This is a genomic window from uncultured Rhodococcus sp. (genome assembly GCF_963525155.1).
GTDB lineage: Bacteria > Actinomycetota > Actinomycetes > Mycobacteriales > Mycobacteriaceae > Rhodococcus_F > Rhodococcus_F qingshengii.
The window spans coordinates 1-50,998 of record NZ_CAURKP010000022.1 but is presented as its reverse complement, the minus strand read 5'-3'; the positions used below and the strand labels follow the sequence as shown (position 1 = coordinate 50,998).

Below are 50,998 nucleotides of genomic sequence, written 5' to 3'. Positions count from 1 at the left end.
CGTCGACGCACCGTCGTGCGTCTCACCGATCTTGTGGTTAATACCGGTGTAGAACAGGATGCGCTCGGTGGTGGTGGTCTTGCCGGCATCGATGTGCGCCATGATGCCGATGTTGCGGACCTTGTTCAGGTCAGTCAGCACTTCCTGTGCCACAGGTTTCTTCCCCGCTCGTTGCTTGGTTTTCGGGTGTCGGCCTTATCGGTGTGTTCCACCGTCAGGGCCATGGTCTTTCAATTATGTCTCTGCCGAGGCGAACCTGGCCACCTGCGTCCGGAATCCGTCGCGATGATCAGGCCGCCAACGGCGACAAGCGTCGGAGCCCCACCCGATGGCAGTTGCTCCGACGCTTTACATCACCAGCGGTAGTGGGCGAATGCCTTGTTGGCTTCGGCCATCTTGTGAGTGTCTTCGCGACGCTTCACAGCTGCACCGAGGCCATTGCTGGCATCGAGGAGCTCGTTGGCGAGACGCTCGACCATGGTCTTCTCACGACGTGCACGCGAGAAGGTGACCAGCCAGCGCAGTGCCAGCGTGGTGGAACGACCGGGGCGAACCTCGACCGGCACCTGGTAGGTAGCGCCACCGACGCGGCGGCTACGAACCTCGAGTGCAGGCTTGACGTTGTCCAGGGCGCGCTTGAGGGTGACGACCGGATCGGTGCCGGTCTTCTCGCGTGCCTGCTCGAGAGCCTGGTACACGATTCGCTCTGCGGTGGACTTCTTGCCGTCCAGCAGGATCTTGTTGACGAGCTGCGTCACCAACGGGGAACCGTAAACCGGGTCGTTGATGAGCGGGCGCTTCGGAGCGGGGCCCTTACGTGGCATTAGCTCTTCTCCTTCTTGGCGCCGTAGCGGCTGCGTGCCTGCTTGCGACCCTTGACACCCTGGGTGTCGAGGGAGCCGCGGATGATCTTGTAACGGACACCCGGGAGGTCCTTCACACGACCGCCACGGACGAGCACCATGGAGTGCTCCTGAAGGTTGTGACCTTCACCGGGGATGTACGCGGTGACCTCGACCGAAGTCGTGAGGCGAACACGTGCGACCTTACGGAGCGCGGAGTTCGGCTTCTTGGGGGTGGTGGTGTACACGCGAGTGCACACGCCACGACGCTGCGGGCTGCCCTTGAGGGCTGCCGTCTTGACCTTGGCGGTCTTGTCGCGGCGACCCTTGCGGACCAGCTGGTTGATGGTTGGCATTTACCGGCTTTCTTGTGACGAACAGACTGCTCGAGCGAACTCGGGCCGTTCGAAAACGTGGCTGTTCTGAAATTAGGGATCTAGCAGTTGGAGCAAGAGAGCTGCTGCTCCTCACCCACCTCAGAGTCTGTACTCAGCACTTTCATGCCGCGCACCGCCCCCGAGGTCGGGCGTGTCGCATACCCCCACACAGGCAGCCGGATGCTCGTTCATCAGCAGTTTCTGCTCGAACGCGCGCACGGCAATACCTAGCTAGGCACACAGATCGGCCCGGGCATGCCGGACACGACCCATAACGATACCTGTCGGCGCGCCACGAGGTCAAAGCGAGGCCACGGTGATAGTGACCTCACGCTCTGACCAGACACTCTGGCTGCACACTCAGACCACGCCGCCGGACCGGTCGCGATCAGATGCTGCGGTTCAACGTCAACGCGCCGAGCTTTGCCGCAGCCTCGCACGGATCCGCGCCGCCTTGCGGCTCGGTGACCCACCAACCGAACACTCCCCCGGCCGGTGCGCTCGCGCTCACCCCGCAGCTCTGCGGATCGGCCGGCTGGCGAACCTGGTACCCGCCACTGCCGTTGATGTCGATTTTCGCCACCACGTATCCCAGGTGCTCGAATGCAGCGCGCTCGTGATCGAGGGTGCCCGTCTCGAACCAGTTGAAGGTGATCTTGATCGGACCCGCGGCTCCGATGCCGTCCCAACGGCAGATAGCGCCGAAGAACCCACGCCCGACGGCGTCGGCACCCACTGCGCCGGCGATCTGCTCGTCGGTGACGGCTTCGCATTCTTGGAGGACGTTCGCGAATTCCTGGCTGTCACTACCGCCGTAGCTGCCCTCCGCACGGGGAGTCCCGGTGACCACCGAGCCGCAGCCTGTCAGCAGAACCAGCGACCCCGCCAAGGCGAGTCCGATCCTTATGCGCGTCACGGCGCCCTCGAACTTCACTGTGCCCTCGAAACTGTTTTTTCCATCAGATCCCGCGCCACCGTGCATGGATCCGCGGTCGGTGGCAACAGACCGTAGGTGATCGACCAGTGCACGAAGTCTCCGCCGAACGCGATACCCAACTCGCACAACGAACCTGCCGTGGACGCGATGAAGCCCTGGTGCCCACCGATCGTGATGTCGTCGGCAGGACGTCCGAGCAGGTCGGACCCGGCCCGTTCGCGGCCGATCGGGCTACCGCGGTACCAGGAGAAACTGACGCTCGGACCGTTCGAACCGGCGACTTCCCACTGGCAACCGACGCCGTTGCGCGTCGTCGTCGCAAAAGCGCCGAGATTGAAGGCGTTGACAACTTCCTCGTCGGTCACCGAGCCGCATTCGGCGAACATCGGGCCCGGATCCGTAGGTGCGAGTGCCTGCGAACCCGCACCGTCGCCCGGCTGATCGACGGACCCGTCGCCGGAGCTGCAGCCGACCACGGCCGAGAGCACGGCAGCCGAGACCAATACGGAAGTCCCGATCGAAGTGAGAGTGCGTGCGGCCATGGAGCCGACTGTACTTCTCGGTGGCCCCCGACACACGCCACGTGCGCGTCGCGCGCATCGGTGGCGGCCCCGCCGCTACCGATTCAGGGAGTTGCCACCGGTACCCGAACAAGCGTGGAATCCAATTGCGCCGCCCACTGTTTGACCACCTCGGTGCGTCGGCGCGAGTCGTCTGTCAAGACATCAGCCAGCCCCAGCCCGCGGGCCAGGTCCAGGGTCGCCTGTACCAAGCGGTGCGTCACCGGGTCGGAGTCGTCGACACCCAGACTTTCGACTGCCATGCGGTGCGCGATGCGCCCGAATCGTTCCTCGAGGGGCAGTACGCGGGCACGCAGGGCGGGGTCGGAGGCAGCGGCCGTCCACACCTGCAGTGCTGCTTTGAACAGAGTCCCGGTGTAGTACTCCACCAACCGCGAAATGATCGCCTCGGTTCGTCCGGCACCCACCGGAAGGTCGGTCGATTCCTTTCGTGCCTGATCCATCCGGGCGTCGAACATCACCTCGAGCGCCGCGGTGATGAGGTCCTCGCGGGTCGGGAAGTGATGCTGCATGGCGCCTCTGGACACCCCGGCACGCTGCGCGACGACGCTCATCGTCGTTGCGCTCCACCCGAGTTCGGCGAGACACTCCACAGTCACTTCGAGCAGGTGGGAGCGCGTGACTCGACTTCGGTCCTGCTTGGGCTCTCGAGTCATCGCGCCGCCATCCCTTCTACTTCTGTGTTCCAGCGCTTCTGTGTCCCAGCTGCGCAGTTTCTACTGCGCCCAGGCCGCTGGACGCTTCTGCAAGAAAGACATCATGCCCTCACGAGCCTCGTCAGAGGAAAACAGCCGAGCCGACTGCGCGATCATCTCCTCGCCGTCCCGGTCGAATCCGGCCAGGACCGAACGCGTCGTGATCCACTTGGATTCCGCAAGCCCCTGCGGTGAACATTGACGCAAGGTGCCGAGCAGTTCGGTGATCGACTCCCCCGTGTCCTGCGACGCGGCGGTGACGAGTCCGATGGCTTCGGCCTCGTGCTGGCCGAACTTCTCTCCGGTGAGCAGGTAACGGCTCGCAGATCGCTGGTCGAGCCTCGGCAGGACCGTGAGCGAGATGATGGACGCCGCCAAACCCAACCGTGATTCCGTCACCGCGAAGGTGCTCGCCGGTCCGGCCACGACGATGTCGCACGCCCCGACAAGACCCATGCCTCCGGCCCGGACGTGACCGTCGATCCGTCCGATCACCGGCTTGGGGAGTTCGAGAATGCTGCGTAAGAGTGTCAGCATCCCCCGTCCTCGTTCTTTGACGGCGTCCTCCGGAGATGCGGACGAACCGGAGGCCTCACTGAGATCGGCTCCCGCACAGAATGTTCCACCGGTGTGGGTGAGTACCACCGCTCGAACTGCCGGATCGGCGGCAGCCGACGTCAACCCAGCCTGCAACTCCGTGACCAACCGCGTCGAAATCGCGTTGCGGTTGTGGGGTGAGTCGAGAGTGATCGTGGCAGCACCGCCCGATACTTCGTACCGTACGTATGGCTTGTCCTGATCCGTCATGAGTCGCCTCTTCCTAGTAGGACCGTGGCAGACCGAGGGAATGCTGTGAGACGAAGTTGAGGATCATCTCGCGGCTCACCGGCGCGACGCGGGCGATGCGTGCCGCACCGAGCATGGCGGCCAGTCCGTATTCCTTCGTCAGTCCTGCGCCGCCATGCGTCTGGATCGCCTGATCGAGCGCCTTGATGCTGGCTTCGGCGGCGGCGTACTTTGCCATGTTCGCGGCTTCGGCAGCACCGAAATCGTCACCGCTGTCGTAGAGCACCGCGGCCTTCTGCATCATCAGCTTGGCGAGCTCGAGTTCGATCTTCACCTGCGCGAGTGGATGCGAAATACCTTGGTGCGCACCGATCGGCGTCTTCCACACCGTGCGCTCGTTGGCGAACTTCACTGCGGCGTTCAGGGCGTAACGGCCCATGCCGATGGCCATCGACGCGCCCAGGATGCGCTCGGGGTTGAGGCCGGCGAACAACTGCATCAGGGCGGCATCGGCTTCGCCGACCAGAGCGTCGGCCGGCAGACGGACGTCGTCGAGGAAGAGGATGAACTGGTGGTCGGGTTCGATGATGTCCATCTCCATCTGCGTCTTCACGAATCCGGGAGAATCCGTGGGGACGATGAACAGAGCGGGCTTGAGCTTGCCCGTCTTGGAGTCCTCGGTGCGCGCAACGACGAGGACCGCGTCAGCCTGATCGACACCCGAGATGTAGATCTTGTTGCCGCTCAGGATCCAGTCGTCACCATCCCTGCGTGCCGTCGTGGTGATCTGATGAGAGTTGGAACCAGCGTCGGCCTCGGTGATTCCGAACGCCATGATCTTGGAGCCGTCGGCGAGGCTGGGTAGCCACTGCTGCTTCTGCTCCGCCGTGCCGTACTTGCCGATGATGGTGCCGCAGATGGCCGGGGATACGACAACCAGGAGCAGACCGGCACCCTGCGCCGCCAATTCCTCCTGCACCAGCGCGAGTTCGTAGATGCCTGCACCGCCGCCGCCGTATTCCTCCGGCAGGTTGACGCCCAGGAATCCGAGTTTGCCCGCCTCGTTCCACAATTCGGTGAGCGGCTCCCCCTTTCGCGCCTTGGGCAGCACGTAGTCGACGTAGTTGAAGCGCTCACCCAGTTTGGAAACGGATGCCCGCAGTTCCTTCTGCTCTTCGGTTTCGATGAAACTCATCATGCTTCCTCTTCTGTAGCGGGTTCTTCCACACGTGCGAGTACCGATCCGACCTCGACCTGCTGGCCGACGGCGACCGGAAGTTCCACCAGGACACCGGCAGTCGGCGCGGTGACGGTGTGTTCCATCTTCATGGCCTCCAGCCACAGAATCGGCTGGCCGGCGGTGACGGTGTCACCGAGTGCGGCACCGAGGCGGATGACCGATCCCGGCATCGGAGCGAGCAACGAACCGGCGGCGACTTCTGCCGACGGATCCACGAAGCGCGGTGCTGCCGTCAACGCGACGGGTCCGAGCGAGGAGTCGACAAAAATCTCACTCCCGTAGGCCGCAACGTCGAACGAGCGCTGTACTCCGCTCTGCTCGAGCACTACCCGGGTCGCAGTTGCCGATACCAGGCGCACGTCGTCGAAGCCTTCTGCACTCAGCACGCCGCTTCGGCTCAGGGAGTAGCGGACGTCGTAGTCGCCCGACGCAGTGGAATAGCTCTTGCTCTGCGGCTGCGACGGGAGGTTGCGCCACCCGCTGGGCAAGCGGCCGATGACGCGGGCCGACGCCCGGTTGTGCGCGGCATCGGCAAGTGCCGCCGCCAACGCCGAGAGTCTTTCGGCGTCGGTATCGGCCAAGGGCGTAGACAGCTTCTCGAGGTCGTGAGTCTCGAAGAAGGCAGTGTCGGTGTCTCCGGCAATGAAGGCGGGGTGGGCCAGGACGTTGACGAGCAGGTCGCGGTTGGTGCGCAGCCCATGAATCCTGGTGCGCGCCAGCGTCGATGCGAGCAGCCGGGCAGCTGCGGTCCGCGTCGGCGCGTACGAGATGACCTTGGCCAACATCGGGTCGTAGTGGACGCCGACAACACTGCCGTCGACGACGCCGGAGTCGAGGCGAACGCCCTGCTCACGCAGAACACTGAATTCTTGCGGGTCACCGGGCAACTCGATGTGGTGGACGGTTCCGCTCTGCGGCTGCCAGTTCTTGGCGGGGTCCTCGGCGTACAGGCGCACTTCGATCGAATGCCCACGGATCTCCGGCTGATCGTCCGGAAGTGCTTCACCTGAAGCGACCTGCAATTGCAGTTCCACCAGATCGAGTCCAGTGGTGCACTCGGTGACCGGATGCTCCACCTGCAAACGCGTGTTCATTTCGAGGAAGTAGAAGTCGCCCTTCTCGTCGGCGAGGAACTCGACGGTTCCTGCGCCCTCGTAACCGATGGCGTTGGCTGCGAGCCGCGAGGCGTCGAACAGCTTGTCGCGCATGGCGGGGATGCGTTGCACGAGCGGCGACGGGGCCTCTTCGACCACCTTCTGATGCCGACGCTGGATCGAGCACTCGCGCTCCCCCACCGCCCACACCGCACCGTGGCGGTCGGCCATGACCTGGACCTCGATGTGCCGACCGGTCTCGAGGTAACGCTCACAGAAGACTGTCGGGTCGCCGAAAGCGGACTGCGCCTCACGCCGCGCCGCTTCCAGTTCGCCGTCCAGCGCCGACAATTCACGAACGACACGCATTCCGCGTCCGCCGCCGCCCGCCGACGCCTTGATCAGCACCGGCAGATGAGCCTCGGTCACCGCGGCGGGATCGAGTTCGGAGAGCACCGGCACTCCGGCGGCGTCCATGATCTTCTTGGACTCGACCTTCGACCCCATGAGCTCGATGGATTCGACGGGCGGGCCGATCCACGTCAGTCCCGCGTCGATGACGCTGCGCGCGAACTCCGCGTTCTCGGAGAGGAATCCGTATCCGGGGTGAATCGCGTCGGCGCCCGAAGCCTTGGCGGCGGCGATGACGAGCTCACCCCGCAAGTAGGTCTCGGCAGGCGTGTTACCCGGCAGGCGAACCGAAGCATCGGCTTCGGCGACGTGCGGGCTGTCGGCATCTGCGTCGGAAAATACCGCGACCGTGCCGATTCCGTTCTTGCGGCAGGTTGCAAAGACACGGCGGGCGATTTCGCCACGATTGGCGACCAGTACTGAAGTGATTGTCACGGCGTGCCTCACATACGGAAGACGCCGAAGTTCTCGGTGCCTTCGATCGGGGCGGTGGCGATGGCCGACAGGCACATTCCCACCACGGTGCGGGTGTCTCGGGGATCGATGACGCCGTCGTCGTACAGACGACCCGACAGGAACATCGGAAGTGACTCGGCCTCGATCTGGTTCTCGATCATCGCGCGCATGCCGGCGTCGGCCTGCTCGTCGAATACCTGGCCGCGCGCCTCGGCAGCAGCGCGTCCCACGATGGAGATGACGCCGGCGAGCTGCGCACCGCCCATGACGGCGGACTTGGAACTGGGCCACGCAAAGAGGAACCGCGGATCGAACGCGCGTCCGCACATACCGTAGTGACCGGCGCCGTACGACGCTCCGAGCAGGATCGAGATGTGCGGAACCTTGGAGTTGGCAACCGCATTGATCATCATCGATCCGTGCTTGATCATGCCGCCCTCCTCGTATTCCTTACCCACCATGTAGCCGGTGGTGTTGTGCAGGAACAGCAACGGCGTGTTGGAACGATTGGCGAGCTGGATGAACTGCGTGGCCTTCTGTGATTCCTCACTGAAGAGCACTCCACGTGCGTTCGCCAGGATGCCGATCGGGTAGCCGTTCAGCTCTGCCCACCCGGTCACGAGGGAGGAGCCGTAGAGCGGCTTGAACTCGTCGAAGTCGGAACCGTCGACGATACGGGCGATGACCTCACGCGGATCGAACGGGATCTTCAGGTCGGCCGGAACGATGCCGAGCAACTCTTCCGGATCCTCGAGCGGTTCGATGATCTCCGCGCGCGGCGCCGGCCCCTTCTTGGTCCAGTTGAGCCGCTTGACGATCGAGCGCCCGATGCGGATCGCGTCCTGCTCGTCGGCGGCGAAGTAGTCGGCCAACCCGGACTTGCGAGCGTGCATTTCGGCGCCGCCGAGTGCCTCGTCGTCGGATTCCTCACCGGTGGCCATCTTGACCAGCGGCGGGCCTGCGAGGAACACCTTGGAGCGTTCCTTGATCATCACGACGTGGTCGGACATGCCCGGGATGTACGCACCGCCGGCCGTCGAGTTACCTAAGACCAGTGCAATGGTGGGGATTCCGGCTGCGGACAGCTGAGTGAGGTCACGGAACATACGCCCGCCCGGGATGAACACCTCTTTCTGCGTCGGCAAGTCTGCGCCGCCGGACTCTACGAGGGAGATCACAGGGAGGCGGTTCTGCATGGCGATATCGTTGGCCCGGAAACCCTTACGCAGCGTCCACGGATTGCTGGTGCCGCCGCGCACGGTGGGATCGTTGGCGACGATCAGGCATTCGACACCTTCGACGACGCCGATACCGACCACGGTGCTGGCTCCGACCGGGAAGTCACTCCCCCACGCAGCGAGGGGACACAGTTCGAGGAACGGTGAATCCTGATCGAGCAGGAGTTCGATCCGCTCGCGTGCCAGGAGCTTTCCCCGCTTGTGGTGCCGCTCGGTGTACTTCTCGCCGCCACCCGCCAACGCCTTGGCGTGCTCGACCTCGATCTCGGCGAGCTTGGTGTTCATGGTCGATGTTGCGGTCTTGTACACCTCGGAATTGGTGTCCAGTGTTGACCGGATGACACTCATGACTGATACCCCAATCGCTTGGCCGCGAGGCCGGTGAGGATTTCGGTGGTTCCGCCACCGATTCCCAGAATTCGCATGTCCCGGTACTGCCTCTCCACTTCGCTTTCCTGCATGTATCCGAGGCCGCCGAACAGCTGAACAGCTTGGTTCGCAACCCATTCGCCCGTCTCGACTGCCGTGTTCTTCGCAAAGCACACCTCGGCGATCAGATCGCCGTCACCGGCCATGTACCGCTCGATCACCGAGTGCGTGTACACCTTGGCGACGTCGATCTTGCGGGCCATCTCGGTGACGGTGTTCTGGACGGCCTGCCGACTGATCAGGGGGCGACCGAAAGTCTCACGGGCGCGGCACCATTCGAGCGTCAGCTCCAGGCAACGTTCTGCACTGGCATACGCCTGCGCGGCGAGCGCTACCCGCTCGGAGACAAATGCCTGGGCGATCTGCGCGAAGCCGCTGTTCTCTGCGCCGACCAGATTCTCCACCGGAACCCGGGCGTCGACAAAGGAGAGTTCCGCGGTATCGGATGCGCGCCAGCCCATCTTCTCGAGTTTGCGCGAGACGGTGAATCCCGGTGTGCCCTTCTCGATCACGAGCAGTGAGACACCACCCGCGCCGGGACCGCCGGTGCGCACCGCTGTGACGACGAAGTCCGCTCGAACGCCGGAGGTGATGAACGTCTTGGCGCCGTTCACGACGTAATGGTCGCCGTCGCGCTTGGCCGTAGTTGTCAGGTGCCCGACGTCGCTGCCTCCGCCGGGCTCGGTGATGGCGAGCGAGCCGATCTTGTCGCCGCGCAGGGTCGGCTTGACCCACTTCTCGATCTGCGCCTCGTCGCCGGCCGCAATCAGGTGCGGCACCGCGATGCCGCAGGTGAAGAGCGATGCGAACAGCCCGCCCGATGCACCTGCCTGATGCATCTCCTCACAGATCACGATGGAGTCGACGGCGTCGCCGCCCTCACCGCCGGCCGATTCGGGTGCGCTGGCCCCGAGGAGCCCGAGAGCGCCTGCCTTGCGGTGCAATTCGCGCGGAATCTCGCCGTCGCGCTCCCACTGCGTCAGATGCGGCAGAATCTCCTGGTTCACGAATCCGCGTACGGTCTCGCGAAGCGCAAGCCTTTCCGGTGTGGTCCACACGGTCACCGTGAATCCTCTTTCTCGTCAGTTACGGGGAGTAGCGAAATCGGGATGTCGATGTGGCGCGAACGCAGCCATTCACCAATTCCCTTGGCCTGCGGATCGAACCGCGCCTGCGAGGCGACACCCTGACCGAGAATTCCCTCGATCACGAAGTTGACGGCACGAAGGTGCGGAAGCTGGTAGCGAGTGACGTTCAGGTCTGCTGCTTCCGGTAGCAGTTCCTTGAGCATCTCGACGGTCAGTGTGTGCGCCAACCACTTCCACTGATCGTCCGTGCGAACCCAGACGCCGACGTTGGCATTTCCGCCCTTGTCGCCGCTACGGGCACCGGCGATCGTGCCGAGTGATACCGAAAGCGACGTCTGTGGCGGCAACGGCTCCGGACGCTCCGGTTCGCCGACGGGTTCGAGGTCCTGCGTCAACGTGGACGGAGCGATGTCCACGCGCGTGCCGTCCGGCAGTACGGCCACGTGCGGCACCGATCCCGCGTCGACGTAGCCGGGGGTGAACACTCCGTACGGTTGGCCGTTGCTCGGCGGAGCCGTCAGCGAGAAGCCGGGGTAGCTGGCAAGTGCCATTTCCACCGCAACCGCGGAGAAGGGGCGACCGATCACCTTGGGGTCGGAATCGCGAACCACGCAGCGCAGCAACGCACTCGCGGTTTCCTCGGTGTCGGAATCCGGATGATCCGTGCGAGCGAGAGTCCAGACCAGTTCGGCGGGCTTCTTCGTCAGCCAGGATTCGAGCTGAGTCTTCGCCAGATCGGCCTTGGCCTCGATGTCGAGACCCGTGAGGATGAAGGTGGCCTCGTTACGGAACCCGGCCAGCGTGTTCAGCGAGACCTTGTACTGCGGCGGCGGAGCCTCGCCCGTGACGCCGCTGATCAACACCCGATCCGGGCCTTCCTGGGTGAGCACTGCGTTGTCGATGCGGGTCGTCACGTCCGGGCCTGCATAGCGTCCACCGGTGATCTCGTACAACAGCTGCGCCGTCACCGTGCCGACGCTCACCTCGCCGTCCGTTCCGGCATGTTTGGTGATGACCGAGGATCCGTCCGCGTTGATCTCGGCGATCGGGAATCCAGGCCTACCCAAGTTGGGAATCTCTGTGAAGAACGCGTAGTTGCCGCCGGTGGCCTGGGTTCCGCACTCGATGACGTGGCCCGCCGCGACAGCACCGGCAAGCTGATCGAAATCATCTCGCTTCCAACCGAAATGGTGAGCAGCCGGACCGACGATCACCGAAGCGTCGGTGACCCGTCCGGTGACCACGACATCGGCGTCGGCCGACAATGCTTCGACGATGCCCCAGGCGCCGAGGTACGCGTTGGCCGTCAGTGGGGAGCCGAGTCCGAGTTCGTCTGCCCGAGAGATCAAATCGTCACCCTCGACGTGGGCGATCTTTGCGTTCAACCCCAGCTTGGTGTTGACCTCGCGCAACGCGTCGGCCAGTCCGGCGGGATTGAGACCGCCTGCATTCGCGACGATCTTCACCCCCTTGTCGAGCGCAAGGCCGAGCGTGTCCTCCACCTGCCGCAGGAACGTCTTCGCGTAGCCGAGCGACGGGTCCTTCATCCGATCCCGCCCGAGGATCAACATCGTCAGTTCGGCCAGGTAGTCGCCGGTCAGGTAGTCGAGTTCGCCGCCCTCGAGCATCTCGCGCATCGCCGAGACGCGGTCGCCGTAGAACCCGGAGCAGTTACCGATCCGTACCGAACTCATTTGCCCACCTTCGATGCTCGTCCCTCACCGCTGGATCCGACGGCGGCTCGTCCCTCACCGCTGGGTCCGGCAAAGGCCTGCGCGAACCCGAGCCACTCGTCCGCGTCGGCACCCACGGCGACCAGATCGAGATCGGCGCGATTGGCACGCTGGGTGACCAGCAAGCAGAAGTCCAACGCCGGCCCGGTGACCTTCTGCGGCGCATCTTCCGGCCCCCAGGTCCAGAGCGACCCGTCCGGCGCGGTCAACTCAACCCGGAAATCGTCGGCGGGCGGCGTCTTCTCGTTGACCGAGTACGCGAAGTTTCGCGTCCGCACACCCAGGTGAGCGATGTTCTTGATGCGCGCCGTCGGAGCGCGTTCGACGCTGAGTGCGTCGGCAACGTCCTGCCCGTGCGCCCACGTCTCCATCAGTCGCGCGGTAGCCATGGAGACACCGCCCATGGGCGGGCCGTACCAGGGGAACTTGGTTCCGGCCGGGGCGGCGGTGAGCGCCTCGACGAGAGCGGTGCGCCCCGCTCGCCAATCGGCGAGCAACTCCGCCGGCTGGCGGGCCGCCTGTTCGGCGGCACCGTCGTCGACAAACCCTGCCGGGTTCACGAACGCCGCCTTCAACTGCTCCGCGAACCCGTCCGGGTCGGTGATCGCCAGGATCGCTGCACTGTCCGTCCAGTGCAGGTGCCCGATCTGATGTGCGATGGTCCACCCTTCCGCAGGCGTCATTGTCGCCCACTTCTCCTCGGGCAGATCCGCAACCAGGGCGTCGAGGCTCTCGCCTTCGGCCCGCAAGTCATCGATGAACGTCTGAAGTTCGGCCATGCGACCAGCATCACACCCACATCCATAAAAATCAAGCACGAATGATTGTTATTGCGAAATCCTGTGGTGAGAGACTGAGTTCAACTGCCATCGACAACCAGGAGCACCCATGAGCGACGCCGTACTGATCTCGCGAACCGGCGATGTGGTCACGTGGACCCTCAATCGCCCGGACACCCGCAACGCGATCTCCGAGATCGACATGATCGAGGCCCTCGAAGACGCAGTCACCGCGGTTAACCGAGATCAGAGTGTGCGCACGGTCATTCTGACGGGGGCCGGATCGGCCTTCTCCTCCGGCGGCAACGTCAAGCACATGCGAGACAAGGAGGGCATGTTCGGTGGCGCACCCGGCGAGATCCGCCAGGGCTACCGGCACGGCATCCAACGCATCCCGCTCGCGCTGTACACGTGTGAGGTGCCGACCATCGCGGCGGTCAACGGCCCGGCCATCGGAGCGGGCTGCGACCTCTCACTCATGTGCGACCTCCGTATCGCCTCGACCGCCGCGGTCTTCGCCGAGAGTTTCGTCAAGGTAGGACTCATCCCCGGCGACGGCGGAGCGTGGCTGCTCCCCCGCGCGATCGGCAACGCCCGCGCGGCCGAGATGGCGTTCACCGGTGAACCGATCGATGCTGCGAGAGCACTCGACTGGGGTCTGGTCTCGCAGGTGACCGAACCCGAGGAATTGCTTTCCGCAGCGCACGCTTTGGCAGCTCGAGTAGCCGCCAATCCCCCGCAGGTACTCCGCATGACCAAAAAGCTCCTCCGCGAGGGCCAGCACCAGAGCCTCGAGAGCCTGCTCGAACTCTCGGCCGCCATGCAGTCGATCGCCCACCACACCCGAGATCACCACGAAGCCGTCGCCGCGATGCTCGAGCGTCGAAGTCCCGAGTTCACCGGAGAATGAAGGCGGGCAGTCAGCTACTGCCGGTCGGAGCAGTCCTCACCTCGATACTGTCGCTCCAGTTCGGAGCGGCATTCGCGACGACATTGTTCTCGCAGATCGGACCGGCCGGCGCCACGACCCTGCGACTGACGATCGCCGCGATCATCCTCGGCGTCATCGTCCGCCCGCGATGGAGCAGATGGTCGAACCGGCAGCGCAAAGGCATCTTCGCGCTGGGCATCGCCCTCGCCGTGATGAACGGCGCCTTCTACCTCGCCCTCGACACGGTGCCCATCGGAACGGCCGTCACCATCGAGTTCCTCGGACCGCTCACCCTGGCCGCAATTCTGTCTCGTCGGTGGGCCGACGGAGCATGGGTGCTGCTCGCCTTCGGCGGAGTGTTGCTGCTCGGGTTAAGCGATCACGGCGAATCCGGTTTGGACCCGATCGGGGTGATGTTCGCGTTGATCGCCGCTACTGCGTGGGCCGGATACATCGTGGCCGGTTCCCACCTGGCCGCGACGCTCCCGAGCGCCGACGGGTTGGCAGGCGCAAGCATCGTCGCGGCCGTATTGACGCTGCCCTTCGGCGTCGTCTCGGGAGGAAGTGAACTGCTGGATCCGACGATGCTCGCCGCAGGCGCAGCCGTCGCCGTCCTCTCGTCCGTCATCCCGTACAGCTTGGAAATGTGGGCGCTGCGCTCTCTAGCCAAGAAAGTCTTTGCCGTCCTCATCGCCCTCGAACCCGCAGCGGCCGCACTGGCCGGAGTCCTCGTGATCGGGCAAACGCTCGACGCGTTCACACTCGTGGCCATCGCACTGGTGGTGACCGCGGGCGTCGGCACAGTCGTCATGAATCGAAAACCCACAGCGAAGTAGTCCAGGTACCGTCAGAGCACGTCATTCCAACGCACAGGAGAACCATGACCAACCCGATCATCGCCACCGTTCTCGGTAACACCCCGCAGATCGACGAAAGTGCGTTCATCGCACCCAACGCCACCGTTGTCGGTGCGGTGACCATCGCTGCGGGAGCCAGCATCTGGTACGGCGCGGTTATCCGCGGCGACGCAGAATCGATCTCCATCGGCGCTGACACCAACATTCAGGACAACTGCACCGTGCACGCCGACCCGACGTTCCCCGCAGTGCTGGGCGAACGAATCTCGGTCGGCCACAACGCAGTGCTGCACGGGTGCACCGTCGAAGACGACGTTCTCGTCGGCATGGGTGCCGTGGTGCTCAACGGCGCACACATCGGCTCGGGGTCACTGATTGCAGCCGGCGCCGTCGTGTCTCAGGGGATGCAAATCCCGCCTGGATCACTGGTCGCCGGCGTGCCCGCCAAAGTCAAACGTGAACTCTCCGAAGGCGAAAAGGCCGGTATCACCGCCAACGGCGCCGGCTACATCATGCTCGCGAAGGCTCACCAGGACATCGAACAAGCCTGATCGAAACGACGCTCGCGGCCGGTAGCAGCAAGAGCAACGACTAGCCTCGGGGCCGCAACGTACTGTTCGGCAACTCGGGTGCCGGGAGCGCCGGACCGTCGTATCCCGGCACGACGCCGAAACGCCGGTCCGGGACGCTGCCGTCGAATCCGGAGGCAAGCTCGGCCTGCCACTTGCGTCGATACTCGACGATCTCTTCGTGTGTACGGCCCATGAAGTTCCACCACATGATGACCTGCTCGCCCAACGGTTTCCCGCCGAGAAGTAGCAGTCGAGCCGGTTCGGATCCCGGATTGCGCAAAGTCAGTTTTCCGAAACCCGGTGCTTGATAACCCAACTCGGCCCAGCCGACAGTGGTACCACGCAGAACAACCGATCCTTGATCGACGATCACGCCGTGCTCATGTGAACGATCGACATCGAGGGCGATCTCGGCCCCAGGATCGAGAATCACCTCGGCACCGAGTAATTCGGTGAAGGTAGACACCGGAGACGTTTCACCGGCGAGCGAACCGAGGAACACACTGAGCGTGACACCATCGGTGGTCACCGGCTCCGGTCGATAGTGAACGAACGCGGGTGCGGTATCGCGCGCCGCATCCGGCAGCGCCACCCACAACTGCATCCCGTGCAGAACCTTCGTATTCGGCGTCGACACCTCGGAGTGCGCGATCCCACTCCCGGCCGTCATCAGATTCAGTTCACCCGGCCGCACCATCGCATGGGAACCGATGCTGTCACGGTGCTCGATCTCTCCGGTGAACAGCCAACTCACCGTCTGCAAACCGGTATGCGGATGCGGCGGCACATGCATGCCCGGTCCTGAGCCGACGTCATCCGGACCGTAATGATCTGCAAAACACCATCCCCCGATCAGCGAACGCTCGCGTTGTGGGAGGGTGCGTCGCACTCGCATGGCCCGCGGGCCACCGAGCGGTACGTCGCGCGGGGTGAGGATCTGAATCTCGCTCTCCGCCGGATGGCCTTCGCATTCCTGCTCGACGGGCTGCGCTTCGAGGTTGCTCATATCGTCCATCCTGCCTCCAGTCATGACTGCGCGAGACGCAGACGCGTGCACAATTCGGCCAACAGTCGAAGTTCATCCGCGTCCAGGGCCGGTCCGACGTGGCGGCGAATGCTCGCCGCATGACGGCGACCCACTGATTTCTGCAGCGCTGCACCCGTTTCGGTGAGTTGCACGATCGTCCCGCGGCGATCCTGTGGATCAACACTTCTCGTTACCAGACCTTCGCCCTCCAACCGTTCCACCAGGCGACTGAGCGAAGGCTGGCTCAGCAATATCTCCCGATTCAGGTCATGCAGGCGAAGGGAACTACTCGGCGCAAGACTCAGTGTGAACAGCACGTCGTACTCGCGCATCGACACCTGATCCCAGACGTCGTCGGCAGAGAGCCGCCGCAGCACCGACACCTGGGCGCGAAACAAGGCTTCCCAGGCGTCGGTGGCGAGTTCGGTGGTGCTGACCGGAACCTCAGGCAGTTGCTCGTCAGGCAGTGACACTGCTTGCCTCACGAGCCGCCTTCATCGACGCGTGAGTGGGAGGGTTGTCCGGCACGTGTGCGGGCCGTCTGGCCGCGAACTCACGGCGCAGAACCGGAACAACTTCCTCACCGAGCAGATCGAGCTGCTCGAGCACCGTCTTGAGCGGAAGACCCGCGTGATCCATCAAGAACAACTGGCGCTGATAGTCACCGAAGAAATCGGCAAACGCCAACGTCTTCTCGATGACCTGCTCGGGGGAACCGACGGTCAGCGGCGTCTGCTCGGTGAACTCTTCGAGTGAGGGCCCGTGGCCGTACACCGGAGCATTGTCGAAATACGGACGGAATTCCTTGACCGCGTCCTGACTGTTCTTGCGCATGAAGACCTGACCACCGAGACCGACGATCGCCTGATCCGCGGACCCGTGGCCGTAATGCTCGTAACGCCGGCGGTAAAGATTGATCAGCTCGATGTAGTGCTCTTTCGGCCAGAAGATGTTGTTCGCGAAGAATCCGTCGCCGTGATACGCCGCGATCTCCGCGATCTCGGGGCTGCGGATCGAGCCGTGCCACACGAACGGCGCGACGCCGTCCAGCGGGCGCGGTGTGGACGTGAATCCCTGGAGTGGAGTGCGGTACTCCCCTTGCCAGTTCACGACCTCCTCGTCCCAGAGCCGGCGAAGAAGTTGATAGTTCTCGAGCGCCAACGGGATACCGGCGCGAATGTCCTTGCCGAACCACGGGTACACAGGCGCGGTGTTTCCGCGACCCATCATCAGATCGACGCGCCCCTCGGCGAGGTGTTGAAGCATCGCGTAATCCTCGGCGATCTTCACCGGGTCATTGGTGGTGATCAGCGTCGTGGACGTGGAGAGCGTGATCTTCTCGGTCTGGGCCGCGATGTATCCGAGCATCGTGGTCGGAGATGACGGCACGAACGGCTTGTTGTGATGCTCGCCGGTCGCGAAGACGTCGAGACCGACTTCCTCGGCGTGCTTGGCGATGGTCGTCATGGCCTTGATGCGCTCGTGCTCTGTCGGGGTCGCCCCCGTCGTGGGATCAGTGGTGACGTCACCGACCGTGAAGATTCCGAACTGCATGGTTGCTCCTCCGCGAACTAGATCCATGCGTTTGCATGTAACTGATCAAACATTCAACCATCCAGCTGTATTCCATGGCAAAAAGGTGAGGGCGGCACACACGATGTGTGCCGCCCTCACCTGGACAAACGATCTACTGAAAAGCGGTCAGTGCATAACGATCGGCGTTGCCGTCTCGCCCTCGGCCACCGGCCTGGTGGTCTTGCTACGCGGCAGGAAGAACGCCGGGATGAGGGTCAGGACGATCAGCACAGTGGCAACGAGGAAGGTGTTGCCGAAAGCGTCCGACGCCGCACTGAGAATCGAATTCGCAGCAGACTCCTGCGGACTTCCCGGCTCGGTCGGAATGTGCGACGCCGCACCGACCATCGTCGTATCGAGGCCACGATCGAGAAGCTGGTTGGTCAAGACCACCGACATCACGGCCGTACCGATCGAACCTGCGGTCTGCTGAACGATGTTCATCAGGGTGGAGCCGCGAGCGATCTGCTCGTTGGAGAGCGTCACGATAGCTGCGGTCATCAGCGGCATCATGGTGCAACCCATACCGAGGCCCATGACGAACAAGGCACCCATCAGCAGCCACGTCGGGGAATCAGAGGCAACCTGTGTGAACACACCCAAGCCGATCAGAATCAGCGGCAAACCGGTCAGGACGATCTTGCCCGGGCCGATCTTGTCGACCAGTCGACCAGCGATGGGCATGGTGACCATAGCGCCGAGACCCTGCGGAGCCATCAACAATCCGGCAGCGAGCGTGGTGTGACCGCCGACCTGGATGAAGTAGCTCGGGAACAGCAACCCGGCGCCCATGAACGCGACGATGAACAGCGACGTCGTGATGACGGCGGTGGTCAACTGACGGTTCTTGAACAGGTGCAGGTCGATCAGCGGGTGATCCTTGTTGAGCGCGTGGAACACGAAGGCGATGATCAGCGCCAGACCGATACCGGCCGACACCAGAACCCGAGCCGACGCAACCGTTCCCACCTCGGGGATGGACGACACACCGAACAAGAACAGCGCGAGGCCGGGTGACAGCAGGATCATGCCGAGGAAGTCGAAGGACTCCGAAGGCTTCGCCTTGTCGGACGGCAGAATGATGAATGCTGCTGCCAGAGCGATGATGCCGATCGGCAGGTTGATCAGGAAGATCCAGTGCCAGCTCGCGGCCTCGATCAGCCAACCACCGAGGATCGGGCCGCCGATGGGGCCGAGCAGCATCGGGATACCGAGAACTGCCATGACGCGACCGACGCGGTCCGGACCGGCGGCCCGGGTCATGATCGTCATACCGAGCGGCATCAACATGCCGCCGCCGAGGCCCTGGAGCACACGGAAGCCGATGAGCGAGGTGATGTCCCACGCCATCGCACAGGCGACCGAACCGAGCACGAACAGCACCAGGGCCGTCATGTAGAGGCGCTTGGTGCCGAAACGGTCGGCAGCCCAACCGGTAACCGGAATGACCGTCGCCAAAGCGAGGGTGTAGGCCGTCATCGTCCACGCGACGGTGGCGTACGAAGTTTCGAAGTCCTCGGCAAAGGTGGTGAGCGCGACGCTCACCACGGTTACGTCGAGAATCGACATGATGGCGCCGAGCACCACCACGGAAGCGATCTTGAGGACCGCCCCGTCAAGTTTGTCGGACGCCGGTGCCGGCGCGTTCGGCGATGTCATCGCGAAGTCTCCTGGTTAAGTGCTCGCAGATAGTCACCCGCGAGAATGGGCTTGAGAGCCTCGAACAAACGAATCCGCTCTGGCTCAGGAACACGCGACGCGAATTCGCGAAGCTGGCCGCGCTTGCACTCGATGTGGTTGGTCGTCACCTTACGACCGGCCTCCGACAAGGAAACCCGCTTGACGCGTCGGTCCCGCTCGTCTTCACGGCGATCGACCAGACCCATGTTCACGAGCTGATCGATGTTCCGCCCCGTAGCTGCCACCGAGAGCCGAAGCTCGTCGGCAACCTCGTTGATCGGGATCGCCGCATCACGTTGTGCAAGTACGAACAGCACACGCACCTGAGAGAACGAGAGATCCAGTTCGATCAACGCATCGATCGACTCCGAATCACCGGCGCTCATCAGGCGAGTGAACAACTCGTCGAGTGCTCCATACAGGTCATCAGAATCGGAAGCGATCACCTGGCAAATGGTAGTGCGGTTGCAACTATTGCCCAAATGAAAACATGTTGCAACTTATTATTTGGTGACCACCATCACGTTGCGAAGAATCATTCCTGCAGCAAGATGGCCTTTCCGAGAACTTTGCCGCTTTCGAGATCAGCCAGGGCAACTGCTGCGTCGGCAAGCGGATACCGTGCCTTGACCAGCGGACGCAAGCCGTTTCGGACGTGTTCTACCAGCGATGCGTGTACCTCGGCTACCGCCTCGGGATTGGTACGCGTGAACTCACCCCATGCCGCGCCGACAATGCTGATATTGCGAAACAGCACCCGGTTCACCTTTACCTCGGGAATACCGCCGCCGGCGAATCCGATCACCACGAGTCGTCCTTCGGGTGCCAGAACCCGGACCGCGTCGTCGAACGCATCGCCGCCCACCGGATCCACCACGATCTGAGCGCCGACGCCGTCGGTCAGTTCCCGAATCCGCTCTCCCCATCCCGGAGCCAGCGCGACCACCTCGTCGGCACCGAGCTCACGCAAGAAGTCATCGACGCCCTCGCGTCGTACCACGGCGATCACCCGGGCACCGTGCGCCTTGGCCAGCTGGATGGTTGCCGTTCCGACTCCGCCTGCAGCGCCCAGCACGACGACTGTCTCCCCCGCGACGAGCTTCGCGCGACGAGCGAGCGCGAACTCCATCGTCTGATAGTTGATGATCAGCGAGGCCGCCTCGTCGAAGGCGAGTCCGTCCGGAATTCGGAGTACCTGCGCCGGGTTGACGGCAATCCGCTCTGCATACCCACCCAGATACGCGGCCGCGAGAACACGATCGCCCGGAGCGAAACCCGACCCTTCCGGCGCGGAGACCACGACGCCCGAGATCTCCGCGCCGGGAATGAACGGCGGTTCCGGGCGGATCTGATACTTGCCGTAGGTGATGAGCAGGTCCGGAAAGCAGACGCCACTTGCCTTCACATCGATGAGAACAAGACCTTCGGCTGCGGGCTCGGGAACCTCCTGCGCGACAATTCCTTCGGGACCGGACAGTTCCGTAACCACCATGGCGCGCACAGAAAGCTCCTCTTCGGGACATCTGAAGTCTGGACCGGTAACCCGGTTTTCTCGACTTTAACCCGGTACTCACGTCAGATCATCGTTCGCTCCCGATGTGCAGACGTTCGAGTCCGTCGAGAATCAGATCGAGACCGAAAGCGAATTCGGCGGCGTAGCTGTATCCCGGAGCAAGGACGTGCTCGGTGGTCAACTCGGCCAGGTGCGGATACTGACCGCTCTCGAACGAGCCCATGATCGCCTTCGCCAGTTCCGTCGTTTCCTGCGCTGTTTCGAACGGCAAGCTCACTTCTTGCAGCACGAAGCCGTAGATGTACGCATCCATGATCGAAAAGGCATGCGCAGCAAGGGCGACGGGAAAGTCGGCGGCGCGTAGCGTTCCGATGACGGCATCGTGGTGGCGCAGGGTCGCGGGACCAGGCGTCGTTCGGGACTCCATCAACGGAGTTGCCCACGGGTGCCTCCCCAACACTTCCCTTGTCGATACCGCTCGCACGTGAAGTTCCGTGCGCCACGGGCGTCCCGGCGTCGGCAGATCGATCTCCGCGAAGACCGCATCGACCATTCCGTCGAGCAGATCCCCTTTGTCCGAAACATGGTTGTACAGAGACATCGCTTCGACGCCCAGTTCGGTGCCCAGCTTCCGCATGGTCATCGAATCGATTCCGACGGAATCGGCAAGCGCGACAGCAGCGTGTACGACGTCGTCTCGGGTCAATCTTGCGCGCTTCTCCACGTTGACAGAACTTACACCGTAAGTGCAATACTTACGCTGTAAGTATTCGACGAACGGAGACTCGCATGCCGAAGGAACTGATGACCGCCGTCGTACAGGATCGCTACGGCGAGGCCGACGTTCTCTACCTCGACCACATTCCGCGCCCCACTGTCGCCGACAACGAAGTGCTGATACGCGTCGAGGCCGCGTCCGTCGACCGCGGGGCATGGCATCTCATGGCCGGACTGCCATATCCGTTGCGCCTCGCGGGTTTCGGGCTGCGCAGACCTAGGAACCGGGTACGCGGACTGGACGTATCCGGCCGAGTCGAGGCCGTCGGCAGTTCGGTGACCCGCGTGGCAGTCGGCCAGGAGGTATACGGGATCGCGGTCGGTTCGTTCGCGGAGTACGCACGCGCACTCGAGACGAAGATTGCCGCAAAACCTGCCCGGTTGTCGTCCGCGCAAGCAGCAGCGGTGCCGGTCTCCGCCCTCACAGCGTTGCAAGCCGTGCGCGACCACGGCCGCGTGCAGGCGGGCCAATCCGTCCTCGTACTCGGCGCATCCGGTGGCGTCGGGATCTACGCGGTGCAGGTGGCAAAAGCCATGGGCGCTCACGTCACCGGCGTGTGCAGCACCTCGAAAACCGATACCGTCCGCTCCATCGGTGCCGACGAGGTTCTCGACTACCGCGTCGACGACGCCACCGACGGATCGCATCGGTACGACGTCATCATCGATACCGGCGGCAACCGCCGACTGCGAGATCTTCGACGGGCGCTCACACGCACCGGAACGCTGGTGATCGTCGGCGGCGAGAACGGCGGACGGTGGCTCGGCGGAACCGATCGCCAAATACGCGCACAGTGCTTGTCTCCGTTCATATCTCAGAAAATAGGCACCTTCATCGCTTCGGAGAACGCCGACGATCTGGAGGTCCTGACGCAGATGATCGACGCAGGTGACATCACCCCGGTGATCGACTCCGTTCATCCCCTTGCCGACACCGCCGTCGCCGTGGCACGAATGGTCGACGGCTCCGGCTGCGGAAAGCAGATAATCGCCACTCGCTGAAAAGCCTGACAGAATCGGCTCACTCCAGCGAACAGGAATCTCACGTGAACCCAGATCTCACGCTCGCGCAACAGCCGGACCGAGGACCGATCTTCGTCAAGTCCCGCCCGGTCCGCACCGGCGACATCGACGTCGCCAAGCAGGTCAGGCTCGACGCCGTCGCCCGCTACCTGCAGGACATCGGCAACGACAACATCGAGGCCGCGGGAGCCATCGACACCCATCCGCTCTGGATAGTGCGTCGTACGGTCGTCGACGTCGTACGCCCGGCGATCTGGCCGGAAGAGTTGACGATGACTCGCTGGTGCTCCGGCTTCTCCACGAGATGGGCGAACATGCGTGTGCGCTTCGACGGCAGCAACGGCGCGCTGATGGAAACCGAAGGCTTCTGGATCAACATCAGCGCCGAGTCGGGCATGCCCACGCGGATGAGTGACGACTTCATGCGGCCACTAGAGGAATCCACCGACGAGCATCGCCTGAAGTGGAAGCGTGTCCTCGCCGAGAACGCACCGGAGGCGGACGACGCCGGTGTTCTGGACACGCCGTTCGCTCTGCGCGCCACGGATATCGACCCGTTCGACCACGTCAACAACGCCGTCTACTGGCAGGCAGTCGAAGAGGTCCTCAGCGCTCGCACCGAACTACGGACAGTTCCGCATCGAGCACTGATCGAGTACCTCTCCCCCATCGTCTCCAGCGACGACGTCGTCCTGCGCAGCCGCGTCGACGACAAGACCGTCACGGTCTGGTTCCTGGTCGGCGAAGCGCTCCGCGCAGTTGCGCAGGTGAGCGCCCTCTAACGCAGTTTCTGGGTCGCGACAGCCGCGACACCGAACACCAACGCAAGAAGAATCGCGGCCCAGAAACCGAAGAGCCACCACACCACGCCGAACACGACCACTGCCGGGGCAACGGTGATGAAAGCGATGGTGGGGCTTTCGCGTACCACCTCGAGTGCAGTTCGGGCATTAGTTCGATCGAGCTTCTTACCGGCCATCGAAAACCTCCTTCAAGGTCCTGACCATCCAGAGTAACCGGACTGACGGGCACAAAGCGGATACCGTGAACGCATGGCCGACCACCGCACCCTCGTCCTCATGCGACACGGCAAGTCCAGTTACCCCGAGGGCATCCGTGATCACGAGCGTCCACTCGCCGAACGGGGCCTGCGCGAGGCCCGCATCGGCGGCGAATGGATCCGCGAGAACGTCCCGCCCGTCGACGCCGTTCTGTGCTCCACCTCCCGGCGGACCGTCGAAACCCTTGCCTCGACGGGTATCGAGGCGCCCGCCGGATTCGAGAAGTCCATCTACGGCGGCTCACCCGCCGACGTGATCGCAGCTGCGCGGACCACGTCGGACCACGTCAAAACACTCCTGATCGTCGGACACGAACCCGGGATCCCTTGGACTGCACTCGATCTGGCGTCGAACGAAAACTCGGAAGCGGCCCAACGTATCCGGGACAAGTTCCCGACTTCGGCGATCGCGGTCCTCTCGGTACCGGTGCCGTGGACCGAACTCGACGACTCCGTCGCGACGCTGCTCGAGTTTCACGTACCCCGCTAGATCACCTCACGCAGCAGTCGGTCCGAAAGTGCAAGCGCGTCAAGGTCGTACGTCGACGTGGACGCCAGCAATTCGTCGGCACCGGTTCGCTCGGCCAGATCGTGAAGCTGCTGCTTCACCTCGACGGGCGTCCCGTGCAGCGCCGACGCCGTGAACGACTCGATGCGCCTGACGTTTCGATCACTGCGCGGGGCGCGCCTGATCTCGTCCGGCGACGCGAGCGGCGGAAACTCCCCTGTCCGTGACGATTCTGCGAGCGCGTACGCCTCCGGGATCAGCAACTCACGGGCCGCCTCGGTGGTATCGGCAACCGCCACCTCGAGGGAAACCACCACATAGGGTTCGGGGTGCGTGTCGGTGGGCTGGAAAGCTCGGCGGTACTCATCCAACGCATCCACCCGATCGGTGCTACCGATTCCCAGTATCGGCCCACCCACGACCACCGGAAGCCCCAGCTGCGCTGCCACTTTCAGACCTGTGCGCGTCGCCAGCACGAAGATCGGCACCCCGGTCTGCGACGCCGGCCGTGCCGTCACTGCGGCGGAGCCGTCCAGGTAGCGCCTCACCTCGTCCAGGTCCGACACAAACGTGTCCGGAGCATCCTTGCTGCGTCGTAGCGCCTGACGAACAGGCTCCGTGAATCCCAGCGATCGGCCGAGACCGAGATCGATTCGCCCGGGATACAGCGCCTCCAACATCAGGAACTGCTCGGCGACGATCAGCGGTTGGTGATTCGGCAGCATGACCCCACCGCTCCCGAGCCTGATATCTCGCGTATGTGCGCCGATCGCGGCGAGCAGTACTGCCGGCGACCCGCTCCCGATCCCCGGCACCGCGTGATGCTCGGCGACCCAGAACCGGTGGTAGCCGAGAGAGTCGGCGTCGGTGGCACGTTCGAGCGAATGCGTCAGCGCTGCGGAGTCGGGGTATCCGCTCCTGGTTCGGGATCGGTCGAGAAGTGAGAGAAGCACTCTCGGAGCAACAAGCAGTTCGGAAAGTTTCATCCGGGTGCCGAACGAGGACCGTTTCTGACCGCAATACCCGTCACACTGGACCTGTCGCCGGAATTCACCATCACATGAAGGGCACGTCATGGACATCAAGCTCGAACTGGTCGCCATTCCCGTCACCGACATCGACCGCGCCAAGGACTTCTACGTCCGTCTCGGCTTCAATGCCGACCACGATCACACGGTCAGCGAGGACCTGCGGTTCGTCCAGTTGACCCCACCCGGTTCTGCCTGCTCGATCTGTATCGGCAAGGGAATCACCGACGCCGAGCCCGGTTCCGTCGTAGGCATGCAGGTAGTGGTCAAAGACATCGAAGAGGCCGAGCGCGAGTTCAAGAGCCGCGGCATCGACATCAGCCCGATCGACGACCAGGCCTGGGGGCGGTTCATCTACTTCGCCGACCCCGACGGCAACAAGTGGGCCGTCCAGGAGATCGTCATCCCGGACCTCAGCGGCAGCAACTCCTGAAACTGTGCCACTCCTGACATGAAAAATCCCCCCACCTCTTTCGAGTTGGGGGGATTTTCTACGAACTAACGCTTAGCGGTAGTCGTTGCTGAAGCCGTAGTCGTCCAGCGGAACTGCAGCACCGGTGTTCTGGCCGAAGCCGTCCGGGCTGTAGTACTGGTCGTCGTACGACGGCACTGCGTAAGCAGCGGCGCGTGCCTCTTCGGTGGGCTGAACCTGGATGTTGCGGTAACGGTTGATACCGGTACCGGCAGGGATCAGCTTGCCGATGATGACATTTTCCTTCAGACCGATCAGCTTGTCCGAGCGGCAGTTGATAGCCGCATCGGTCAAGACACGAGTGGTCTCCTGGAACGATGCCGCGGACAGCCACGAATCCGTCGCGAGCGACGCCTTCGTGATACCCATGAGCACCGGACGGCCGGCTGCGGGCTCGCCACCCTCGGCGACAACGCGGCGGTTTGCCGACTCGAACTCGGCGCGCTCGGTGAGCGAACCGGGCAGGAACTCGGTGGCACCGGAATCGATGATCGTCACGCGACGAAGCATCTGGCGCACGATGACCTCGATGTGCTTGTCGTGGATCGACACACCCTGGCTCCGGTACACCTCCTGGACCTCGTTGACCAAGTGGATCTGAACCTGACGCGGACCCATGACTCGCAGGACCTCGTGGGGATCGGCAGCACCTTCCATGAGCTGCTGTCCGACCTCGACGTGGTCACCGTCAGCCAAGAGGCTTTCGCGACCGTCGGCGTGCTTGAAGACGCGCAGACGCTGACGCTTGCTGAGCTTGTCGTAGACAACCTCTTCGCCGCCGTCGTCCGGAACGATGGTGATCTTGTAGAAACGATCGCCGTCTTCGAGCTGTACCCGACCGGTGACGTCCGCGATAGGAGCCTTGCCCTTGGGCACACGTGCCTCGAACAGCTCCTGGACACGCGGCAGACCGCCGGTGATGTCATCTCCTGCGACACCACCCTGGTGGAAGGTACGCATGGTCAGCTGGGTACCGGGCTCACCGATCGACTGAGCGGCGACGATACCGACAGCCTCACCGATGTCGACCAGCTTGCCGGTGGCCATCGAGCGGCCGTAGCAAGTGGCGCAAACGCCGGTGCCGGTGGTGCAGGTCAGGACCGAGCGGACCTTGACCGTCGTGATGCCGGCCTCGAGCAGAGCATCGATCGCGGGGTCACCGAGATCGTGGCCACGCTCGACGATGACGGTGCCGTTCGCGTCGACTGCATCGGCCGCCAAGGTACGGGCGTACGTGCTGGTCTCCACGTGAGCATCGCGGATCATCGTGCCGTCGGCCTGCTTCTCGGCGATCGTGGTGACGATGCCGCGCTCTGTTCCACAGTCGACCTCGCGGACGATGACGTCCTGCGAAACGTCCACCAGACGACGGGTCAGGTAACCCGAGTCGGCGGTGCGGAGTGCGGTATCGGCCAGACCCTTACGAGCACCGTGCGTGTTGATGAAGTACTCGAGAACGGTCAGGCCTTCCTTGAAGGAAGACTTGATCGGACGCGGGATGAACTCACCCTTCGGGTTTGTCACCAGACCCTTCATACCGGCGAGCGAGCGAACCTGAGTCATGTTGCCGGCTGCGCCGGACTTCACGATCATCGGGATCGGGTTGCTGTCGGGGAAGTGAGCCTCCATGGCCTTGCCGACCTTGTCGGTCGCTTCCTGCCAAATGGTGACCAGAGCGCTGTTGCGCTCCTTCTTGTCCAAAGCACCACGCTGGTACTGCTTCTCGATCTTGTCGGCCTGAGCCTCGAAGTCCTCGATGATGGCAGGCTTCTCCGGCGGCACGAGCACGTCGGAAATCGAGACCGTGACACCCGAACGGGTGGCCCAGTAGAACCCGACGTCCTTGAGCTTGTCGACGGTCTGTGCAACCACGATCATCGGGTACCGCTCGGCGAGATCGTTGATGATCGTCGCCTGGCGCTTCTTCGGCATCTGCTCGTTGACGAACGGGTAGTCCGCCGGAAGCAGCTCGTTGAAGAGCACACGGCCGAGTGTCGTGGTGGCGGTCCAGCCGTCACCGTAGTTCCAGCCCTCGGGGAACAGTTCGTTCTCGAGGTCGCGCGGCGGACGCTGCTGCGTCAGACGCACCTTGATCTGAGCCTGAACCGAGAGCGCGCCGCGGTCGACTGCCATCTGAGCCTCGGCGGGCGAGGAGTACACGCCCTGCTCTGCCTCGTCGTTGGTCGGAGCAACGAGCTCACCGGTGACACCCTCGTCGAGACGGGTCAGGTGGAACAGACCCGTGACCATGTCCAGACGCGGCATGGCGAGCGGGCGACCCGAAGCAGGCGAGAGGATGTTGTTCGAGGACAGCATCAGGATGCGTGCCTCGGCCTGAGCCTCTGCCGACAGCGGGAGGTGAACAGCCATCTGGTCACCGTCGAAGTCGGCGTTGAAGGCCTCACACACCAGCGGGTGGAGCTGAATGGCCTTGCCCTCGACGAGCTGCGGCTCGAATGCCTGGATACCCAGACGGTGCAGCGTAGGTGCACGGTTGAGCAGCACGGGGTGCTCGGCGATGACCTCTTCGAGGACGTCCCACACCTGGACGCGCTTGCGCTCGACCATGCGCTTGGCCGACTTGATGTTCTGCGCGTGGTTGAGATCGACCAGACGCTTCATCACGAACGGCTTGAACAGCTCGAGAGCCATCAGCTTGGGCAGACCACACTGGTGCAGCTTGAGCTGAGGACCGACGACGATGACGGAACGACCCGAGTAGTCGACGCGCTTACCGAGCAGGTTCTGACGGAAGCGACCCTGCTTGCCCTTGAGCAGATCGCTCAGGGACTTCAGCGGGCGGTTACCCGGTCCGGTGACCGGACGTCCACGACGACCGTTGTCGAACAGGGCGTCGACCGACTCCTGCAGCATCCGCTTCTCGTTGTTGACGATGATCTCGGGTGCACCGAGGTCGATCAGTCGCTTGAGGCGGTTGTTGCGGTTGATGACGCGGCGGTACAGGTCGTTGAGGTCGGACGTCGCGAAACGTCCACCGTCGAGCTGAACCATCGGGCGAAGCTCCGGCGGGATCACCGGAACAGCGTTGAGGACCATGCCCATCGGCGAGTTGCCGTTGGTCTGGAATGCCGCAACCACCTTGAGGCGCTTGAGTGCACGCAGCTTCTTCTGGCCCTTGCCGCTGCGGATGGTCTCGCGGAGAGACTCTGCCTCGGCGTCGAGGTCGAAGTTCTGCATCAGGATCTGGATGGACTCTGCGCCCATCGCACCCGTGAAGTACTCGCCGTAACGGTCGACCAGCTCGCGGTACAGGAGCTCGTCGATGATGAGCTGCTTGACGCTCAGCTTGGTGAAGGTGGTCCAGATCTCGTCGAGACGATCCAGCTCACGCTGCGCGCGGTCACGGAGCTGACGCATTTCGCGCTCGCCGCCGTCCTTGACCTTGCGGCGGACATCGGACTTCGCGCCCTCTGCCTCGAGCTCGGCGATGTCGGCTTCGAGCTTCTGCGCACGTGCCTCGAGATCGGCGTCGCGCTGATCTGCGACGGTCTTCTTCTCGACCTGCATCTCGGCTTCGAGGGTGGACAGCTCGTTGTGACGGAGCTCCTCGTCGACACCGACGATGACGTAGGCAGCGAAGTAGATGATCTTTTCGAGATCCTTCGGAGCCAGGTCGAGCAGGTAACCGAGACGGCTCGGAACACCCTTGAAGTACCAGATGTGCGTGACCGGTGCGGCCAGTTCGATGTGACCCATGCGCTCACGACGAACCTTGGCGCGAGTGACCTCGACGCCACAGCGCTCACAGATGATGCCCTTGAAGCGGACACGCTTGTACTTACCGCAGTAGCACTCCCAGTCCCGAGTGGGGCCGAAGATCTTCTCGCAGAAGAGGCCGTCCTTCTCGGGCTTGAGCGTGCGGTAGTTGATGGTCTCCGGCTTCTTGACCTCGCCGTAGGACCAATTGCGGATGTCCTCTGCACTGGCCAAGCCAATGCGGAGTTCATCGAAGAAGTTGACGTCGAGCACGTAACTTCCTTTCCCCGTTGGGGTTACGGTTGCCGGTCACCCGGCAACCTGACTGCCAATTCAAATGTGAACTACGCCCCCGGGCCGCTCTTTCAAGAGCAACCCGGGGACCGAAACCTAGTTCGCGAGGTCGTCGACCGTCGCAGCTTCGTTCCTGGACAGGTTGATGCCCAGGTTCGCTGCGGCCCGCTCCAAGTCCTCGTCGTCGCCGTCCGCCATCGTGATGGCCGCGCCGTCCGAGGACAGCACCTCCACGTTGAGGCAGAGCGACTGGAGCTCCTTGAGGAGCACCTTGAACGACTCGGGGATGCCGGGTTCGGGGATGTTCTCGCCCTTGACGATGGCTTCGTACACCTTGACTCGACCGACCACGTCGTCCGACTTGATGGTCAGCAGTTCCTGCAGCGTGTAAGCCGCGCCGTAGGCCTGCATCGCCCAGCACTCCATCTCACCGAAGCGCTGGCCACCGAACTGGGCCTTACCACCGAGAGGCTGCTGCGTGATCATCGAGTACGGACCGGTCGAACGAGCGTGGATCTTGTCGTCGACCAAGTGGTGCAGCTTGATGATGTACATGTAACCGACCGAGACCGGGTACGGGAACGGCTCGCCGGAGCGGCCGTCGAACAAGGTGGCCTTTCCGTCGGGTCCGACCATCTGCTCGCCGTCACGGTTCGGCAGCGTCGCGCCGAGGAGACCGGTGAGCTCGTCTTCCTTCGCACCGTCGAACACCGGGGTGGCGATGTTCGAGTCGGCCGGAGCGGACAGCATCTCTTCCGGCAGGGTCGCAGCCCAGTCGGGACGAGAGCCGTCGGACGCGATCTGAACGTTCCACCCGGTCTTGCCGATCCACCCGAGGTGGGTCTCCAAGACCTGACCGATGTTCATACGACGCGGGACGCCGTGCGTGTTCAAGATGATGTCGACAGGCGTGCCGTCCGAGAGGAACGGCATGTCTTCCTGCGGCAGGATCTTGCCGATGACGCCCTTGTTACCGTGGCGGCCGGCGAGCTTGTCGCCGTCCTGGATCTTGCGCTTCTGTGCCACGTAGACGCGGACCAGCTCGTTGACACCGGGAGGCAGATCGTCGTCTTCGTCACGCGAGAACACGCGGATTCCGATGACCTTGCCGGTCTCACCGTGAGGAACCTTGAGGGACGTGTCACGAACCTCGCGAGCCTTCTCACCGAAGATGGCGCGAAGGAGGCGCTCTTCGGGGGTCAGCTCGGTCTCGCCCTTCGGCGTGACCTTTCCGACCAGCACGTCGCCGTCACGAACCTCGGCACCGATACGGATGATGCCGCGCTCGTCGAGGTCGGCGAGGACCTCGTCGGAGACGTTCGGGATGTCGCGAGTGATTTCCTCGGCACCGAGCTTGGTGTCGCGGGCATCGATCTCGTGCTCCTCGATGTGAATCGAGGTCAGGACGTCCTCTTCCACGAGACGCTGCGACAGAATGATCGCGTCCTCGTAGTTGTGGCCTTCCCACGGCATGATCGCGACGAGCAAGTTCTTGCCCAGCGCCATCTCACCGTTCTCGGTGCAAGGACCGTCGGCCAGGACCTGGCCGGCCTCGACACGCTGTCCCTCGTCCACGATCGGACGCTGGTTGGCGCACGTGCCCTGGTTGGAACGCGCGAACTTGCGCATCCGGTACGTCTTGCGGCTTCCGTCGTCAGCCATCACCGTGACGTAGTCCGCGGAGATCTCCTCCACGACACCGGTCTTCTCGGTGATGATGACGTCGCCGGCATCCACAGCTGCACGCAGCTCCATGCCGGTACCGACGAGAGGTGCCTCGCTGCGAACCAGCGGGACAGCCTGACGCTGCATGTTCGCGCCCATCAGGGCACGGTTTGCATCGTCGTGCTCGAGGAACGGAATCATCGCGGTTGCGACGGACACCATCTGACGCGGCGAAACGTCCATGTAGTCGATGTCGGAGGACGCGACGAACTCGACCTCGCCACCCTTACGGCGGACGAGAATCTTCGAGTCGGTGAAGCGACCCTCGCGGTCGATGGCCGAGTTGGCCTGCGCGACTACGTGGCGGTCTTCTTCGTCAGCGGTCAGGTAGTCGACCTCGTCGGTCACCTGTCCGTCGACGACGCGACGGTACGGGGTCTCGATGAAACCGAACGGGTTGACGCGGGCGTAGACCGACAGCGAACCGATCAGGCCGATGTTCGGGCCTTCCGGGGTCTCGATGGGGCACATGCGGCCGTAGTGCGACGGGTGAACGTCGCGAACCTCGAGGCCGGCGCGCTCACGGGACAGACCACCCGGGCCGAGGGCGGACAGACGACGCTTGTGCGTCAGCCCCGACAGCGGGTTGTTCTGGTCCATGAACTGCGACAGCTGGGAGGTTCCGAAGAACTCCCTGATCGCAGCGACGACGGGACGGATGTTGATCAGCGTCTGAGGCGTGATTGCCTCGACGTCCTGTGTGGTCATGCGCTCACGAACCACACGCTCCATGCGGGACAGGCCCACGCGGATCTGGTTCTGGATGAGCTCGCCGACGGTACGCAGACGACGGTTGCCGAAGTGGTCGATGTCGTCGACCTCGACGGGAACCTCGACGCCGCCCGGAGCCGTCATCGAGGTGTCACCTGCGTGCAGACGCACGAGGTACTCGACGGTGGCGACGATGTCTTCTTCGGTGAGCGTGGATGCAACGATCGGCTGACCCGCGTTCAGGCCGAGCTTCTTGTTGATCTTGTAACGACCCACGCGAGCGAGGTCGTAGCGCTTGTCCTTGAAGAACAGGTTCTCCAGCAGGGTCTGCGCGCTCTCCTTGGTGGGGGGCTCGCCCGGACGCAGCTTGCGGTAGATGTCGAGCAACGCCTCATCGGTGCCGGCGGTGTTGTCCTTCTCCAGCGTGGCCATGAGGATCTCGGAGAAGCCGAAGCGCTCCGTGATCTGCTCGGTGGTCCAGCCGAGTGCCTTGAGCAGGACGGTGACAGGCTGACGACGCTTGCGGTCGATACGGACACCAACGGTGTCGCGCTTGTCGACGTCGAACTCGAGCCATGCGCCGCGACCCGGGATCACCTTGACGCTGTGCAGATCCTTCTCGGTGCTCTTGTCGACGCTCATGTCGAAGTACACACCGGGGGAACGCACGAGCTGCGAGACGACCACACGCTCGGTGCCGTTGATGATGAAGGTGCCCTTGTCGGTCATCATCGGGAAATCTCCCATGAAGACCGTCTGGCTCTTGATCTCACCAGTGTTGTTGTTGATGAACTCCGCGGTGACGAACAACGGCGCCGCGTAGGTCATGTCCTTGTCTTTGCACTCGTCCGTCGAGGCCTTGACCTCGTCGAATCGAGGGTCGGAGAAGGACAGCGACATAGTGCCGTTGAAATCCTCGATCGGAGAAAGCTCCGCGAGGATGTCCTCGAGACCACCGGACACTGCATTGTCGCCGAGTGCCGCTGCTCGTTCACGCCAACTCTGCGCGCCGATCAGCCACTCGAACGAATCTGTCTGTACGTCAAGAAGCCCGGGAACTTCGAGGGGTTCGCGAACTTTCGCGAACGAAACCCTCTTCGGGGCTCCGGGGATTCCGGAAACTGCCTTGGTCTGGCTAGAGACTGCCAAGATGCGTCCTTCCAGCACCTCACGCGGGCCGCTCCGTGCTGTTGCGACCGCCGCTGTATCTGCTTCGAATTTCGCTGGTTACAACCCGAACGAAACCCGTCGCAGAAAGCAAGAAGTACTTGACTTCGCAGCGGTTGAGACGAGGGGTGGACAGGAGGCAGCCAGCGCAACGTCCAAAAGTACACCCTTACTCTGGAAATGTCGAGTCGGGTGTAACTGAGGGTCGAATTCAGATACTGACGTGAGACTGCCGATCACTCGTCCGTGCATGTTCACCGATCAGAGTGGACCTTGCGGACCGCTCCGTCAAGGGCGAGAGCGCGTGTCGCAGCATTCGAACATTCGTGACGCGCATTCGAACACTGCCACCGGGAGTGTAGCCAGCAACGGCGTCACATACGAAAAATCTGGACCGACATCGTGCGTCGATCCAGATCTTCGCGCTGGTGCGCAGGTGCTACTCGTCGCGAATCTCCGAGCTACTGGTCGCGAATCTCCGAGATCAGCCAGTTTCCGTCCTGCTTCTCCAGACTCACGATGACCATTCCGGAGCGAGAGTCTGCCGCCACGCCGTTCTGCGTCGAGCTGACGTTCAGTTGGGCGAGCAACTGCGCCCGGTCCTTCTCGAGCCGTGTGATCCCGATCAGCGGGACATCAGCGGTCGTTGCCGTCTGGGTTTGTTCGACGCCGGCCTTCTGCGTGTCCTTGTACTGCGTCAGCTGATCGCGCATCGACTGGTTCAGGCCCTGGACACCCTTGTCGAAATCGGCGTCGAAGGTGTCGGGAGAAAACGTGAAGACTGCAGCCAACGCCGACGGCGTCACACGAAGAACTTCAGCCGTGGCGCCTTCGTCCACCCAGGCGATGTCGTCCGTCTTCGCGCCGACTTTGAAGAAGGCGATGCCGGCGAGGATCGCGACGATGACCGCTGCGGCCCCCAGGATCGCGACCAGGCGCCAACCGGCCTTGGATTGTGTAGGTGTTGTCGCCGACTCCCCCGCGCCCGTCTCCGGGGTAGCAGGGGCCTTGGGCTCGTCTGCGACGGTTTTCGCCGGTTTGGTCAGATCGGGGCCCGGTGTGGATTCCGGAGCGTCGGTTTCCGTCTTCGGCGGCTCGATTTCTCCGGACTCGGCCTTCGTGAGCGTCGGCTTCGCAACCTCCGGCTTCACAGCCTCCTGTGTTTCTTCTTCCGGCTGTTCGATCGTGGGCTCGACCGGATCCGAATCGGACGTCCCCGCGGGGACGTTGAGCGAGCGAGCGCTTCCCGCGATCTTCGGCCGACGGTTCTGCGGGGAGGACGGTCCGCCGGTACGACGTTTGGGTGGCATTACGCGCTTCTCCTTCGAGGGATGTCGGTGTGCAGGTTCGACGAACTACTGGCCACCGGAATCACCACCCTCGGTTGTCGGTGCGGGAGCACCTGAGGCAGGTGCCTCGGTCCCCGAACCGGGTGCGGGCGTTGCGTCAGGAGCAGGCGTGGAGCCGTCGGTGGCCGGCAGGGTGCCGGAGCCGAGATCGAGCCGAGAGCCGATCGGATCAGCCGACTGCGCCTTCCAGACCCCGTCGACCTCGACCATGCCCAGCCGCATGCCGAGCTGATTCTTGACGAACTGGTTGCCCTGGGTCGTGGTGACTCGAACGACGACCAGTGCCGTGGCGGTCCGGTCATCGGTATTGAGCTCGGTCAGCGCGGACTGAACGACTTCGGTGTCAGCCTTCGAGCCCGAGTTACGCAACTCGTCGGTGATGGAATCCTGAACGGTCTGCAGATACGTCGTCATCTCGTCACCGGTCACCGAAGAACGCATGTTCTCGATCGACTGGTCGAGATTGGCCGAATCCGCGTTGTTGAGGTTGATCGCGACTTGCTGCGCACCGATAAGCGCGTCGTCACGCATCTCGGCGGTGGTGCGGTCGGTGGTGAGCGCCCGAACGTACGGGACGCCGAACACACCGAGCGCAACCACGGCCGCCAGAAGCAAGACACCGACCGCAATCAGAGACGCTGTCAGCCCCTTCGGTCTACCGGTTGTCGGCGCTCCCGATTCCACTTGCTCGGGCCCGCCGGACTGCGGGGAACTGTTTCTCTGAATCACACTCACTACCCTACTTACCTGTTTTGCCCAGCCTCTGGCCGCGAATCGTCAACTGCCACAACTCAGTAGCCTGAACTGCACAAACTCGACCACATTCGGATCGGTCTACTTCGGTGTCACTCCGAGCAACGGCGCCAACTGCGTCGCGATCGGGTTGAGGTTCAACTTGTCCGGATCGACCTTCGGCTTGAAGTCCCAAGGCTGGATCGTGTCGGGATCGGCGTACACCACGCGGTTGGCACTGCGGACGCCCGTCTCGCTGCCCAGCGGCGTCTCACACGACGCGGCGGTGTTGAGCGGGAAGTCCTGCTGGGTGTCGTCGAAATTGGGATTCTGACGCTTCATCTCGTCCAGGATCGCCATGGTGCCTTCGTAACCCACCGTGCACGAGAGCGGATTGTTGGTCTCCAGCACCAAGCCCTGATGGACCGTTCCGTCACCGGGAGCAACCGTCGGTGCGGCAGCGGCCAGGCCGGGAAGGAAGATCAGGAACGGCTGCAGCGCGATCGTTCGCGGCGCAAGCGTCTTGGTGGTCGCGGCAAGATTGGTCAGGTCAGTCGTCAGGCTCGGGCCCGCCTCGTTGATGAGGGCACCGATCTGATCGCTGGCCGGGATGCCGTTGTCGATCAAGCGACGGATGTCCGGATCGCTGGTCCGCAACTGCGCCGTGACAGCATCGAGATCGGTACTGAACTGCTTGATCGCGGAGGACTGATCCGACTGCGTCGTCAGTACCGTCTCACTGTTCCGAATCAGCGCGAGCGTCTGAGGCAGAGTGTCGAGCCCGGACTGCGAGAGACCGGACAGCGAATCGGCCAGGACCTGAATGTCCTCGCCCTTCCCGTTGAACGCTGCACCGAGTTCGACGGCGACGGTGTGGAGCGCGTCGACGGGCACGGACTTGACCAAGCCGTTGGCACTGGTCAGCACATCCTCGATCGGGATCGGAGTTGTGGTGTCCCCCACCGCGATCACCGAGCCGTCCTCGAGAAACGGTCCCTGGTCGGTATCGGGCTGAAGGTCGACATACTGCTCACCGATGGCGGAGCGGTTGGCCACGACGGCACGGGCCGACGCGGGAATCTCCGGAGCACTGTTGTCGATCTTCAGGTCGACCTGAATTCCGTCCTCGGTCAACGACATGTCGCCCACTCGCCCGACCGGCACGCCGCGATATGTCACCTCGGCGTTGGTGAAAATTCCACCGGACGTGGCCAATTCGGTCTTGACCGTGTACTGACCGAACCCCATGAGGTTGTCCAGGCGCACGTATTTGGCGCCGACGTAGATGAGACCCAGGAGCGCAACCACGACAAAGCCGACGAGCTGCCATCTGACCAGAGCTGATCTCACTGTCCATCACCGCCGATTCCGAACTGTTCCAGCATTCCCTGGATGGGGTTGAGTGGGTTCGCCGCGGGCGCCGGCGTTGCCGGGTCACCCGCTGTTGTGGCGGGAAGGCCGGCGACAACGGGAACCTGCGGCAGGATCGGAGCGATCGGCAGCAGTGACACTGTCGGCCACCCCGGTCGCGGCCCGTTGCCGTTGTAGTACGGGTTGGAGGGGTCAACCACCGGCTTGGGATTGCCGAACTTGGGCTGGCGGTATTCCGGTTCTCCCTGCCCGACACCGAGACCCGAGAGTGTATTGCCGATCTGCAGGTCGACACTCAGGAAGAGGTTGACGGAACCACCCTGTGCAATTTTCTCGACACCGTCCGGAAACGGGAACGTCGGGAGGAACGGAAGTGCCCCCACGAAGTCGTCACCGGAGTCTGCGAGCGCCTGCAGCGTCGGACGCAGAGCCTGAAGATCAGCGATCAGATCGTCCTTGGACTGCGTGAGGACGTCGGTTCCCACTGTTCCGAGTCGATCCACCTGAGCGAGCATCTGCGTCAGCTGCGGACGCTGCTCGTTGAGAACCTGTGTCGCAACGGGGAGTTCCTCGAGAATCTTCCCGATCTTCTCGTTCTGATCGTTGACGCGAGTCGAGAGCACATCCAGGCCGTCGAGCGCGCGTGTGATGTCGTCACGCTGCTCGTTGAGTCCACCGATGAGTGTGTTCGCCTGCTCCAGAAGACTTCTCGTCTTGCCTTCGCGACCGTCGAACGCGGCACCGAGTTCTTCGACGATGGGCTGCAACTGGCCCACACCGCCGCCGTTGAGCAGCAGCGACAATGCGCCGAGAACCTGCTCGATCTCCGTGGCGTGGCGAGTGCGATCCAGCGGAATGAGGTCACCGTCGGCCAGCTTCGCAGAGTCCGGTCCGGACGGCGGGGCCGACAGCTGGATGAACTTCTCGCCGAGCAGGTTAGTCTGCTCGACCGCGGCAATTGCGTTGGCGGGCAGATCAACCGACGAGTCGAGGATGATGCCGACGTCCGCGGTCCATCCGTCCGGTCCGACCGACACGTCGTCGACGCGACCGACGGGAACGCCGTCGACCTTCACAGCGGACTGCGGAACAAGGTCCAAGACATCGTCGAACTGAATGGTCAAGTGCATCGGATCGGAACCCACATCGGGACCGCCGGGAAGCGGAACCGCGTAGATTCCCTCGGACGAGCAGGCTGTTGCCGAGATCAGGACGGCGCACAGTCCGGCGCCGACTATCAATGAACGCTTCACTCGCCCTCCCCGTTTCCACTGGTCAGTCGCGGTGACACGACGCCGGGCACAGTGCCCGGAACTACCTGCATCTGTCGTTCGGAACCGGCAAGGATGCCGAAGGGAAGGTTCAGGCCTGCAGCCTGATTGGCTGCGTCGGTCATCGCAGCGACGTTTGCGCACTGGTCGATAGCCGGTTGCATCTGCCTTCCCAATGCCTCGAACCGCGGATCACCGGGCAACAGCTTGCCGAGGTCCATCAACTTGCAGAGCACGCCGGCCGGGTTCTGAAGATCAGGGAACGCCAGACGTGAAGCCAGCACACCTGATTCGGCGTCGTACGAGTTGACCAAGTTGGAGATCGCCAGCGGAAGCATGGTGAGCGTGTTGGCCAGTGCTTCCTTGTTGTTCGCCAATGTCTGTGTCGGTTCGACGAGACCTTCGGTTGTCTGGACCAGTTGATCGCGGTTGTCGGCCACGAACTTCGCGACGTCGCCGAGCGCAATCGAGAGCTGGTTCAGAGCGGCACCGAGATCGTCGCGCTCACCTGCCAGGAATCCGGTCAGGTCCGACAACTGCGTGTTGAACTGGCGCACCTGCTGATCGTTGGCCGCGAGAGCGCCCACAAAAGTATCCAGGTTCTTGATGGTGAGCGAGATGTTGTCACGCGAATCGTTGAGCGTCCGTGCGGCATCCGAGAGGTTGGTGATGCTGTCTCCCAACGCTTCACCGTTGCCCTCGAGGTTGGCCGCACCTGTCTCGACGAAATCGGACAGTGCTCCGTTCTTGTTGGCACCTTCAGGACCGAGAGCCGACGCGAGTTCGTCGATGCTGGAGTACAACTGGTCGACCTCGACAGGCGTCGCCGTCTTCTCGATCGGAATTACTGCACCGCTGGCCATCTTGTCGCCGCCGGTGAAGACCGGTGTCAGCTGGATGTAGCGGTCGGCAACCACCGACGGCGTGATCTGAGCGGCACTGGCACCCGCGGGAATGTCGATCCCACGATCGACACGCAGCTCGACCTTGACCTGATCTCCCTGGGGTTCGACGGATTCGACGGTGCCGACCTTGACACCGAGAACACGAACGTCGGAACCGTCGTAGATACCCACCGACTTGTCGAAGTAGGCGGTGATCTTGGTGGTACCGGCGCGAGTGAACACCCACCACAGCGCGCCACCGATTACGAGTAACCCGATCAGAACAGCGGCGATGATCGCGACCGAGCGCTTCTTGGAGCCGCTTCCGGCTTCGGCAGTATCAGCCATCAGTTGCCTCCCAACGTACGAACGGGGTCACGGTAGCCCGGAATGTCCGGCAGACCCGGCGGAAGGAGGTTCACGACGACCTGGTCGAACCAACGGCCGTTGCCGACCACGTTGGCGTACAAGCGAATGAAGGGTTCGTAGAGCTTCAGTGCCTTGTCCAAGTTCTCGTTGTTGGCCTTCAAGATGTCGATGACGCCGTTGAGCTGCGTCAGCGCCGGCCCGATTGCCGCCTCGTTGTCACGAACGAGACCGGTGAGCTGCTGAGAGACGCGCTGAGTTCCGGTGAGCAGCTGCGAAATCGCTTGCTGGCGATTGTTGAGTTCCTGCACCAAAAGTCCGCCGTCACGGATCAGCTGGGTGAATTCCTTGTTGCGATCCGCAAGAATCTGCGACGTCTTCCCGGTGGCGGCGAAGAGCTTCTGCAGGTCCTGATCGCGGCTCGCGATCGTCTGCGACAGCCGGCTGACACCGTCGAGCGAAGCGCGGACGTCGCCAGGTGTCTCGGAGAATGCCTGGGACAACGTCTCCATGCTCTTCGCCAACTGGTCGGTGTCGATGTCGCCGACGGTGTCCGCCGCGGCCGAGAAGGCCTGAACGACGTCGTACGGAGAGGTGGTGCGCTCGAGCGGAATCCGATCCTTGGGATCGAGGTTGTCGGTTCCGCGCGGATCTAGTGCGAGGTACTTCTGTCCCAGAATGGTCTTGATCTGAATGGACGCAGAGGTTTGATCTCCCACCCAGGCGTCACTGACCTTGAAGTCGACGAGAACACGGTCACCGTCGAGATCGACGGAAGTGACCTTGCCGACCTTCACGCCGGCGATACGAACCTCGTTACCAGGCTTGAGACCCGCGGCTTCGGAGAACTCGGCGGAATAGGACGAGCCTGCTCCCACGAACGGAAGCGAATCGAGGAAGAACGCGGACAAAGTGGCCAGCAGCACCACGAAGATACCGATGGCTCCGGCCATTGCCGGACTGCGACGTTTGCTCATCGACCTTGCAACTCCCTCATACCGTCTTGAGTGCATCGCGTGGCCGCGTTGGTGTAAATCGGCTGATTGACCGTCGGCAGGCCGGTGGGCAGATTCAGCGACGCAGACTGTCCTGGACCGGCAACGATGTCGATTCCGCACAGATAGAACTGGAACCAGGAACCGTAGCTCGCTACGCGTGCGAGCTTCTCGAGCTTGACCGGCAAGGTCTCGAGCACCGCGTTCACGTCGTCACTCCGACGATTGAGTGTGGTCGCCAGCGTGTTGAGCGCCGTGATCGAGCCCTGAATCGACGGCCGCGTCGGCTCGAGCAGGTCTGCCGTCGCGTCGGTCAGGCCGGCGAGTGAGGTGACGGCCGAACCGACCACCCCACGCTCGTTGGCCAACCCGGTGACGAGTTGCTGGGTGTTGACGATCAGTGAATCGAGGTTCTTGTCGTTCGCGTTGACGGTGTCGAGAACGTCGTTGAGGTTCTTGATCACCGCGCCGATGACCGCGTCCTTGTCCGCGACGGTGTTGGTCAGGCTCGCGGTGTTGCGCACGAGCTCACTGATGGTGCCCGATTCGCCTTGGAACACCTGGATGATCTGGTACGACAGCTTGTTGACGTCGTCCGCGCTCAGGGTGGTGAACAGCGGCTTGAAGCCGTTGAAGAGTGTCGTGAGGTTGACTGCCGGGCGCGTCTGAGACAGCGGCAGGGTATCGCCGCCGGTGATCTTCTTGCCCTGGCTGCCTTCACCTTGCGAGAGCGAGATGTACCGCTGCCCCACCAGGTTGCGGAACCGGATCGTGGCGATGGAACTGGCAGGCAACCAATCACGGTCGGATACCGAGAACTGGACCTCGGCCTGGTTGTCGTTGACGATGGCAATCTTCTCGACCTGGCCGACACGAACACCGGCAATGCGAACCTCGTCGCCCTCGTTCAACGAAGTGACGTCGGAGAAGACGGCGTTGAACTTGGTGCCGCCACCGCCGCCGAGGTTGGCGATACTGGCTGCCAGCAGTCCTGTCGCCAGGACCGTCACCACAACGAAGATGATGAGCTTTGTCAGCGGAGCTGCGAGTCCTCTCATTGGACGCTCACCTCCGCACCTGCGAATGCCGGAGCGCTGACCATCGTGGTCCACGCCGGAACATCGTCCGGCGCAACACCGTTGGCCTGTCCGTAGATCACCTTCAACGTATCCTCTTCGAGTTTCGAGCCCGCGTAGCCGGCCTGCTGAGCAGGACCGCTGTTGTTGGTCGAGAACAACTGAGGTCCGGAGCCCTCGGGTGCAGGCAGGAATTCCATGGTGGCGGGACCTGGATTGCGGGAAGGAACCTGGTAGGAACCGTCACCGTACGAACCGCCGGGGTACTGCGGGAACGGACGACCGGGCTCGGTGACGTTGTCGTAGCAAACCGGGCCGCGGTTGTCGACGAGCCGTGGCTCGTCCTGGTTGGGCAGGTAGCGACCCTTGGGGTTCACGATCTGAATACTCGCACGCACACCAGGATTGGGCGCGTCGGTGGACAGGATCTTGGCAGCTTCCGGAGCGGTGTCCGAGAAGCCCTTGAACGTGCACCCGAAGGTCGGAGAGTACTGGGCCAGAAGCTGGAGAGCTTCCTTCGAATCCGCAGCGAGCGTGATGATCGAGGACGAGTTCGCTTCGAGGAAGGCTGCGGTGTCCGACGATGTCACGGTGAGCGACGCCAGCAGTGTCCGCAACTGGTCCTGCTTCTGCACCACCGTGTTACCCGTGGTCCGCAGATTGTCGAGAGCGTTGATCAGATCGGGCGCAGCGTCCGAGTACGTCTGGGAGAAGTCCGCGAACTTGCGCAGATCCTCTTGCACCGCGGGCAGTTCGGTATTGACGCCGCGGAAGATCTCCTCGAGACGATCGACCGTCAGACCGAGCTCGGCGCCGCGTCCCGTCAGACCCTGCGCGAGAGAACCGAGAGTGTTCGCCAGATCCTGCGGCGGAATCGCCTGCAGAAGTGGGAGCAGTCCGTCCAGAACGTCGCCGACCTCGACAGCATTGCCGCTCTTGTCCTGGTGGATCACCGTTCCCGCGGAAATCGGGGTCGCGGTGGTTCCCTCCGGAATGATCAGGGAGACGTAGCGCTCACCGAAAAGCGTCTTCGGGAGCAGACGCGCCGTGACGTTGGACGGAATCAGATCAGCCTTGTCCGGCTCGATCGCGAGGACCGAGGTGACCTGGCCGTCTTTCGTCGACGCGGATCGCACCTCGCCGACCAGCAGCCCACGGACCTTGACGTCCGCGTTGGGTGGCAACGCATTTCCGACTGTGTCGGTCACGAGGTCGATCTTCACGACGTCCTTGAACGTCTTGTTGAAGGTTCCGATGGTGAAGGCCAGGAACAATGCCAACACCACGAAGAACACGAGTCCGAGCACACGGCGGCGCAGGACTGACGGAGCCTCGATCATCCGGCCACCCTCACTGTCGTCGTGGTGCCCCAGATTGCTAGGCTGAGGAAGAATTCTAGAACGGATATCGTCCCGTTTGCGGCGCGAACAGCGCGTCCTACGGCCACGCCGACACCTGCGGGACCACCTGAGGCGTGGAACCCGTAGTAGCAGTGGATGAGGATCAGCACGAAGGCGAAGACCAGGACTTTCGCAAACGAATACAGCACGTCCTGCGGTGGCAGGAACAGGTTGAAGTAGTGGTCGTACGAGCCCGTCGACTGCCCGTTGAAGACCGTGCTGATCACTCTCGAGGCGAGGTACGCCGCGAGTAGACCCACGATGTACAGCGGGATGACGGCGACGAAGCCGGCGATCATGCGCGTCGTGACCAGGAACGGCACCGACGGAACTGCCATGACCTCGAGCGCGTCGATCTCTTCGGAGATTCGCATGGCACCGAGTTGGGCGGTGAAGCCACAACCAACCGTGGCCGAGAGCGCAAGAGCCGCAACGATCGGAGCGATCTCACGGGTGTTGACGTATGCGGAGAGGAAGCCGGTCAGGACCGAGCTACCCAACTGCTCCAGAGCGGCGAAGCCCTGGAGGCCGACGACGACACCCGTGAATCCGGACATCATCGCGATGACGCCGATGGTTCCGCCGATCACCGCGAGCGCACCGCTACCGAAGGTCACTTCGGCGAGTAGTCGAAGCGTCTCCTTCCGGTACCGATGCAGCGTGCGAGGGGTCCACGCGATGGCGCGCGCGTAGAACGACATCTGCTCGCCCGCGCGGTCCAACGCGTTCACTGGAATTCTGGCTACTTTGCGGCTCTTCAGCAGGAACTGATCGCCGCGGCCTCGTGCGATGGTCATTTAGGTCAAGATCCCTTCGCCGGCACGATCTGGAGGTACACCATCGTCAGAATCAGATTGGCGAAGAACAACAGCAGGAACGTGATGACGACGGCCTGGTTCACCGCCTCACCGACGCCCTTCGGGCCACCGGACGGGTGGAGTCCCTTGTACGCGGAGATCACACCAGCGATGACACCGAACACCGCGGCTTTGATCTCACCGCTCCAAATGTCCGGTAGCTGCGCAAAAGCTGAGAACGACGAGATGTAGGCACCGGGGTTACCGCCCTGCAGGATCACGTTGAAGAAGTAACCACCCGCGATACCGACGACGGACACCAGTCCGTTGAGCAGAACAGCGATCAGCACCATCGCGAGTACACGCGGAACCACCAGGCGCTGAATCGGATTGATTCCGAGGACTTCCATCGCGTCGATCTCTTCACGGATGGTTCGAGAACCGAGATCGGCCGTCACGGCCGATCCGGCCGCACCGGCGACCAGCAACGCTGTCACCAGGGGGCTACCCTGCTGGATCACCGCCAGGACGCTGGCAGCGCCGGTGAACGATTCTGCACCCAACTGCTTGATCAGCGAACCGGTCTGCAGTGAGACGACGGCGCCGAAAGGGATGGCTACCAATGCCGTCGGCAAAATTGTCACGCTGGCGATGAACCAGGCCTGCTCGATGAACTCACGGAACTGAAATGGACGCCGGAACGTATTCCTGACGACGTCGACAAACAGTTCGACGATGTTTCCGGCCTGAGTTAATGCTCCGTTGACCGGACTCAGAACCGAGTTGCGGGTAACCCCCATCCGATATGCCTACCCTTGCCCGTGTGTCGTGTTTCCGTAGGGATCGCCCTCGTATGCAGGAATGACCTGCGTGTCTTGCGAGTTGTCGTTCCACTCCCCCTGATAGCCGCTCGCTTCGGCGTACTGGGGATCGTACTGCCCAGTTCCGTCAACCTCGTCGAGGCTGTCCTGAATCGCCGCCTGTGCGTTAGCTGGGAGGGTGTGCATGATCTGACGGACGCGCTCCTGGCGACGACGAACAGCCTGACGCTCCGGGTTTCCGGGGGTGGCCTTCATCTGCGGCACGATGCCCTCGACGTCGTCGACACCACCGGCGTGGTGACCGGCGTCGACGAGCGCCTGCTCGTGCGCCATCTGAGCCTCGTCCTTCTCCTCCGACATACCGATCGGACCGATCATCGTTCCGTTGAGGAACTGCTTGACGACGGGCTCGTCCGAGGTGAGCAGCACCTCGCGAGGACCGAACATCACCAACTGACGACGGAAAAGCATGCCGATGTTGTCCGGCACCGTGCGTGCGAGGTTGATGTTGTGCGAGACGATCAGAATCGTCGCGTCCGACTGGGCGTTGATGTCGATCAGCGTCTGGCTGATGTACGTCGTACGCACCGGATCGAGACCGGAGTCAGGCTCGTCGACGAGGATGATCTCGGGATCGAGAACGAGTGCACGCGCCAGACCGGCACGCTTGCGCATACCGCCGGAGATCTCACCGGGAAGCTTGTCCTCGGCGCCGACCAGACCCGTGAGGTCCAACTTCTCCATCACGATCTTGCGGATATCGGATTCCGACTTCTTGGTGTGCTCACGAAGCGGGAAGGCGATGTTGTCGTACAAGTTCATCGAGCCGAACAGTGCGCCGTCCTGGAAGAGAACGCCGAACAGCTTGCGGATCTCGTAGAGCTCCTTGGAGGAGCACTGCAGGATGTCCGTGCCGTCGATGACGATGGAGCCTTGTTCAGGGCGGAGCAGTCCGATCAGGGACTTCAGGAACACCGACTTACCGGTACCCGAAGGCCCGAGCAGTGCGCTGACCTCACCCGCGGGAAGTGTCAACGACACGTCCTGCCAAATCCTCTGCGACCCGAAAGACTTTGTCAGTCCTTGTACCGCTACCTCGACTCCCACCATTACCTCCGCGACGTCCGTTGCATGCATGCACCCGTGTGGGTTGGGTCACTCTATCGCATGGGAGTGGTACCCGTGACTGCGAATACTACTAACGAGTAGGGAAGAAGCATAATTCAGATCACAGCCTAGTTCGGACACCCCTCCCACCTGCATGAATTCCGGCATATCACCCGCGAAAAAAGTTCAAAAAAAGAGGGCCACTCCCCGTGGGGAGTGGCCCTCTTCGTTACTACTCGCGAAGAGCAGCGGGAAAACCGTCTTACTTGATGACGATCTTTGCGCCGGCAGCTTCGAGCTTTTCCTTGGCAGCCTCTGCGGCGTCCTTGGCAACCTTCTCGAGGATAGCCTTCGGAGCGCTCTCGACGAGGTCCTTGGCTTCCTTCAGGCCGAGGCCGGAAACGACCTCACGGACGACCTTGATGACCTGGATCTTCTTGTCGCCAGCCGACTCGAGGACGACGTCGAACTCGTCCTGCTCTTCAGCAGCTTCTGCGCCGGCAGCCGGTGCGCCTGCAGCGGCGACGGCGACGGGAGCAGCAGCGGTGACCTCGAAGGTCTCCTCGAATGCCTTAACGAACTCCGAGAGCTCGAGGAGGGTGAGCTCCTTGAACTGGTCCAACAACTCTTCGGTGCTGAGCTTCGCCATTGTGGCGGTCCTTCCTGTAAGTCCCATGTCGCTGATCCGCGACCGGGCGGGGTTATAGCAGTGATGCGCGGGTGCGGATCAGCTTTCGGCTTCGGCCTCGGCCGGAGCCTCGGTGGCAGCCTCTGCGGGGGCCTCTGCGGCTCCGCCTTCTGCAGCCTTCTTCTCCTGCAGGGCAGCGGCCAGACGGGCCATCTGCGAAGCGGGAGCATTGAACAGGCCTGCGGCCTTTGCCAAGTTGCCCTTCATCGCGCCGGCAAGCTTTGCCAACAGGATTTCGCGGGATTCGAGATCCGCGATCTTGTTGACCTCTTCCACGGACAGCGCAGCGCCGTCCATGTAGCCGCCCTTGATGATGAGCGCCTTGTTGTCCTTAGCGAAGTTCTTCAGAGCCTTCGCAGCGTCGACCGGTTCGCCCTTGATGAATGCAATGGCGGTCGGACCAACGAACAGGTCATCAAGGCCCTCGATGCCAGCCTCTGCGGCGGCACGCTTGACCAGGGTGTTCTTGGCGACGGAGTAGGTGGCACCTTCTCCGAGAGCGCGTCGCAGTGTCGTGATGTTGCCAACCGAAAGGCCACGGTATTCCGTGACCACAGCGGCGGTCGAACCCTTGAACTGCTCGGTGATTTCCGCAACTGCGGAAACCTTCTCAGGCTTTGCCATACTTCGCCTCCTCTCGTGACAGTCGTTGTCCCACTCAGGAACCGCTGCACCTCATCGGGGTGAACCCGAGAAGACACAGTCCGCGACATGCAAAACGCCCCGGCGCAAGCGCACGGGGCGTACAGAGGAAACATGAAGAAGAGGCTTACGAATCAGCGTAACGATGCAACGCAAAGCAGTGCATAACCAGGCAAACTGTAGAACCACTACATCAAGCTATCCCCCTACCTCGTTCACCTACGTGGGCCGCCGGGCATTCCCGGACTTTCAACCACACCCATCACTGAGTGCAATCACCAACGGTCTTGGGTAGAACATGATTTTGGGGTGAAGTTCATATCCAGCACTGAACTCCGCGTCGAAGACTACCTGACTACTCGCTGCATAACCAAATCGGGTTCGTCACGCAGCTGGTTTCTTCAAGCACCCGGTTTTTTCAAGCACCGATGGCCCTGGCGATCTTGTGTTCGATCTCTGCCCGAGCTCGGTCCGGCAGCACCAGCAGCCCGTCGAGTTCTTTGTGAGCCTTCCGATACGCGCTCTGACGTTCCTGCGGCGTCGCGCCATCGTCCATGGCCAGGCGCAGCAGACGTTGCGCCCGTACCAGGCGCTCTTGTTCATCGAGGGTGAATCCGCTCCGTCGGCGACGCTTCGCCTCCGCTTCCGCGATCTCGAAGGCGATCGAGTAAGCGTGCACCGCCTCGCGGTACTCGGTTTGTGCCTGCTGGTTGCCGATCATCGTCTCCGGATTGCCTGGACGGAGCAGATCGGCACGATATTTGGCTCGATGAAAATCGGCCGTCAAAGGCTCACGCATGTCCGTCATCATCGGAGTGTCGAGCAGTGTGACCGGATCGAGCTCGTACGAGAACCATCGGGCGTCGACCGCATCGTGCTGCTCGATTGCCTTGGCCAGCTCTCGGCGCTGTGTTTCTTCGTCGGCGTGATGTTGTGCGTTGGCCTGCGCGATGGCGACCTTGGTCTCCTGCTTGAGCCGGAAGCGCTCTTGCCGGCGCTCGATCCGCCTTTCGTTGGCAACCGCGACACCTTTCAGCGCCCCACCGATGGTGCCGCCGAAAACGAAGATCAGCCACCAAAAGTTTCCGAGGAACTGGAACGCTTCGTGCATACCCCGATGATGCCACCGTTAGATCGATACCACCGATGGACCGATACCACCGGCAGGGATCACCCTCTCCCGAAACGGCAAGAAGGCCGGCAGGGAGTGATCCCTGCCGGCCTTCTTGTTCGTATGCGGACTGCTTACGCGTCTGCAGCATCCTCGAGGAGGTTGCGAGTACGGTTCGGATCCACCGGGATGCCCGGACCGGTGGTGGTCGAGACCGTGATCTTCTTCACGTAGCGACCCTTGGCCGACGAGGGCTTCGCACGCAGGATCTCGTCCAGGGCTGCGCCGTAGTTCTCCACCAGCTTCTCATCGTCGAACGATGCCTTGCCGATGACGAAGTGCAGGTTGGCCTGCTTGTCGACGCGGAAGTTGATCTTTCCGCCCTTGATGTCGTTGACAGCCTTGGTGACATCCGCCGTGACGGTGCCCGTCTTCGGGTTCGGCATCAGGCCACGCGGTCCGAGGACACGGGCGATGCGGCCGACCTTGGCCATCTGATCAGGAGTCGCGATTGCGGCGTCGAAATCGACCCATCCACCCTGGATGCGCTCGATCAGGTCTTCTGCACCGACTACGTCAGCGCCTGCAGCCTCGGCTTCTGCTGCCTTCTCGCCAACAGCGAACACGATGACGCGAGCGGTCTTACCGGTGCCGTGGGGCAGGTTGACCGTTCCGCGGACCATCTGGTCAGCCTTACGGGGGTCGACGCCCAGACGAACTGCAACCTCAACGGTTGCATCCATCTTGGTGGACGACGTCTCCTTGGCGAGCTTTGCAGCCTGAAGCGGGCTGTAGAGCTTGTCTGCGTCGATCTTCTCAGCGGCGGCGAGGTACGCCTTGCTGCGCTTTGCCATTTGTTCTGTCCTTACTTGTCACTGCAGCGAATTACCTGTGCAGTGGTGAATGGTTCAGTTGTGGTCGGGGCCTGGCCGGCCCTCCCACGTAATGCTGTGGAGCGGACTATCAGCCCTGGACCGTGATGCCCATGGAACGAGCGGTGCCGGCGATGATCTTCGCGGCCTGCTCGATGTCATTGGCATTGAGGTCTTCAGCCTTGGTCTTCGCGATTTCGCGCACCTGATCCATGGTCACCGAGGCAACCTTGGTCTTGTGCGGTTCGCCGGAGCCCTTGGCGACGCCGGCTGCCTTGAGGAGCAGCTTGGCGGCGGGAGGGGTCTTCAGCTTGAAATCGAAGGTCCGGTCTTCGTAGACCGAGATCTCGACCGGCACAACGTTGCCGCGCTGGGACTCAGTCGCCGCGTTGTAGGCCTTGCAGAACTCCATGATGTTCACGCCGTGCTGACCGAGCGCGGGACCCACGGGAGGTGCAGGGTTAGCCTGACCTGCCTGGATCTGCAGCTTGATGAGCCCGGCGAGCTTCTTCTTCTTTGGGGGCATCTCTAGTTCCTAGTTTCTAGCTTGGGTGTGTGTCTTGCGTCGAACAAATTGCAAGTTTTGGGGTGGTCAGATCTTCGCGACCTGGTTGAAGTTGAGCTCAACCGGGGTTTCACGACCGAAGATCGACACGAGAACCTTGAGCTTCTGCTGCTCGCCGTTGACCTCGCTGATGCTGGCCGGAAGGGTTGCGAACGGGCCGTCCATGACGGTGACCGACTCGCCGACCTCGAAGTCGACCTCGATGAGGGGCTTGCCGAAGGACTCGGACGGTGCCTCGCCTGCTGCGACGGCGGCCGCTGCAGCCTGCTGCTTCTTCTGCTCCTGCTGCGGGAGCAGGAACTTGACGACCTCGTTGAGGGTCAGCGGCGAGGGACGCGACGTGGCACCGACAAAACCGGTGACACCAGGCGTGTTGCGCACGGCGCCCCACGACTCGTCGTTGAGCTCCATGCGAACGAGGATGTATCCGGGCAGAACCTTGCGGTTGACCTGCTTGCGCTGGCCGTTCTTGATCTCGGTGACCTCTTCGGTGGGAACTTCCACCTGGAAGATGTAGTCGCCGACATCGAGGTTCTGAACGCGAGTCTCGAGGTTGGTCTTGACCTTGTTCTCGTAACCGGCGTACGAGTGGATGACGTACCAGTCACCCGGGGCGCGGCGCAGCGCAGCCTTGAGTTCGGCAACGGGATCCTCGACCTCGAGCTCGGCGGCGGGAGCGGCCTCGTCGGAGTTCTCGGCATCGTCGGAGATGACGTCCTCGGTCGCTGCAGCGTCTGCATCAGTGCCTTCGGCAACGTCTGCATCGGTGCCTTCGGCAACCACGACGTCTACTTCGGCTGCCGCCTCGGCAGAAACACGCTCTTCGGCCAAAGCCTCATTCGTGTCGTTCTCGGGGGTGCTCACTGGGGCACTCGCTTCCTCTCGTTACTCGGACCCGGGTCGGGTCTTGTCGCGCTCGCAGGCAAAGACGCCCGACTGCTACGGCGATCAGCCGAACAGCCAGGTGACACCCTTGATCACAGCGATATCGACGCCGCTGATGAAAGCGACCATGAAGACCACGAACGTCAGCACGACGCTGGTGTAGGTGATCATCTGCTTGCGGTTCGGCCAGATGACCTTACGGAGTTCTGCGATGACCTCGCGGAAGAATTTGCGCAGGCGCTTGAAGATGTTGTCCTTCTTCGCCTTGGGCTTCTTGCCGGGGTTCGTTGCAGTCGGCTTGGCCGAAGATGTCCGGGATGCCGTCCGGGCCGGAGTCTTCACGGTGGACGCGCTGACCGAGGCGCCGCGTGCAGCGCGCTTGCCGGTCGGCTTGTTGGAAACCCCACTGGATGCGGAGGGAGCCTTCTCGGCACCGTCCTTGTCCAACGAAAGATCGGAACGCGTAGTCGCGTCAGCTGCAGTGTCGTCGACACCGGTCGAATCGGCAGACGGTGAAGTCTCCGCATCCGAAGTGTCGGCGTCGCGCTTGGCGCGCTCCTCGCTCACGTCGTTCCTCTCAGTCGCTGGCATCCGGGGGCAGGGGCGACAGGACTTGAACCTGCAACCTGCGGTTTTGGAGACCGCTGCTCTGCCAATTGAGCTACGCCCCTATGCGCATCGCACCACATCCGGAAATACCGCCGGGCTGGCACAACACTGGACCATATTAGCAGAAAAGTTAT

Annotated in this window: 49 protein-coding genes and 1 tRNA gene; 7 read left to right on the top strand and 43 right to left on the bottom strand. The window is 62.8% G+C overall.

Going from position 1 to position 50,998, the window contains the following annotated elements; genetic code table 11:
• The 13 genes from RWT78_RS07825 to RWT78_RS07765 form a co-directional block, all read right to left on the bottom strand.
• Positions 1 to 153 (bottom strand): GTP-binding protein (locus tag RWT78_RS07825; RefSeq protein WP_314675098.1); only part of this gene is annotated, 153 nt, incomplete at its 3' end.
• A gap of 200 nt (positions 154 to 353) precedes the next feature.
• Complete coding sequence (gene rpsG, locus RWT78_RS07820) at positions 354 to 824, bottom strand: 30S ribosomal protein S7 (protein WP_003941856.1); 471 nt, start codon at positions 822 to 824, stop codon at positions 354 to 356.
• Positions 824 to 1,198 carry a 30S ribosomal protein S12 gene (rpsL, locus tag RWT78_RS07815; protein ID WP_003941908.1) on the bottom strand — a complete coding sequence of 125 codons (375 nt, stop codon included), beginning with the start codon at positions 1,196 to 1,198 and terminating at the stop codon, positions 824 to 826. Before rpsL ends, rpsG begins: the two co-directional genes overlap by 1 nt.
• Positions 1,199 to 1,607: 409 nt before the next feature.
• Positions 1,608 to 2,153, bottom strand: a complete 546-nt coding sequence (locus RWT78_RS07810; RefSeq protein WP_314675091.1) for a DUF3558 domain-containing protein — start codon at positions 2,151 to 2,153, stop codon at positions 1,608 to 1,610.
• Complete coding sequence (locus RWT78_RS07805) at positions 2,150 to 2,698, bottom strand: DUF3558 domain-containing protein (protein WP_003941874.1); 549 nt, start codon at positions 2,696 to 2,698, stop codon at positions 2,150 to 2,152. The genes RWT78_RS07810 and RWT78_RS07805 overlap by 4 nt, the downstream gene beginning before the upstream one ends.
• Before the next feature lie 83 nt (positions 2,699 to 2,781).
• Positions 2,782 to 3,393 (bottom strand): TetR/AcrR family transcriptional regulator, encoded by a 612-nt coding sequence (locus tag RWT78_RS07800; RefSeq protein WP_314675088.1) that lies wholly within the window; start codon positions 3,391 to 3,393, stop codon positions 2,782 to 2,784.
• A 60-nt stretch (positions 3,394 to 3,453) separates the two neighbouring features.
• Positions 3,454 to 4,239, bottom strand: a complete 786-nt coding sequence (locus RWT78_RS07795; protein ID WP_314675087.1) for an enoyl-CoA hydratase family protein — start codon at positions 4,237 to 4,239, stop codon at positions 3,454 to 3,456.
• A gap of 13 nt (positions 4,240 to 4,252) precedes the next feature.
• Positions 4,253 to 5,413 (bottom strand): acyl-CoA dehydrogenase family protein, encoded by a 1,161-nt coding sequence (locus RWT78_RS07790; RefSeq protein ID WP_003942033.1) that lies wholly within the window; start codon positions 5,411 to 5,413, stop codon positions 4,253 to 4,255.
• Positions 5,413 to 7,398, bottom strand: a complete 1,986-nt coding sequence (locus tag RWT78_RS07785; protein WP_314675084.1) for a biotin carboxylase N-terminal domain-containing protein — start codon at positions 7,396 to 7,398, stop codon at positions 5,413 to 5,415. The genes RWT78_RS07790 and RWT78_RS07785 overlap by 1 nt, the downstream gene beginning before the upstream one ends.
• 8 nt (positions 7,399 to 7,406) lie before the next feature.
• On the bottom strand, positions 7,407 to 9,005 hold the full coding sequence (locus tag RWT78_RS07780) for a carboxyl transferase domain-containing protein (protein ID WP_314675082.1): 1,599 nt from the start codon (positions 9,003 to 9,005) through the stop codon (positions 7,407 to 7,409).
• Positions 9,002 to 10,150: an acyl-CoA dehydrogenase family protein gene (locus RWT78_RS07775; RefSeq protein ID WP_007728404.1), complete on the bottom strand. Its 1,149-nt coding sequence runs from the start codon at positions 10,148 to 10,150 to the stop codon at positions 9,002 to 9,004. The genes RWT78_RS07780 and RWT78_RS07775 overlap by 4 nt, the downstream gene beginning before the upstream one ends.
• Positions 10,147 to 11,868, bottom strand: a complete 1,722-nt coding sequence (locus RWT78_RS07770; RefSeq protein ID WP_314675079.1) for an acyclic terpene utilization AtuA family protein — start codon at positions 11,866 to 11,868, stop codon at positions 10,147 to 10,149. The genes RWT78_RS07775 and RWT78_RS07770 overlap by 4 nt, the downstream gene beginning before the upstream one ends.
• On the bottom strand, positions 11,865 to 12,686 hold the full coding sequence (locus RWT78_RS07765; protein WP_314675077.1) for a TIGR03084 family metal-binding protein: 822 nt from the start codon (positions 12,684 to 12,686) through the stop codon (positions 11,865 to 11,867). Before RWT78_RS07765 ends, RWT78_RS07770 begins: the two co-directional genes overlap by 4 nt.
• Positions 12,687 to 12,795: 109 nt before the next feature.
• Here RWT78_RS07765 and RWT78_RS07760 point away from each other — a divergent pair, with 109 nt between their 5' ends.
• From RWT78_RS07760 to RWT78_RS07750, 3 genes are read left to right on the top strand one after another with little or no spacing between them, the layout of a single operon-like run.
• A complete protein-coding gene (locus tag RWT78_RS07760) occupies positions 12,796 to 13,596 on the top strand; it encodes a crotonase/enoyl-CoA hydratase family protein (RefSeq protein WP_003942035.1) in 801 nt (266 codons plus the stop codon).
• The gene (locus RWT78_RS07755; protein ID WP_058227497.1) at positions 13,593 to 14,453 is read left to right on the top strand and encodes a DMT family transporter; all 861 of its coding nucleotides are present in this window, start codon (positions 13,593 to 13,595) and stop codon (positions 14,451 to 14,453) included. Before RWT78_RS07760 ends, RWT78_RS07755 begins: the two co-directional genes overlap by 4 nt.
• A gap of 44 nt (positions 14,454 to 14,497) precedes the next feature.
• Entirely contained in the window at positions 14,498 to 15,025 is a 528-nt protein-coding gene (locus tag RWT78_RS07750) for a gamma carbonic anhydrase family protein (RefSeq protein WP_003941993.1), read from the top strand.
• A gap of 40 nt (positions 15,026 to 15,065) precedes the next feature.
• Here the strand turns inward: RWT78_RS07750 and RWT78_RS07745 are convergent, their stop codons facing one another.
• The 7 genes from RWT78_RS07745 to RWT78_RS07715 form a co-directional block, all read right to left on the bottom strand.
• Positions 15,066 to 16,052: a pirin family protein gene (locus tag RWT78_RS07745; RefSeq protein ID WP_039972959.1), complete on the bottom strand. Its 987-nt coding sequence runs from the start codon at positions 16,050 to 16,052 to the stop codon at positions 15,066 to 15,068.
• Between the two features lie 20 nt (positions 16,053 to 16,072).
• Positions 16,073 to 16,546, bottom strand: a complete 474-nt coding sequence (locus tag RWT78_RS07740) for a MarR family winged helix-turn-helix transcriptional regulator (protein WP_082931433.1) — start codon at positions 16,544 to 16,546, stop codon at positions 16,073 to 16,075.
• The gene (locus RWT78_RS07735; protein WP_007728412.1) at positions 16,533 to 17,627 is read right to left on the bottom strand and encodes an LLM class flavin-dependent oxidoreductase; all 1,095 of its coding nucleotides are present in this window, start codon (positions 17,625 to 17,627) and stop codon (positions 16,533 to 16,535) included. The genes RWT78_RS07740 and RWT78_RS07735 overlap by 14 nt, the downstream gene beginning before the upstream one ends.
• Positions 17,628 to 17,774: 147 nt before the next feature.
• A complete protein-coding gene (locus tag RWT78_RS07730; protein ID WP_003942006.1) occupies positions 17,775 to 19,307 on the bottom strand; it encodes a DHA2 family efflux MFS transporter permease subunit in 1,533 nt (510 codons plus the stop codon).
• The gene (locus tag RWT78_RS07725) at positions 19,304 to 19,774 is read right to left on the bottom strand and encodes a MarR family winged helix-turn-helix transcriptional regulator (protein WP_003941890.1); all 471 of its coding nucleotides are present in this window, start codon (positions 19,772 to 19,774) and stop codon (positions 19,304 to 19,306) included. Before RWT78_RS07725 ends, RWT78_RS07730 begins: the two co-directional genes overlap by 4 nt.
• A gap of 89 nt (positions 19,775 to 19,863) precedes the next feature.
• Positions 19,864 to 20,829: an NADPH:quinone oxidoreductase family protein gene (locus tag RWT78_RS07720; RefSeq protein ID WP_314675067.1), complete on the bottom strand. Its 966-nt coding sequence runs from the start codon at positions 20,827 to 20,829 to the stop codon at positions 19,864 to 19,866.
• A 79-nt stretch (positions 20,830 to 20,908) separates the two neighbouring features.
• Entirely contained in the window at positions 20,909 to 21,565 is a 657-nt protein-coding gene (locus RWT78_RS07715; RefSeq protein ID WP_003941871.1) for a TetR/AcrR family transcriptional regulator, read from the bottom strand.
• A 65-nt stretch (positions 21,566 to 21,630) separates the two neighbouring features.
• Here RWT78_RS07715 and RWT78_RS07710 point away from each other — a divergent pair, with 65 nt between their 5' ends.
• Positions 21,631 to 22,620 carry an NAD(P)-dependent alcohol dehydrogenase gene (locus RWT78_RS07710; RefSeq protein ID WP_314675063.1) on the top strand — a complete coding sequence of 330 codons (990 nt, stop codon included), beginning with the start codon at positions 21,631 to 21,633 and terminating at the stop codon, positions 22,618 to 22,620.
• A 44-nt stretch (positions 22,621 to 22,664) separates the two neighbouring features.
• Positions 22,665 to 23,423 (top strand): acyl-[acyl-carrier-protein] thioesterase, encoded by a 759-nt coding sequence (locus RWT78_RS07705; RefSeq protein WP_007728423.1) that lies wholly within the window; start codon positions 22,665 to 22,667, stop codon positions 23,421 to 23,423.
• Here the strand turns inward: RWT78_RS07705 and RWT78_RS07700 are convergent.
• Entirely contained in the window at positions 23,420 to 23,620 is a 201-nt protein-coding gene (locus tag RWT78_RS07700; protein ID WP_003941897.1) for a hypothetical protein, read from the bottom strand. The genes RWT78_RS07705 and RWT78_RS07700 overlap by 4 nt on opposite strands.
• Positions 23,621 to 23,693: 73 nt before the next feature.
• Between RWT78_RS07700 and RWT78_RS07695 the strand changes: the two genes are divergently transcribed.
• Positions 23,694 to 24,191 (top strand): histidine phosphatase family protein, encoded by a 498-nt coding sequence (locus tag RWT78_RS07695; protein WP_007728426.1) that lies wholly within the window; start codon positions 23,694 to 23,696, stop codon positions 24,189 to 24,191.
• Here the strand turns inward: RWT78_RS07695 and RWT78_RS07690 are convergent.
• Positions 24,188 to 25,195, bottom strand: coding sequence for an LLM class flavin-dependent oxidoreductase (locus RWT78_RS07690; protein WP_314675060.1), 1,008 nt, complete (start codon positions 25,193 to 25,195; stop codon positions 24,188 to 24,190). The genes RWT78_RS07695 and RWT78_RS07690 overlap by 4 nt on opposite strands.
• Positions 25,196 to 25,283: 88 nt before the next feature.
• Here RWT78_RS07690 and RWT78_RS07685 point away from each other — a divergent pair, with 88 nt between their 5' ends.
• On the top strand, positions 25,284 to 25,670 hold the full coding sequence (locus RWT78_RS07685) for a glyoxalase superfamily protein (protein WP_003942070.1): 387 nt from the start codon (positions 25,284 to 25,286) through the stop codon (positions 25,668 to 25,670).
• Positions 25,671 to 25,742: 72 nt separating this feature from the next.
• Here the strand turns inward: RWT78_RS07685 and RWT78_RS07680 are convergent, their stop codons facing one another.
• The 21 genes from RWT78_RS07680 to RWT78_RS07580 all read right to left on the bottom strand — a co-directional run bounded on the left by RWT78_RS07680 (position 25,743) and on the right by RWT78_RS07580 (position 50,926).
• Positions 25,743 to 29,699 carry a DNA-directed RNA polymerase subunit beta' gene (locus RWT78_RS07680; RefSeq protein ID WP_003941914.1) on the bottom strand — a complete coding sequence of 1,319 codons (3,957 nt, stop codon included), beginning with the start codon at positions 29,697 to 29,699 and terminating at the stop codon, positions 25,743 to 25,745.
• Between the two features lie 117 nt (positions 29,700 to 29,816).
• A complete protein-coding gene (gene rpoB / locus RWT78_RS07675; protein WP_003942068.1) occupies positions 29,817 to 33,323 on the bottom strand; it encodes a DNA-directed RNA polymerase subunit beta in 3,507 nt (1,168 codons plus the stop codon).
• Positions 33,324 to 33,784: 461 nt separating this feature from the next.
• Positions 33,785 to 34,633 (bottom strand): hypothetical protein, encoded by an 849-nt coding sequence (locus tag RWT78_RS07670; RefSeq protein WP_064113963.1) that lies wholly within the window; start codon positions 34,631 to 34,633, stop codon positions 33,785 to 33,787.
• A 45-nt stretch (positions 34,634 to 34,678) separates the two neighbouring features.
• Positions 34,679 to 35,407 carry a hypothetical protein gene (locus tag RWT78_RS07665; RefSeq protein WP_007728440.1) on the bottom strand — a complete coding sequence of 243 codons (729 nt, stop codon included), beginning with the start codon at positions 35,405 to 35,407 and terminating at the stop codon, positions 34,679 to 34,681.
• Positions 35,408 to 35,506: 99 nt separating this feature from the next.
• Positions 35,507 to 36,754, bottom strand: a complete 1,248-nt coding sequence (locus RWT78_RS07660) for an MCE family protein (protein ID WP_003942085.1) — start codon at positions 36,752 to 36,754, stop codon at positions 35,507 to 35,509.
• A complete protein-coding gene (locus RWT78_RS07655; RefSeq protein ID WP_003941859.1) occupies positions 36,751 to 38,028 on the bottom strand; it encodes an MCE family protein in 1,278 nt (425 codons plus the stop codon). The genes RWT78_RS07660 and RWT78_RS07655 overlap by 4 nt, the downstream gene beginning before the upstream one ends.
• Positions 38,025 to 39,278 carry an MCE family protein gene (locus RWT78_RS07650; protein ID WP_003941941.1) on the bottom strand — a complete coding sequence of 418 codons (1,254 nt, stop codon included), beginning with the start codon at positions 39,276 to 39,278 and terminating at the stop codon, positions 38,025 to 38,027. The genes RWT78_RS07655 and RWT78_RS07650 overlap by 4 nt, the downstream gene beginning before the upstream one ends.
• Complete coding sequence (locus RWT78_RS07645; RefSeq protein ID WP_003942053.1) at positions 39,278 to 40,273, bottom strand: MCE family protein; 996 nt, start codon at positions 40,271 to 40,273, stop codon at positions 39,278 to 39,280. The genes RWT78_RS07650 and RWT78_RS07645 overlap by 1 nt, the downstream gene beginning before the upstream one ends.
• The gene (locus tag RWT78_RS07640) at positions 40,270 to 41,349 is read right to left on the bottom strand and encodes an MCE family protein (protein WP_003941932.1); all 1,080 of its coding nucleotides are present in this window, start codon (positions 41,347 to 41,349) and stop codon (positions 40,270 to 40,272) included. Before RWT78_RS07640 ends, RWT78_RS07645 begins: the two co-directional genes overlap by 4 nt.
• The gene (locus RWT78_RS07635; RefSeq protein ID WP_003942007.1) at positions 41,346 to 42,707 is read right to left on the bottom strand and encodes an MCE family protein; all 1,362 of its coding nucleotides are present in this window, start codon (positions 42,705 to 42,707) and stop codon (positions 41,346 to 41,348) included. The genes RWT78_RS07640 and RWT78_RS07635 overlap by 4 nt, the downstream gene beginning before the upstream one ends.
• Entirely contained in the window at positions 42,704 to 43,564 is an 861-nt protein-coding gene (locus RWT78_RS07630) for an ABC transporter permease (RefSeq protein ID WP_314675051.1), read from the bottom strand. The genes RWT78_RS07635 and RWT78_RS07630 overlap by 4 nt, the downstream gene beginning before the upstream one ends.
• A 5-nt stretch (positions 43,565 to 43,569) precedes the next feature.
• The gene (locus RWT78_RS07625) at positions 43,570 to 44,364 is read right to left on the bottom strand and encodes an ABC transporter permease (RefSeq protein WP_003942038.1); all 795 of its coding nucleotides are present in this window, start codon (positions 44,362 to 44,364) and stop codon (positions 43,570 to 43,572) included.
• A gap of 9 nt (positions 44,365 to 44,373) precedes the next feature.
• Positions 44,374 to 45,495 carry an ABC transporter ATP-binding protein gene (locus tag RWT78_RS07620; protein ID WP_007728450.1) on the bottom strand — a complete coding sequence of 374 codons (1,122 nt, stop codon included), beginning with the start codon at positions 45,493 to 45,495 and terminating at the stop codon, positions 44,374 to 44,376.
• 259 nt (positions 45,496 to 45,754) lie between these two features.
• The gene (gene rplL, locus RWT78_RS07615) at positions 45,755 to 46,141 is read right to left on the bottom strand and encodes a 50S ribosomal protein L7/L12 (RefSeq protein WP_003941857.1); all 387 of its coding nucleotides are present in this window, start codon (positions 46,139 to 46,141) and stop codon (positions 45,755 to 45,757) included.
• Positions 46,142 to 46,219: 78 nt separating this feature from the next.
• Positions 46,220 to 46,804 carry a 50S ribosomal protein L10 gene (gene rplJ / locus RWT78_RS07610; RefSeq protein ID WP_003942074.1) on the bottom strand — a complete coding sequence of 195 codons (585 nt, stop codon included), beginning with the start codon at positions 46,802 to 46,804 and terminating at the stop codon, positions 46,220 to 46,222.
• A gap of 436 nt (positions 46,805 to 47,240) precedes the next feature.
• Positions 47,241 to 47,933, bottom strand: a complete 693-nt coding sequence (locus RWT78_RS07605) for a hypothetical protein (protein WP_019744313.1) — start codon at positions 47,931 to 47,933, stop codon at positions 47,241 to 47,243.
• A gap of 134 nt (positions 47,934 to 48,067) precedes the next feature.
• Positions 48,068 to 48,787 carry a 50S ribosomal protein L1 gene (gene rplA, locus RWT78_RS07600; RefSeq protein ID WP_003941982.1) on the bottom strand — a complete coding sequence of 240 codons (720 nt, stop codon included), beginning with the start codon at positions 48,785 to 48,787 and terminating at the stop codon, positions 48,068 to 48,070.
• A 109-nt stretch (positions 48,788 to 48,896) separates the two neighbouring features.
• Positions 48,897 to 49,331, bottom strand: a complete 435-nt coding sequence (gene rplK, locus RWT78_RS07595) for a 50S ribosomal protein L11 (RefSeq protein ID WP_003941896.1) — start codon at positions 49,329 to 49,331, stop codon at positions 48,897 to 48,899.
• A 66-nt stretch (positions 49,332 to 49,397) separates the two neighbouring features.
• A complete protein-coding gene (gene nusG, locus RWT78_RS07590) occupies positions 49,398 to 50,234 on the bottom strand; it encodes a transcription termination/antitermination protein NusG (protein ID WP_003942049.1) in 837 nt (278 codons plus the stop codon).
• A gap of 84 nt (positions 50,235 to 50,318) precedes the next feature.
• Positions 50,319 to 50,822 carry a preprotein translocase subunit SecE gene (gene secE, locus RWT78_RS07585; protein WP_003942030.1) on the bottom strand — a complete coding sequence of 168 codons (504 nt, stop codon included), beginning with the start codon at positions 50,820 to 50,822 and terminating at the stop codon, positions 50,319 to 50,321.
• A 31-nt stretch (positions 50,823 to 50,853) separates the two neighbouring features.
• Positions 50,854 to 50,926, bottom strand: a tRNA-Trp gene (locus RWT78_RS07580).
• Between the last annotated feature and the right edge of the window lie 72 nt (positions 50,927 to 50,998).

What these genes read in the sequence shown, in the direction of transcription:
- RWT78_RS07620 (WP_007728450.1), bottom strand. Translation starts at nt 45,495, where the DNA reads ATGGTGGGAGTCGAGGTAGCGGTACAAGGACTGACAAAGTCTTTCGGG.
- RWT78_RS07800 (WP_314675088.1), bottom strand. Translation starts at nt 3,393, where the DNA reads ATGACTCGAGAGCCCAAGCAGGACCGAAGTCGAGTCACGCGCTCCCAC.
- RWT78_RS07780 (WP_314675082.1), bottom strand. Translation starts at nt 9,005, where the DNA reads ATGAGTGTCATCCGGTCAACACTGGACACCAATTCCGAGGTGTACAAG.
- RWT78_RS07625 (WP_003942038.1), bottom strand. Translation starts at nt 44,364, where the DNA reads ATGGGGGTTACCCGCAACTCGGTTCTGAGTCCGGTCAACGGAGCATTA.
- RWT78_RS07630 (WP_314675051.1), bottom strand. Translation starts at nt 43,564, where the DNA reads ATGACCATCGCACGAGGCCGCGGCGATCAGTTCCTGCTGAAGAGCCGC.
- rplL (WP_003941857.1), bottom strand. Translation starts at nt 46,141, where the DNA reads ATGGCGAAGCTCAGCACCGAAGAGTTGTTGGACCAGTTCAAGGAGCTC.
- rpsG (WP_003941856.1), bottom strand. Translation starts at nt 824, where the DNA reads ATGCCACGTAAGGGCCCCGCTCCGAAGCGCCCGCTCATCAACGACCCG.
- RWT78_RS07760 (WP_003942035.1), top strand. Translation starts at nt 12,796, where the DNA reads ATGAGCGACGCCGTACTGATCTCGCGAACCGGCGATGTGGTCACGTGG.
- RWT78_RS07750 (WP_003941993.1), top strand. Translation starts at nt 14,498, where the DNA reads ATGACCAACCCGATCATCGCCACCGTTCTCGGTAACACCCCGCAGATC.
- RWT78_RS07640 (WP_003941932.1), bottom strand. Translation starts at nt 41,349, where the DNA reads ATGAGAGGACTCGCAGCTCCGCTGACAAAGCTCATCATCTTCGTTGTG.
- RWT78_RS07765 (WP_314675077.1), bottom strand. Translation starts at nt 12,686, where the DNA reads ATGGCCGAACTTCAGACGTTCATCGATGACTTGCGGGCCGAAGGCGAG.
- rplA (WP_003941982.1), bottom strand. Translation starts at nt 48,787, where the DNA reads ATGGCAAAGCGCAGCAAGGCGTACCTCGCCGCCGCTGAGAAGATCGAC.
- RWT78_RS07795 (WP_314675087.1), bottom strand. Translation starts at nt 4,239, where the DNA reads ATGACGGATCAGGACAAGCCATACGTACGGTACGAAGTATCGGGCGGT.
- rplK (WP_003941896.1), bottom strand. Translation starts at nt 49,331, where the DNA reads ATGCCCCCAAAGAAGAAGAAGCTCGCCGGGCTCATCAAGCTGCAGATC.
- rplJ (WP_003942074.1), bottom strand. Translation starts at nt 46,804, where the DNA reads ATGGCAAAGCCTGAGAAGGTTTCCGCAGTTGCGGAAATCACCGAGCAG.
- RWT78_RS07745 (WP_039972959.1), bottom strand. Translation starts at nt 16,052, where the DNA reads ATGAGCAACCTCGAAGCGCAGCCCGTCGAGCAGGAATGCGAAGGCCAT.
- RWT78_RS07685 (WP_003942070.1), top strand. Translation starts at nt 25,284, where the DNA reads ATGGACATCAAGCTCGAACTGGTCGCCATTCCCGTCACCGACATCGAC.
- RWT78_RS07770 (WP_314675079.1), bottom strand. Translation starts at nt 11,868, where the DNA reads ATGAGTTCGGTACGGATCGGTAACTGCTCCGGGTTCTACGGCGACCGC.
- RWT78_RS07755 (WP_058227497.1), top strand. Translation starts at nt 13,593, where the DNA reads ATGAAGGCGGGCAGTCAGCTACTGCCGGTCGGAGCAGTCCTCACCTCG.
- RWT78_RS07730 (WP_003942006.1), bottom strand. Translation starts at nt 19,307, where the DNA reads ATGACATCGCCGAACGCGCCGGCACCGGCGTCCGACAAACTTGACGGG.
- RWT78_RS07690 (WP_314675060.1), bottom strand. Translation starts at nt 25,195, where the DNA reads ATGAAACTTTCCGAACTGCTTGTTGCTCCGAGAGTGCTTCTCTCACTT.
- rpsL (WP_003941908.1), bottom strand. Translation starts at nt 1,198, where the DNA reads ATGCCAACCATCAACCAGCTGGTCCGCAAGGGTCGCCGCGACAAGACC.
- RWT78_RS07650 (WP_003941941.1), bottom strand. Translation starts at nt 39,278, where the DNA reads ATGGCTGATACTGCCGAAGCCGGAAGCGGCTCCAAGAAGCGCTCGGTC.
- RWT78_RS07645 (WP_003942053.1), bottom strand. Translation starts at nt 40,273, where the DNA reads ATGAGCAAACGTCGCAGTCCGGCAATGGCCGGAGCCATCGGTATCTTC.
- RWT78_RS07805 (WP_003941874.1), bottom strand. Translation starts at nt 2,698, where the DNA reads ATGGCCGCACGCACTCTCACTTCGATCGGGACTTCCGTATTGGTCTCG.
- RWT78_RS07670 (WP_064113963.1), bottom strand. Translation starts at nt 34,633, where the DNA reads ATGCCACCCAAACGTCGTACCGGCGGACCGTCCTCCCCGCAGAACCGT.
- RWT78_RS07735 (WP_007728412.1), bottom strand. Translation starts at nt 17,627, where the DNA reads ATGCAGTTCGGAATCTTCACGGTCGGTGACGTCACCACTGATCCCACG.
- RWT78_RS07790 (WP_003942033.1), bottom strand. Translation starts at nt 5,413, where the DNA reads ATGAGTTTCATCGAAACCGAAGAGCAGAAGGAACTGCGGGCATCCGTT.
- RWT78_RS07695 (WP_007728426.1), top strand. Translation starts at nt 23,694, where the DNA reads ATGGCCGACCACCGCACCCTCGTCCTCATGCGACACGGCAAGTCCAGT.
- RWT78_RS07635 (WP_003942007.1), bottom strand. Translation starts at nt 42,707, where the DNA reads ATGATCGAGGCTCCGTCAGTCCTGCGCCGCCGTGTGCTCGGACTCGTG.
- RWT78_RS07700 (WP_003941897.1), bottom strand. Translation starts at nt 23,620, where the DNA reads ATGGCCGGTAAGAAGCTCGATCGAACTAATGCCCGAACTGCACTCGAG.
- RWT78_RS07710 (WP_314675063.1), top strand. Translation starts at nt 21,631, where the DNA reads ATGCCGAAGGAACTGATGACCGCCGTCGTACAGGATCGCTACGGCGAG.
- RWT78_RS07605 (WP_019744313.1), bottom strand. Translation starts at nt 47,933, where the DNA reads ATGCACGAAGCGTTCCAGTTCCTCGGAAACTTTTGGTGGCTGATCTTC.